Origin of the sequence: Mesorhizobium montanum, assembly GCF_033977145.1 — a bacterium.
GTDB classification, from domain to species: Bacteria; Pseudomonadota; Alphaproteobacteria; order Rhizobiales; family Rhizobiaceae; genus Mesorhizobium; species Mesorhizobium montanum.
Window position 1 is genome coordinate 166,907 of the sequence record NZ_JAVIJF010000007.1, and the last position, 56,388, is coordinate 223,294.

At 64.3% G+C, this 56,388-nt stretch carries 52 protein-coding genes and 1 tRNA gene (2 of these 53 only partly in view); 28 read left to right on the forward strand and 25 right to left on the reverse strand.

The genetic code is table 11. From position 1 onward, the window contains the following. The 3 genes from RFM68_RS11740 to RFM68_RS11750 all read right to left on the reverse strand — a co-directional run. Positions 1-1,982 carry the 5' portion of a 3-hydroxyacyl-CoA dehydrogenase NAD-binding domain-containing protein gene (locus tag RFM68_RS11740; protein ID WP_320233130.1) on the reverse strand. It extends 82 nt beyond the left edge of the window, so the window shows 1,982 of its 2,064 coding nt (coding positions 1-1,982); it begins with the start codon at positions 1,980-1,982; the stop codon falls past the left edge of the window. A gap of 101 nt (positions 1,983-2,083) precedes the next feature. Further along, positions 2,084-2,674, reverse strand: a complete 591-nt coding sequence (locus tag RFM68_RS11745) for a hypothetical protein (RefSeq protein ID WP_320233256.1) — start codon at positions 2,672-2,674, stop codon at positions 2,084-2,086. A gap of 45 nt (positions 2,675-2,719) precedes the next feature. Then, positions 2,720-3,328 carry a TetR/AcrR family transcriptional regulator gene (locus RFM68_RS11750; protein ID WP_320233132.1) on the reverse strand — a complete coding sequence of 203 codons (609 nt, stop codon included), beginning with the start codon at positions 3,326-3,328 and terminating at the stop codon, positions 2,720-2,722. Positions 3,329-3,404: 76 nt separating this feature from the next. Here RFM68_RS11750 and RFM68_RS11755 point away from each other — a divergent pair, with 76 nt between their 5' ends. Together RFM68_RS11755 and RFM68_RS11760 are read left to right on the forward strand one after the other, a co-directional pair. Then, entirely contained in the window at positions 3,405-4,682 is a 1,278-nt protein-coding gene (locus RFM68_RS11755) for an MFS transporter (RefSeq protein WP_320233134.1), read from the forward strand. A 266-nt stretch (positions 4,683-4,948) separates the two neighbouring features. Next, a complete protein-coding gene (locus RFM68_RS11760) occupies positions 4,949-6,523 on the forward strand; it encodes an alkaline phosphatase D family protein (RefSeq protein WP_320233135.1) in 1,575 nt (524 codons plus the stop codon). Between the two features lie 39 nt (positions 6,524-6,562). On the opposite strand, the gene RFM68_RS11765 is transcribed toward RFM68_RS11760, so the two are convergent. Beyond that, complete coding sequence (locus RFM68_RS11765) at positions 6,563-6,829, reverse strand: hypothetical protein (RefSeq protein ID WP_320233137.1); 267 nt, start codon at positions 6,827-6,829, stop codon at positions 6,563-6,565. Positions 6,830-7,040: 211 nt separating this feature from the next. Between RFM68_RS11765 and typA the strand changes: the two genes are divergently transcribed. Further along, positions 7,041-8,870, forward strand: a complete 1,830-nt coding sequence (gene typA / locus RFM68_RS11770; RefSeq protein ID WP_320233139.1) for a translational GTPase TypA — start codon at positions 7,041-7,043, stop codon at positions 8,868-8,870. A 50-nt stretch (positions 8,871-8,920) separates the two neighbouring features. On the opposite strand, the gene RFM68_RS11775 is transcribed toward typA, so the two are convergent. Further along, positions 8,921-9,547 (reverse strand): DUF1062 domain-containing protein, encoded by a 627-nt coding sequence (locus RFM68_RS11775; protein WP_320233141.1) that lies wholly within the window; start codon positions 9,545-9,547, stop codon positions 8,921-8,923. 581 nt (positions 9,548-10,128) lie between these two features. On the opposite strand from RFM68_RS11775, the gene RFM68_RS11780 reads away from it, so the two are divergent. Further along, positions 10,129-10,740: a LysE family translocator gene (locus RFM68_RS11780; RefSeq protein ID WP_320233143.1), complete on the forward strand. Its 612-nt coding sequence runs from the start codon at positions 10,129-10,131 to the stop codon at positions 10,738-10,740. Positions 10,741-10,944: 204 nt separating this feature from the next. Here RFM68_RS11780 and RFM68_RS11785 read toward each other — a convergent pair whose 3' ends face one another. The 4 genes from RFM68_RS11785 to RFM68_RS11800 all read right to left on the reverse strand — a co-directional run bounded on the left by RFM68_RS11785 (position 10,945) and on the right by RFM68_RS11800 (position 14,251). Then, positions 10,945-12,765, reverse strand: coding sequence for an aromatic amino acid ammonia-lyase (locus RFM68_RS11785; RefSeq protein WP_320233145.1), 1,821 nt, complete (start codon positions 12,763-12,765; stop codon positions 10,945-10,947). A gap of 88 nt (positions 12,766-12,853) precedes the next feature. Then, entirely contained in the window at positions 12,854-13,063 is a 210-nt protein-coding gene (locus RFM68_RS11790; RefSeq protein WP_320233147.1) for a hypothetical protein, read from the reverse strand. 86 nt (positions 13,064-13,149) lie between these two features. Further along, positions 13,150-13,473 (reverse strand): YciI family protein, encoded by a 324-nt coding sequence (locus tag RFM68_RS11795; RefSeq protein ID WP_320233148.1) that lies wholly within the window; start codon positions 13,471-13,473, stop codon positions 13,150-13,152. A gap of 214 nt (positions 13,474-13,687) precedes the next feature. Continuing rightward, the gene (locus RFM68_RS11800; protein ID WP_320233149.1) at positions 13,688-14,251 is read right to left on the reverse strand and encodes a peroxidase-related enzyme; all 564 of its coding nucleotides are present in this window, start codon (positions 14,249-14,251) and stop codon (positions 13,688-13,690) included. Positions 14,252-14,379: 128 nt separating this feature from the next. On the opposite strand from RFM68_RS11800, the gene RFM68_RS11805 reads away from it, so the two are divergent. Together RFM68_RS11805 and RFM68_RS11810 are read left to right on the forward strand one after the other, a co-directional pair. Beyond that, the gene (locus RFM68_RS11805) at positions 14,380-19,155 is read left to right on the forward strand and encodes an NAD-glutamate dehydrogenase (RefSeq protein WP_320233150.1); all 4,776 of its coding nucleotides are present in this window, start codon (positions 14,380-14,382) and stop codon (positions 19,153-19,155) included. A gap of 248 nt (positions 19,156-19,403) precedes the next feature. Then, the gene (locus RFM68_RS11810) at positions 19,404-20,783 is read left to right on the forward strand and encodes an MFS transporter (protein WP_320233151.1); all 1,380 of its coding nucleotides are present in this window, start codon (positions 19,404-19,406) and stop codon (positions 20,781-20,783) included. A 171-nt stretch (positions 20,784-20,954) separates the two neighbouring features. Here the strand turns inward: RFM68_RS11810 and purH are convergent, their stop codons facing one another. The 4 genes from purH to htpX form a co-directional block, all read right to left on the reverse strand. Further along, positions 20,955-22,571 carry a bifunctional phosphoribosylaminoimidazolecarboxamide formyltransferase/IMP cyclohydrolase gene (gene purH / locus RFM68_RS11815; RefSeq protein ID WP_320233152.1) on the reverse strand — a complete coding sequence of 539 codons (1,617 nt, stop codon included), beginning with the start codon at positions 22,569-22,571 and terminating at the stop codon, positions 20,955-20,957. A gap of 106 nt (positions 22,572-22,677) precedes the next feature. Beyond that, complete coding sequence (locus RFM68_RS11820; protein ID WP_320233153.1) at positions 22,678-24,402, reverse strand: heparinase II/III family protein; 1,725 nt, start codon at positions 24,400-24,402, stop codon at positions 22,678-22,680. Between the two features lie 248 nt (positions 24,403-24,650). Further along, positions 24,651-26,033: an RsmB/NOP family class I SAM-dependent RNA methyltransferase gene (locus tag RFM68_RS11825; protein ID WP_430694847.1), complete on the reverse strand. Its 1,383-nt coding sequence runs from the start codon at positions 26,031-26,033 to the stop codon at positions 24,651-24,653. Then, positions 26,024-27,061, reverse strand: coding sequence for a zinc metalloprotease HtpX (gene htpX, locus RFM68_RS11830; RefSeq protein ID WP_320233155.1), 1,038 nt, complete (start codon positions 27,059-27,061; stop codon positions 26,024-26,026). The genes RFM68_RS11825 and htpX overlap by 10 nt, the downstream gene beginning before the upstream one ends. Positions 27,062-27,156: 95 nt before the next feature. On the opposite strand from htpX, the gene RFM68_RS11835 reads away from it, so the two are divergent. Beyond that, positions 27,157-27,378 carry a DUF1674 domain-containing protein gene (locus RFM68_RS11835; protein WP_320233156.1) on the forward strand — a complete coding sequence of 74 codons (222 nt, stop codon included), beginning with the start codon at positions 27,157-27,159 and terminating at the stop codon, positions 27,376-27,378. Positions 27,379-27,489: 111 nt separating this feature from the next. Here RFM68_RS11835 and RFM68_RS11840 read toward each other — a convergent pair whose 3' ends face one another. Beyond that, positions 27,490-28,155 (reverse strand): HAD family hydrolase, encoded by a 666-nt coding sequence (locus tag RFM68_RS11840; protein ID WP_320233157.1) that lies wholly within the window; start codon positions 28,153-28,155, stop codon positions 27,490-27,492. Positions 28,156-28,365: 210 nt separating this feature from the next. On the opposite strand from RFM68_RS11840, the gene RFM68_RS11845 reads away from it, so the two are divergent. The 4 genes from RFM68_RS11845 (at position 28,366) to RFM68_RS11860 (ending at position 32,576) form a co-directional block, all read left to right on the forward strand. After that, positions 28,366-29,235, forward strand: a complete 870-nt coding sequence (locus tag RFM68_RS11845; protein ID WP_320233158.1) for a transglutaminase-like domain-containing protein — start codon at positions 28,366-28,368, stop codon at positions 29,233-29,235. A 294-nt stretch (positions 29,236-29,529) separates the two neighbouring features. Beyond that, positions 29,530-29,712: a TadE/TadG family type IV pilus assembly protein gene (locus RFM68_RS11850; protein WP_320233159.1), complete on the forward strand. Its 183-nt coding sequence runs from the start codon at positions 29,530-29,532 to the stop codon at positions 29,710-29,712. Continuing rightward, positions 29,709-30,890, forward strand: a complete 1,182-nt coding sequence (locus RFM68_RS11855) for a vWA domain-containing protein (protein ID WP_320233160.1) — start codon at positions 29,709-29,711, stop codon at positions 30,888-30,890. Before RFM68_RS11850 ends, RFM68_RS11855 begins: the two co-directional genes overlap by 4 nt. 417 nt (positions 30,891-31,307) lie before the next feature. Continuing rightward, complete coding sequence (locus RFM68_RS11860) at positions 31,308-32,576, forward strand: class I SAM-dependent methyltransferase (protein WP_320233161.1); 1,269 nt, start codon at positions 31,308-31,310, stop codon at positions 32,574-32,576. Positions 32,577-32,583: 7 nt separating this feature from the next. On the opposite strand, the gene RFM68_RS11865 is transcribed toward RFM68_RS11860, so the two are convergent. Further along, positions 32,584-33,333, reverse strand: coding sequence for an MOSC domain-containing protein (locus RFM68_RS11865; protein ID WP_320233162.1), 750 nt, complete (start codon positions 33,331-33,333; stop codon positions 32,584-32,586). Next, entirely contained in the window at positions 33,333-35,288 is a 1,956-nt protein-coding gene (gene acs / locus RFM68_RS11870) for an acetate--CoA ligase (protein WP_320233163.1), read from the reverse strand. The genes RFM68_RS11865 and acs overlap by 1 nt, the downstream gene beginning before the upstream one ends. Before the next feature lie 306 nt (positions 35,289-35,594). Here acs and RFM68_RS11875 point away from each other — a divergent pair, with 306 nt between their 5' ends. From RFM68_RS11875 to RFM68_RS11905, 7 genes are all read left to right on the forward strand, one after another. Then, the gene (locus RFM68_RS11875; RefSeq protein ID WP_320233164.1) at positions 35,595-35,867 is read left to right on the forward strand and encodes an usg protein; all 273 of its coding nucleotides are present in this window, start codon (positions 35,595-35,597) and stop codon (positions 35,865-35,867) included. A 223-nt stretch (positions 35,868-36,090) separates the two neighbouring features. After that, positions 36,091-37,116 carry a BMP family protein gene (locus RFM68_RS11880; RefSeq protein WP_320233165.1) on the forward strand — a complete coding sequence of 342 codons (1,026 nt, stop codon included), beginning with the start codon at positions 36,091-36,093 and terminating at the stop codon, positions 37,114-37,116. A 176-nt stretch (positions 37,117-37,292) separates the two neighbouring features. Continuing rightward, positions 37,293-38,804: an ABC transporter ATP-binding protein gene (locus RFM68_RS11885; protein ID WP_320233166.1), complete on the forward strand. Its 1,512-nt coding sequence runs from the start codon at positions 37,293-37,295 to the stop codon at positions 38,802-38,804. A gap of 210 nt (positions 38,805-39,014) precedes the next feature. Continuing rightward, positions 39,015-40,070, forward strand: a complete 1,056-nt coding sequence (locus RFM68_RS11890) for an ABC transporter permease (RefSeq protein ID WP_320233167.1) — start codon at positions 39,015-39,017, stop codon at positions 40,068-40,070. Then, on the forward strand, positions 40,067-41,011 hold the full coding sequence (locus RFM68_RS11895) for an ABC transporter permease (protein ID WP_320233168.1): 945 nt from the start codon (positions 40,067-40,069) through the stop codon (positions 41,009-41,011). The genes RFM68_RS11890 and RFM68_RS11895 overlap by 4 nt, the downstream gene beginning before the upstream one ends. 220 nt (positions 41,012-41,231) lie before the next feature. After that, positions 41,232-41,381 carry a hypothetical protein gene (locus RFM68_RS11900; protein ID WP_140698084.1) on the forward strand — a complete coding sequence of 50 codons (150 nt, stop codon included), beginning with the start codon at positions 41,232-41,234 and terminating at the stop codon, positions 41,379-41,381. A 206-nt stretch (positions 41,382-41,587) separates the two neighbouring features. Beyond that, positions 41,588-42,526: an LLM class flavin-dependent oxidoreductase gene (locus RFM68_RS11905; RefSeq protein ID WP_320233169.1), complete on the forward strand. Its 939-nt coding sequence runs from the start codon at positions 41,588-41,590 to the stop codon at positions 42,524-42,526. A 1-nt stretch (position 42,527) separates the two neighbouring features. Here RFM68_RS11905 and RFM68_RS11910 read toward each other — a convergent pair whose 3' ends face one another. Together RFM68_RS11910 and RFM68_RS11915 are read right to left on the reverse strand one after the other, a co-directional pair. Continuing rightward, on the reverse strand, positions 42,528-43,442 hold the full coding sequence (locus tag RFM68_RS11910; protein WP_320233170.1) for a sigma-70 family RNA polymerase sigma factor: 915 nt from the start codon (positions 43,440-43,442) through the stop codon (positions 42,528-42,530). 93 nt (positions 43,443-43,535) lie between these two features. Then, a complete protein-coding gene (locus tag RFM68_RS11915; protein ID WP_320233171.1) occupies positions 43,536-43,850 on the reverse strand; it encodes an antibiotic biosynthesis monooxygenase family protein in 315 nt (104 codons plus the stop codon). Positions 43,851-44,125: 275 nt separating this feature from the next. Between RFM68_RS11915 and RFM68_RS11920 the strand changes: the two genes are divergently transcribed. Further along, positions 44,126-44,317: a hypothetical protein gene (locus RFM68_RS11920; protein ID WP_320233172.1), complete on the forward strand. Its 192-nt coding sequence runs from the start codon at positions 44,126-44,128 to the stop codon at positions 44,315-44,317. Here the strand turns inward: RFM68_RS11920 and RFM68_RS11925 are convergent. After that, entirely contained in the window at positions 44,280-44,954 is a 675-nt protein-coding gene (locus tag RFM68_RS11925) for a cysteine hydrolase family protein (protein ID WP_320233173.1), read from the reverse strand. The genes RFM68_RS11920 and RFM68_RS11925 overlap by 38 nt on opposite strands. Positions 44,955-45,190: 236 nt before the next feature. Between RFM68_RS11925 and exbB the strand changes: the two genes are divergently transcribed. The 5 genes from exbB (at position 45,191) to RFM68_RS11950 (ending at position 49,725) form a co-directional block, all read left to right on the forward strand. Further along, positions 45,191-46,165 carry a tonB-system energizer ExbB gene (gene exbB / locus RFM68_RS11930; RefSeq protein ID WP_320233174.1) on the forward strand — a complete coding sequence of 325 codons (975 nt, stop codon included), beginning with the start codon at positions 45,191-45,193 and terminating at the stop codon, positions 46,163-46,165. A 5-nt stretch (positions 46,166-46,170) separates the two neighbouring features. Next, positions 46,171-46,677: a TonB system transport protein ExbD gene (exbD, locus tag RFM68_RS11935; protein ID WP_320233175.1), complete on the forward strand. Its 507-nt coding sequence runs from the start codon at positions 46,171-46,173 to the stop codon at positions 46,675-46,677. Beyond that, positions 46,674-47,657: an energy transducer TonB family protein gene (locus RFM68_RS11940; protein ID WP_320233176.1), complete on the forward strand. Its 984-nt coding sequence runs from the start codon at positions 46,674-46,676 to the stop codon at positions 47,655-47,657. Before exbD ends, RFM68_RS11940 begins: the two co-directional genes overlap by 4 nt. Positions 47,658-47,736: 79 nt before the next feature. After that, on the forward strand, positions 47,737-49,131 hold the full coding sequence (locus tag RFM68_RS11945; RefSeq protein ID WP_320233177.1) for a multicopper oxidase family protein: 1,395 nt from the start codon (positions 47,737-47,739) through the stop codon (positions 49,129-49,131). 204 nt (positions 49,132-49,335) lie between these two features. Beyond that, positions 49,336-49,725, forward strand: a complete 390-nt coding sequence (locus RFM68_RS11950) for a hypothetical protein (protein ID WP_320233178.1) — start codon at positions 49,336-49,338, stop codon at positions 49,723-49,725. Between the two features lie 86 nt (positions 49,726-49,811). Here RFM68_RS11950 and RFM68_RS11955 read toward each other — a convergent pair whose 3' ends face one another. After that, the gene (locus RFM68_RS11955; RefSeq protein ID WP_320233179.1) at positions 49,812-50,255 is read right to left on the reverse strand and encodes a lipid-binding SYLF domain-containing protein; all 444 of its coding nucleotides are present in this window, start codon (positions 50,253-50,255) and stop codon (positions 49,812-49,814) included. A 331-nt stretch (positions 50,256-50,586) separates the two neighbouring features. After that, the gene (locus RFM68_RS11960) at positions 50,587-51,333 is read right to left on the reverse strand and encodes an SDR family NAD(P)-dependent oxidoreductase (protein ID WP_320233180.1); all 747 of its coding nucleotides are present in this window, start codon (positions 51,331-51,333) and stop codon (positions 50,587-50,589) included. 99 nt (positions 51,334-51,432) lie between these two features. Between RFM68_RS11960 and RFM68_RS11965 the strand changes: the two genes are divergently transcribed. Next, entirely contained in the window at positions 51,433-51,798 is a 366-nt protein-coding gene (locus RFM68_RS11965) for a winged helix-turn-helix transcriptional regulator (RefSeq protein ID WP_320233181.1), read from the forward strand. 6 nt (positions 51,799-51,804) lie between these two features. Here RFM68_RS11965 and RFM68_RS11970 read toward each other — a convergent pair. After that, positions 51,805-51,880, reverse strand: a tRNA-Ala gene (locus RFM68_RS11970). Between the two features lie 149 nt (positions 51,881-52,029). Between RFM68_RS11970 and RFM68_RS11975 the strand changes: the two genes are divergently transcribed. Together RFM68_RS11975 and RFM68_RS11980 are read left to right on the forward strand one after the other, a co-directional pair. After that, complete coding sequence (locus tag RFM68_RS11975) at positions 52,030-52,332, forward strand: YggT family protein (protein ID WP_320233182.1); 303 nt, start codon at positions 52,030-52,032, stop codon at positions 52,330-52,332. Continuing rightward, positions 52,329-52,664 carry a DUF167 family protein gene (locus RFM68_RS11980; RefSeq protein ID WP_320233183.1) on the forward strand — a complete coding sequence of 112 codons (336 nt, stop codon included), beginning with the start codon at positions 52,329-52,331 and terminating at the stop codon, positions 52,662-52,664. The genes RFM68_RS11975 and RFM68_RS11980 overlap by 4 nt, the downstream gene beginning before the upstream one ends. Before the next feature lie 125 nt (positions 52,665-52,789). On the opposite strand, the gene RFM68_RS11985 is transcribed toward RFM68_RS11980, so the two are convergent. Genes RFM68_RS11985 through RFM68_RS11995 form a run of 3 tightly spaced genes read right to left on the reverse strand, consistent with a single transcriptional unit; the run spans position 52,790 to position 55,531 of the window. Then, positions 52,790-53,665 (reverse strand): MurR/RpiR family transcriptional regulator, encoded by an 876-nt coding sequence (locus tag RFM68_RS11985; protein ID WP_320233184.1) that lies wholly within the window; start codon positions 53,663-53,665, stop codon positions 52,790-52,792. Positions 53,666-53,690: 25 nt separating this feature from the next. Next, positions 53,691-54,758 (reverse strand): ABC transporter ATP-binding protein, encoded by a 1,068-nt coding sequence (locus tag RFM68_RS11990; protein WP_320233185.1) that lies wholly within the window; start codon positions 54,756-54,758, stop codon positions 53,691-53,693. A 2-nt stretch (positions 54,759-54,760) separates the two neighbouring features. Further along, the gene (locus RFM68_RS11995; protein ID WP_320233186.1) at positions 54,761-55,531 is read right to left on the reverse strand and encodes an SDR family NAD(P)-dependent oxidoreductase; all 771 of its coding nucleotides are present in this window, start codon (positions 55,529-55,531) and stop codon (positions 54,761-54,763) included. Positions 55,532-55,705: 174 nt separating this feature from the next. On the opposite strand from RFM68_RS11995, the gene RFM68_RS12000 reads away from it, so the two are divergent. Further along, positions 55,706-56,388, forward strand: partial view of an ABC transporter substrate-binding protein gene (locus RFM68_RS12000; protein ID WP_320233187.1) — the 5' portion only. Its footprint extends 547 nt past the window's final position; 683 of the gene's 1,230 nt are visible here — the first part of the coding sequence; it begins with the start codon at positions 55,706-55,708; the stop codon falls past the right edge of the window.

The window sequence follows — 56,388 nt, forward strand, 5'->3', positions numbered from 1 at the left end:
TGCCAAAACTCCAGCCGTTCAACGATCTTGCCGGCGCCTTCGAGCCCGGCCCAGAACATCGGCCCGCCCTTGCCGATCGGGAAGCCGTAGCCGTTGACCCAGACGACATCGATATCGGACGCCCGCGCGGCGATGCCCTCCGCGACGATTTTCGCGCCTTCGTTGACCAGTGGATAGAGCGTGCGCTCGATGATCTCGTCGGCGCCGATTTCGCGCCGGGCGATCCCAAGTTCCGCCGCCTTGGCGCGGATCAGTTCCTCGACCTCCGGGTCCGCAACCGGCTCGCGCGAGCCGCCCTCATAGCGATACCAGCCGCGCCCGGTCTTCTGGCCGAAGCGGCCCTGCTCGCAGAGCGTATCGGCAATCACCGCCGTCTGTCCGCGCGCTTTGCGGTTGCGCCAGCCGATGTCGAGGCCGGCGAGGTCGCCCATCTGGAAGGGGCCCATCGGCCAGCCGAAATCGGAAAACGCCGTGTCGACCTGGGCGGGTGTCGCGCCCTCGAGCAAGAGCGCTTCGTTTTCCGCACCACGCGCCGACAGCATGCGGTTGCCGACGAAGCCGTGGCAGACGCCGACGACGACCGCCACCTTACCGATGCGCCGGGCGAGATCGGTGATCGTTGCAAGCGCCTCGGGCGCCGTCTTTTCGGCGCGCACGATCTCCAGCAGCTTCATGACGTTTGCCGGCGAAAAGAAATGCATGCCGAGCACATCCCGCGGCCGCGAGGTCGAGGCGGCGATTTCGTCGACGTCGAGATAGGAGGTGTTGGTGGCGAGGATGGCACCGGGCCTGGCGACGGCGTCGAGCTTGCCGAACACTTCTTTCTTGACCGCCATGTCCTCGAACACGGCCTCGATAATCAAATCGCAATCGGCGAGATCGGCATAGTCGGTGCTGCCCTTGAACAGGCCGAGCCGCTGGTGCCTGGCCTCTTCGCTCAGCGAGCCGCGGCTGACCGAGACGGCATAGTTTTTCTCGATCGTCGCCAGCCCGCGCCGCAGCGCCTCCTCGCTTGTCTCCAGCAAGGTCACCGGCAAGCCGCCATTGGCAAAAGCCATGGCGATGCCGCCGCCCATCGTGCCGGCGCCGATGATGCCGACGCGTTCTATCCGGCGCTTCTGCAGATCCTTGCCCGGAATTTTCGCCGCCTCGCGTTCGGCGAAGAACAGATGCCGTTGTGCGCGCGACTGGTCGCCGGAAACGAGTTTCAGGAAGAGTTGCCGCTCGGCCGCAAGCGCCTCGTCGAACGGCAAGGTGATCGCATTGCGCACCGCCTCGGCGCAGGCAAGCGGCGCTTCCAGTCCGCGCGCTTTCCTGGCCAGCTCTGCCGCCTGGGCGTCGAAGGCGGCAAGATCGGTCCCGGCAAGGCGGTCATTGCGCTCTCGCAGCGGCACGAACGGGCCGCCCTGACCAGCCATTTCGCTGGCGAAACGAATAGCCCGCGGCAACAGATCCCCGTCGACAACCGCGTCGGCAAGACCGACCGCCTTCGCCTCGCCGGCCGAAATCGGCGTTCCGGAAACGATCATGCCGAGCGCTTTCGCGGCGCCCACCAGGCGCGGCAGGCGCACCGTGCCGCCGCCGCCCGGCAGCAGGCCGAGCTTCACTTCCGGCAGGCCGAGCTTGGCGCCTTGATAGGCGACACGGAAATGACAACCGAGCGCCAGCTCCAGGCCGCCGCCGAGCGCCGTGCCGTGGATGGCCGCGACGGTCGGTTTGGCAATGGTTTCCAGCAAGGCGATGATGGCGCGCAGCTCCGGCTGCTCGACAGGCTTGCCGAATTCGGTGATGTCGGCGCCGGCGACGAAAGTGCGTCCGGCACAGGCGATGACGATCGCGATCGCGGCGGGATCGTCGCGCAGCGTGGCGAGCGCCTCATGGAGCGGTTTGCGGACGTGAAAACTCAGCGCATTGACCGGCGGGTTGTCGATCGTGACCACCGCGACGCCGTTCTCGTTTGCGACGGCGATAGAACTAGACAAGCGGAACCTCCCGAGACCGGCTGCGATCGGGCTAGGGTTTACTAGGCCTGCCGGCGTATGGGAACCCGATCCGGCGTTGGCCTAATGGTTGGCGACGCCCGTTAATTGTCGACCCGGCCGAAGGGAGGCACGTCGCCGATCACTTCGCGCTTGTCCTTGCCGCAGGTGAAGGCTTTTGCCTTGTCGTCGGCGAGCTTGCGCGCCTGGTCGTTGGCCTGCGCGTTGCCGGTGGCTAAAACCAGGCCGATCGTGCAGCCCTGATGCTCCTCCGGCTGCGCGACCTTGGCGATCACCAGCACCTCGATCGACTTCTTCTCGTCCTGCGGGTTGCTGACCGAGCGGCGGTGAATGGCGGCGAAAGGGACGGCGACGTCGCCGGTGGTCTCGATGCGCCACTCGACCTTGGGGCCGGAGCCGTTGAAGGCGGAAAAGCTCTCCCAGACGGCGGTCATGTCATCGGACGGAAAGCCGTAATAGACGGATTCACGCGCATCATCGTAGCCGATCAGCACCGGATAGCCGCGGTAGCCGGAGCAGACGAGGCTTGCCCAATCGCCGTCGCCTTCGGCAGCCTGCGCATAGGTCACGCAGTCCTTCTTCCAGTCGAGATCGGTGTAGGCGCTGGAGATGTCGCCCGCCTGGGCCGCCTGGCAGAAGCCGGCTAGGGCAAGCGGGATCAGAAGAGCGCGCATCACTGACAACTCCGTTTCGAGCTGCCGAAAGCGTACCGCCAATTGTTATTTCTTCAAGCTGGCTTCGATGAGCAGGTCGGCGTTGCGCGCGACGACCGCCGCCGGTCCACCCAGTCCGAAAAGCTGACCGCTGATATAGGCGCCTTCGATGAGAAGCAGCAGCCCGTCGCCGAGCGTATCGGCATCGCTCGCGCCCATCGCGGCTGCCATGGCGCGCAGGCGCCGGCGCAGTTCCTGCTTGTTGTTCTCGCTCACCACCCGCGCGGGATGGCCGTGCTCGGGATATTCCACCGCCGCGTTGGTCATGCCGCAACCGCGGTAGTCGCGCTTCTGCGTGCGTTTGCCGACACGGGTCAGGAAAGCGATGATCTGCGCGCGCGGATTGCCCGGATGCGCATCGACGGCCTCGTCGAACCGTTCCCAGAATTCCAGGTCATATTTTCGCAGATAAGAGGCAGCCAGCTCGTCCTTGGACGGGAAGCTGCGGTAGAGGCTCGGCTTGGTGACGCCGGCGCGCCTGACGATCTCGTCGACGCCGATCGCCCTTATGCCCTCGCGGTAAAAAAGGTCGCGTGCGACGTCCAGGATCTTGTCCGCTGCCTTTGGGGCCGGGACCTCGCTCAACGACACTTCAATTTTATTGTCCGATGGCATGCAAACAACTCGCTTGACAATGTTACTGACCGGTACGTATGTAGCATCACCTCATTGCAACGTACCGGTCAGTAACATGATAGCCCAGTCTCGTCCGTTTGGCCAGCGCTACGCTTTCGTCGTCGTTGCCGTCATTTTCTTCTGCCTGCTGATCGCGGCCGGGCTTCGCTCGGCACCCTCGGTTATGATGGTTCCGCTGGAAGAGAGTTTTGGCTGGCACCGCGACGTGACCTCCTGGGCCGCCAGTGTCGGCATCCTGCTCTACGGACTGACCGGGCCGTTCGCCGCGGCGCTGATGGAGCGTATCGGCATGCGCCGCACGCTGCTTGGCGCGCTGCTGGTGATGTCGGGATCGACCGCGCTCAGCCTGTTCATGACTGAGCCCTGGCACCTTTTCCTTACCTGGGGCGTGTTTTCCGGCATCGGCTCGGGCGCGGTGGCAAGCGTGCTCGGTGCTACGATCGTCAATCGCTGGTTCAAGACCAATCGCGGGCTGATGATGGGCCTGATGTCGGCCTCCAGCGCTACCGGCATGCTGGTGTTCCTGCCGCTCATCGCCTCGCTGGCGCAGAGCGGCGGCTGGAAGCCGGTTGCGATCGCCGTGGCGGTCGCAACGGCGGCCCTGATACCGTTCGTCTTGCTGCTGGTGCCCGAGCGCCCGGCTTCCATCGGCCAGGTGCGCTACGGCGCCGATGCCGACGACGTGCCGCCGGTATCGCCTGCCTCGCAGGGCAACTTCCTCGCGCATACGCTGAACACGCTGCGCCGCGCGGCGGGTACCAGGGTGTTCTGGTACCTGTTCGCCACTTTCTTCGTCTGCGGCTTCACCACCAACGGTCTCGTCGGCACGCATCTCATCGCCTTCTGCGGCGACATGGGCATCGGCGAGGTGCAGGCCGCCGGACTGCTGTCGATGATGGGCATATTCGACCTGATCGGCACCACGCTGTCCGGCTGGCTCACCGACCGTTTCGATCCGCGCAAGCTGCTCGGCGTCTACTACGCGGTGCGCGGCCTATCGCTGATCTACCTGCCTTATTCCGGCTTCTCGGCGACCAGCCTGGTCATCTTCGCCGTGCTCTACGGTCTCGACTGGATCGCCACCGTGCCGCCGACGCTGCGGCTCGCCAACGAGGCTTTCGGCGACCGCAGCGGGCCGATCGTCTTCGGCTGGATCGTCGCCGGTCATCAGGTCGGCGCCGCGGCGGCCGCCGCTTTCGGCGGCACCATGCGGGAGCTGCAGGGCAATTACGAGCTGGCGTTCCTGATTGCGGGGATGACGGGCATCGCCGCGGCCTGTATTTCGCTGCTCATCAACACCGACAGGCCAGCGTTTGAGCCGCAGGCGGCGTAGGCGACGGCCTTCCCTTCTCCCCTTGTGGGAGAAGGTGGCCGAGCGAAGCTCGGTCGGATGAGGGGTGTTCCAGAAGACACCAGCGTCTCACTCCGCTGGAACACCCCTCATCCGTCTCGGCGCTGCGCGCCGATCCACCTTCTCCCACAAGGGGAGAAGGAAAGAGCAGCCTGTTCACTGTTATCAAAACTTCATGGTTCCGAGATGCGCCTGAAACATTGAGTCGAGAATTTGGCGGTCCCGTTCAAAGCCATCCGGAGACAGCCATGAACAAGCTTGCCCTTACCCGCCGCGCTTTCGTCACCTCGGCCAGCGCCTTTGGCCTCGTCGGCGCCTCCGGCCTCGCGCTGCCTTACTATTCCCGCGCCAATCAGCGCCCCGCGTTCACGCACGGCGTCCAGTCGGGCGACGTCGACGCCATCTCCGGCATGGTCTGGACCCGCACCGATCGCCCGGCGCGCGTCATGTATGAAGTGTCGACGACCGAAAGCTTCGCCAACGCCACCAGGCTTGCGCCGCTCGATACCTCGCCGGCCAGCGATTACACGGCGAAGCGGCTGCTCACCGACCTCGCTTCCGACCAGGACATCTTCTACCGCATGGTCGCGGCCGATCTTTCCGACATCAACGCCGTCTCCGAGCCGATCGTCGGCCGTTTCCGCACCGCGCCGTCGTCCAAGCGCGATGTGCGCTTCGCCTGGTCGGGCGACACCGCCGGCCAGGGCTGGGGCATCGACGAGACCGGCATGAAGACCTATTCCACCATCGCCAGGCACACGCCGGACTTCTTCCTGCATTCCGGCGACACGATCTATGCGGACGGCGCCATGAAGGACGAGGTCGACCTGCCCGGCGGCGGCAAGTGGAAGAACGTCGTCATGCTCGACGGCAAGCGCAAGGTCGCCGAGACGCTGGACGAGTACCGCGATCAGTGGAAGTACAACATGATGGACAAGCATGTGCTTGGCCTCTCGGCCATCTGTCCGACCTTCTATCAGTGGGATGACCACGAGGTGCTGAACAACTGGTCGGATTCAAAGGACCTGACCGCCGACAACCGCTACACGGAAAAGTCGATCCATGTGCTGGCGGCGCGCGCGGCGCGGGCTTTCCATGAAATGACCACCATCCGCTACGAGCCGTCGGAGCCGGGCCGCGTCTACCGCAAGATTTCGCACGGGCCGCTGCTCGACGTGTTCTTCCTCGACATGCGTTCCTATCGCGGCCCGAACGGCCCCGACCTGGAAGAAACCCTGACGCCGAAGTCACGCATGATCGGCGAAGAGCAATCCAAATGGCTGAAGCGCGAACTGGCCAATTCCAAGGCGACGTGGAAGATCATCGCCGCCGACATGCCGCTCAGCCTCGTCGTCTGGGACGACGCGGCGAAGAAGGTTGGCTTCGAGGCCGTCAGCAACAACGACAATGGCGCGCCGAAGGGCCGCGAGCTCGAATTCGCCGATGTGCTGCGTTTCATCAAGAACGCCGGCATCACCAACACGGTGTGGCTGACCGCGGACGTGCACTATACGGCGGCGCATTACTACAACCCCGACAAGGCGCAGTTCCAGGATTTCAACCCGTTCTGGGAATTCGTCTCCGGCCCGATCCACGCCGGGACTTTCGGCCCCAACGACCTCGACATGACCTTTGGACCGGAGCTGAAGTTCATCAAGGCGCCGACCGCCGAGCAAGGCCAGAACCTGCCGCCGTCGGCGGGCCTGCAGTTCTTCGGGCTGGTCGATATTTCCGGCGCCACCGAGCAGCTCACCGTGCGGCTGATGGATCGCGACGACAACGAGCTCTACAAGGTCACGCTCGATCCGGTTCGGTCGGCGTAAGGCTGTTGCTGCAGAATGGCGACCGCGGATGCGCGGTCGTCAATCCGGATAGCAGGCCCGCGGAATGTTCGGCCACACCGCATTGTCGCAGTTGGCGTCCTTCTGCCGCTGCTTGAAGGCGGCGCTGACCGGGCCGGTCACGACGGGATCGACGCCGTCAGGGGCGTCGGCGAACATCTGCTGCGCGGTCTGGGCGGGCGGCGAGATCGGACCAGCTTCCCTCAGCGCAGCCGCCGACTGCGCGGCACCTGCCGCGACGAGAACGCCAAGTCCCGCCCACGCAAAAACCGGACGCAATCTGGACATCTGATCGGTCATGAACATCGAACTGCCCGGCCCCTCAAAGGTTCCGCCTTGGTTAACAGAATCATTTCACACCAAGACGTTTAAGAATCAGTGACCATCATTTGGGGCCGGGCCTCCCCTTTCGCAATTGCGAAAAACCCTGTATGAGCCGCGCAACCGAAAAAGGCGGCGCCTTCGGGCCGGCTGCCTGCAACGTTCCCGAGACCAGACAATGAACATCCGTAATATCGCGATCATCGCGCACGTCGACCATGGAAAGACCACTCTGGTCGACCAGCTCCTGAAACAGTCCGGATCATTCCGCGACAACCAGCGCGTCGCCGAGCGCGCCATGGACTCCAACGACCTGGAGAAGGAACGCGGCATCACCATCCTGGCCAAGGCGACCTCGGTCGACTGGCATGGCACCCGCATCAACATCGTCGACACGCCCGGACACGCCGATTTCGGCGGTGAGGTCGAGCGCATCCTGTCGATGGTGGATTCGGCGATTGTCTTGGTCGACGCCGCCGAAGGCCCGATGCCGCAGACCAAGTTCGTCGTCGGCAAGGCGCTCAAAGTGGGCCTGCGGCCAATCGTCGTCATCAACAAGATCGACCGCCCGGACGCCCGCCATGTCGAAGTGGTCAACGAGGTGTTCGACCTGTTCGCCGCGCTCGACGCCACCGACGAGCAGCTCGATTTCCCGATCCTCTACGGTTCCGGCCGCGACGGCTGGGTGTCGGAAAATCCCGAAGGCCCGAAGGACCAGCAGCTGGCGCCGCTGTTCGACCTCGTGGTCAAGCATGTGCCGGCGCCGACCGTGCATCCCGGTCCGTTCCGCATGATCGGCACCATCCTCGAAGCCAATCCGTTCCTCGGTCGCATCATCACCGGCCGCATCGAATCCGGCACGCTGAAGGCCAACCAGGCGGTCAAGGTGCTGCACAATGACGGCACCCAGATCGAAACCGGCCGCATCTCCAAGATCCTCGCCTTCCGCGGCCTCGAGCGCCAACCGATCGAGGAAGCGCAGGCAGGCGACATCGTCGCCATCGCCGGCCTGTCGAAGGGCACCGTCGCCGACACTTTCTGCGACCCGGCGGTGAGCGAGCCGCTGCACGCGCAGCCGATCGACCCGCCGACCGTGACCATGTCCTTCCTCGTCAACGACAGCCCGCTTGCCGGCACCGAAGGCGACAAGGTGACCAGCCGCGTCATCCGCGACCGGCTGCTGCGCGAGGCCGAAGGCAATGTCGCGCTGAAGATCGAGGAATCGCCTGACAAGGATTCCTTCTTCGTCTCCGGCCGCGGCGAATTGCAGCTTGCGGTGCTGATCGAGACGATGCGCCGCGAAGGCTTCGAGCTTGCCGTGTCGCGTCCGCGCGTCGTCATGCAGAAGGGCGAAGACGGCCAGTTGCTTGAGCCGGTCGAGGAAGTCGTCATCGACGTCGACGAGGAGCATGCCGGCGTCGTCGTGCAGAAGATGTCGGAGCGCAAGGCCGAGATGGTCGAGCTGCGTCCCTCCGGCGGCAACCGCCAGCGTCTCGTCTTCCACGCGCCGACGCGCGGCCTGATCGGCTACCAGTCGGAACTGTTGACCGATACGCGCGGCACCGCTGTGATGAACCGTCTGTTCTTCGCCTATGAGCCCTATAAGGGCGAGCTGCCCGGCCGCACCAATGGCGTGCTGATCTCCAACGAACAGGGCGAGTCGGTCGCCTATGCGATGTGGAACCTCGAAGACCGCGGCCCGATGGTCATCGATCCGGGCGTCAAGGTCTATCAGGGGATGATCATCGGCATCCACAGCAGAGACAACGATCTCGAAGTGAATGTGCTCAAGGGCAAGAAGCTGACCAACATCCGCGCCGCCGGCAAGGATGAGGCGGTCAAGCTGACGCCGCCGATCCGCATGACGCTGGAGCGCGCGCTGGCCTGGATCCAGGACGACGAGCTGGTCGAGGTGACGCCGAAGACGATCCGGCTGCGCAAGCTCTATCTCGACCCGAACGAGCGCAAGCGTTTCGAGAAGTCGGCCAAGGCGGTCGGCGCAGCGTAAGCTTTCCGGAGAAGGTTCGAAAGAGGGAGCTGATGCTCCCTCTTTTCGTTTCACCGGTGCGCGGCCGACAGGACGGCGCCGCAATCCGCCTCCCCGGCCAGATCGATGCGCACCGTCAAGCCATCGCGCACGGGCTTGCGCAAGGCCCTGGCGCCATCCGGTTCGATGGTCAGCCGCCCCTGGTCGTCGAGGGCCTGAAGCCTTGATCGCGAAAAGCCGAGCTCGCCGGCAAGCAGCCGGTCGAGCCGCAATGGCGTCGTGCCCTCGAGCCGAAGTTCCAGCCGGAGCGCTGCGGCGCGTTCCGCCTCACCGTCCAGAAGCTCCTTTCGGACCGTGACATCGGCAAATTCCTCGATCCGGCCGGCTTGGTCGCGGAGTGCCGCGCTATCGAAGGCGTGGCGCCGCACCAGCGCCGGATCGTTGCTTTCGAGCGCCGTGAGCAGCGCCGGCTCGATGTCGCGACGGTTCCGCCGTTCCAGGATGGCGAAATTCCAGGAATTGTCGCAGGCGATGCAGCGGTAGATCAGCCAAACGTCGATGCGCTTGCCGTTGGCGTTGACGCGGAATTTGCCGCCGCATCGATAAGGCTTGAAGCCGCCGCAGCGGTTGCAGTTGATGAGAGGCCGAGGCGCGGTCGTGGGCGCGATCGTCCAGCGGGTACGCAAGGGTGAAGACATGCCGGTAGGCCCTTCCCGTCGGAAGTCCATCAGCCGGGCGATGTCCGAGATGCCCGAAGGGCACGGTGTGGCGAAGACTGCGTGTTTTGAAGTTCAGGCGTCGGCGCGGACTACGCGCGGCGGCTCAGCAATGCCAAACCGGTCTCGAACCGCCGCCTGAAGAACGTGAATAAGATGCAGGGGCGGCTAAAGCTGCGCCTGCGGTGCATTCAGCGGAGTTGGCGAGACCGGCGGTTACTGAGGCAAAGTGAAGCTCGAAAATGGATGAAGGGTCGGGTCTTCTAGCTGCAGGGTGACGAAGGAGCAAGGGTTTAGCAGCCGAGGTCGGCGCTGCCCCTCATTGCCCTGCCGGGCATTTCTCCCCGTGAACGGGGAGAAAGGACCTGGTCGCGGCGTTGGCGCTCTTCCAGCAACGTTGGCGATTGGCGAAACCGGCGGCGACATCGCCCTTCGCCCCGTTTACGGGGAGAAGATGGCGGCAGCCAGATGAGGGGCGGCGCCGGCGGCAGCGGTTGTCCATCTTTGCCAATGTTGCTTCCGCTGGTTAATATGGCAGTCAATCCCAATCCAAGAGGTTCGCTATGCATCTCGCCTCGCTGCTGATCTTCGCCGCCGCCCTGTTCGTCGCCGCCGGTTCGCCCGGGCCGTCGATCGCAGCACTTGTGGCGCGGGTGATCTCGAAAGGGTTCCGCGACGTCTTCCCGTTCCTGCTGGCGATGTGGATCGGCGAAGGCATCTGGCTGTCGCTGGCGGTGTTCGGGCTTGCCGTCGTGGCGCAGACCTTCCACTACGCCTTCGTCATCGTGAAATGGATGGGCGTCGCCTATCTCGCCTGGCTGGCATTCAAGATGTGGACGGCGCCGGTGGAAGCCAGGGAAGGCGAGATGCCGCGCGAGGATTCGCCCCTGAAACTGTTCCTTGCCGGCATGGCGGTGACGCTCGGCAACCCGAAGATCATGATGTTCTATCTGGCGCTGCTGCCGACCATCATCGATCTTGCTTCCGTCAGCGTGGTCGGCTGGGTCGAGCTGACGCTGACCATGGCCCTGGTGCTGGTCGTCATCTACCTCGCCTGGGTGCTGGCCGCCTCGCAGGCGCGCCGGCTCCTGAAGAGCAAGCGCGCCAAGAAGATCGCCAACCGCGTCAGCGCCACGACGATGGCGGGCGCGGCCGCCGCAATCGCCGCGCGGTAGAGCTGTTCATCGTTTCTTGGAAACGACGACCAACTCTATCTCTTCGTGTTGGAGCAATTCCGGACGGAAAACCGCGTCACACTTTTCCTGGATTGCTCTAAAAGCGCGTCGCGATGAAATTCAGGCGACGCGCTTTAAAGTCTTTGTTTTGATGCATGTCGTTATCCCAAAACCGCTGCGCACCTTTGGGCGACATGCATTAGGCTATTTGGGCAGCACGCCAGCCGAAGGCAGTGGCGCCTCCGCCGGCGGTTGCGGTCCGCCGGAATAGAATTTCGAGGCCGGGTTCTCCTGCATGAAGTCGTAGGCGACCATGCCGAGCGGCCGCTTTTGCCGTTCCGACGCCGCCTGATGCCATGGGATTGCCTGGCGCAGCGCCGCGAGAGCCGCGGTCGGCGCTTCGCCGAACTTCCGTTGCGGGTTCTGCGCCTTGCGGATCTCCATCCAGTAGCTTGCCGTCAGCAGGTCCTGCGCCACGAGGTGGAACGACACGTCGACCGCTTCACGGGCGCGCTGCGTCTTGATGCGGGTCTGCGCTTCCAGATCCTCGACGGTGGCGACGATGGCCTGGCCGTTCGGCGTCACCGGCGAGCCTAGCTCGGCAAGTTCCTGCCACAGATCGGTCGGCAGGTAACCGTCGAAGCTCGGGATGTCCTTGCGCTCTTCGGGCTTCAGCACGTCGGCCGGCTTGACCACGGTGAAGAAGGGGTTGCGGAAGCGCTCGATGCGCTGCGCCACCGCGACACCCAGATTGGTCAAGGCGTTGGTGAGCGCCTCCACCTGGTTGGCCATCGGGTAGGGGTCCCAATTGGCGTTGGAGAAGATATAGCCCGACTTGCCGTTACTCAACGGCCCGCCCTTGACGTAATATTTCATGAATTGCGGCGTGCTCAGTTCCGGCGAGCTCTGCGGCGTCAGGCCGGGCAGGATCGCCGGATTGTGATCCGAGGAATTGATGGAAAGCAGCACGGATTGGCGCAGGTCCGCCCAGGCCTGCCAGGCCGAACCCTGGCGCTGGCTCGAGGCACGCATGCTTTCCGGGTCCTGGATGATGCGGGCCGGATCGTCGTCGAAGAGATAGCTGCCCTTGATCATGTCCATGACGCGGGCGGCGTCCCAGGTCAGCCAAGGATAGGGCCGCATCGACTGCACCGGCGCGGAGATAGGCGTCACGCTGGAATTCATGCCGTTCAGCCCCATCGCATAGCTGAGGTCGGTCCATTCCAGCAGTTTTCGCGCATCCTCCAGCAAGAGCACCGCCTGCGCCTGCGCATAGGCGTTGGTGCTGATCAGCGCCGCCTGGTCGGCGGCGAAGGGTTCGAGCGGCTTCAGGCCGGCCTGCTCGAGCGCCTGCGCGGCCGGCATGCGGACGCCTTTGAGATAGGCATCGCCTTCGCCGACCATGGCCGCGCCGATATTGCCGAGCGTCGCCAGATCGCCTTCACCGAGCGTGCCGCGCGATTGCACGACTGGCGTGACGCGTTTGTTCAGCATGTCGACAAGCATATGCGTCAGCTGCGGGCTGGCCGCTTCGTAGGACATGGTGTTGGCGCGGATCGCCATGATGGCGCGCACCAGCGCCTCCTCCTGCAGTTCCGGCCCATAGCCACGGTTGACGCCGCCCTTGAAGCGGGCGAGCTGCTGGTCCTTGAGAAGTTTCGTGTTTTCAGGCGACGTCGGATCGCCTGAAAAGATCACGGTTTCACGCTGGTCACCGGCGCCGCGGTTGAACCAGTAAATCGTGACGCCTTCGGCAGCACCCTCGAGCAGCAGGCCGTAAGCATCCGCCGAACGCCGCTGCGCCTCGGGGCTGAGCTCGACCTTGGCGCCGTTGCGCGCAATGGCGATGACCTGATCGACGGTCAGGTCATGACCGGTCAGCGTGATCGTCTTATCGGCGGCCGCCTCGAAAATGGGTTGGTAGGTGGTCGCCGCTTCGAAGGCATGAGCCGGTTGGGCAGCGAGGCCGGCTATGACGGCGAGAGTGCAGAGGAAAAGCTTGGGCTTGGCAATTCTGTCCAGCATGACGGTTCCCATTCGAGCCAGGGTTCAGGAACGGGTTCACCCATTGGAAATTTTGTTTCCTGAAAGACTAGCCGTAAGCGTCGACCTGTCAACGACTTGCGGTTGCAGGACCGATGGTGGAGCCGGCGTGGCCTTTCGGGCCATGGCCGGTATTCGAGGTTTGGCACATGTCGACCGCGGCGGCCACCCGGTTCGACATGTCGAAGAAGGCGGACGCGAAGACGATATCCCGGATGTCGCGGCCGGAAATCCGGCCTCGTTCAATGCTGCCTGGCTCTGGGCGGTTCAGCGTTTTCACAGAATCGCCGAACCGCTCCAAGTTTTTGTTTTGCGCAATTCCGGACGGAAAACCGCTACGCGCTTTTCCTGGAATTGCTCTGAGCGCTACATCATTTCGATGATCGGCGCGATCTCGACGGTGAAAGCCGGGTCCATCAGGATCGGACAGTCCTTGGCTTTGGCGACAGCATCGTCGATGTTCTTGGCTTCGACGATCGTGTAGCCGGCGGTCGGATTGCTGCCGCCATTGTTCTCGACCTTGCCACCGGGCAAAACCGTCCTCGACATGCCGACAGGATTGCCGCCATCGACGACAGCCTTGCCGAGCTTGCCATACCAGCCGGTCCAGGCATCCGTCGCCGCTTTGCGTTCGGCCTCCTCGGTCGGCATCTTGCCGGAGCCATGATAGACGTAGAGAAATTTCGCCATGTTCTCCTCCCTTGTCGGCGGCGTCGAACCGGGATGCGGCTACGCCGCCTGCGATATGCGGCTTCGCCGCAATCCGATATGCAGCGGTGCCGCAATCGTGGATATGCGGTCTAGCCGCAATCGTGGATATGTGGCTTTGCCACAATCGTTGATCATCGGACGAAAAGGCGGGGCGGGCAACGAAAAATTCGAAGTCACTAATATAATGCGATCGCTACCTTGCCATGGCGTGGTATTCGGGGTTCGGCCGCATGTCGACCGCGGCAGCCACCCGGTTCGACATGTTGAAGAAGGCGGCGGTCGAAGCGATGTCCCAGATATCGCGGTCGGAGAAACCGGCCTGGCGCAAGGCGGCGCGGTCGGCCTCTACGATCTTGGCCGGCTCTTCCGTCAACTTGACCGCGAATTCGAGCATCGCGCGCTGGCGGCCCGATAGCTCGGCGGCGCGAAAATTCATCACCATCATCTCGCCAAGCGCCGGCTCGCCCGACAGTTGGCGCACCGCCGCGCCATGCGCGGTCAGGCAGTAGAAGCAGTGGTTGATCGAGGAGACGACCACGGCGATCATCTCGCGCTCCAGCTTCGACAGGCCGGACTCGCCCAACATCAGATCGTTGTACATGTCGGTGAAGGCGCGCAGCTTCTTCTCGTCGAAGGCGTAGGCGAGGAGCACGTTGGGCACGAGGCCGAGCTTCTCCTGGCACTTGGCGAAATAGGCCTTCGTCGGCTCGCTGAGCTCCGCCTGGACAAGGTCAAGCGCGGTAATCTTGTCGGACATGGGCGTTCTCCTCACAGGGCTATGGCGTCAGTTCGAATTTTTTAAAGCGTCGTCAAACCTTTGTCGCCAAACAGCGCTCATCTGGCTACCATAGCTACAAAAGCATGCCACGGGAGGGAATAAGCGTCATGGCCAGCGTGAAATCCAAGCCGAAGAAGAAAGCTGCGGCTGCAAAGCCGGAGCCAAGACCCTCAAGGCTTGCCGACTATCTGCTGGCCCGGGCGCCTGCCGAGGACGTCGCGGCCTATGACGCGGCCGACCTCGAACGCGCCGGCGAGCTCGCTGCCCAAGCGGTTGCCGCCCATAGGAAGGGCGAAAGCGTCGTCGCCGTCGAAGCCGATTCCGGCGTTGCCTGCGGCGGCAGGCCGGTCACGGTCATCACCGTCGTCAATGACAACATGCCGTTCCTGTTCGATTCCATCCTCGGCGAAATCACCGAGACCAGTGGCGAGCCGACACTGGTCACCCATCCGATCGTCACCGTGCGCCACGGCAAGACCGGCGTCGCCGAGGTTCTCAGCGATGGCGGCAAGGAGGATGACGACCACGATCGGCTGAGCGTCGTCCATGTCCACATTCCAAGGCTGAATGCCGAGCAGGCGAAGAGCCTTACCGAGCGGCTGGGCAAGATGCTTTCCCAGGTCCGCGCAGCCGTCGTCGACTGGAAGCGGATGCTCGCCCGCCTCGATCAGGCGATTTCCGAATTCCGCTATTCGGCGGTGCCGCTCGACAAGAAGAGCGTCGCCGAGGCGATCGCCTTCCTCGAATGGCTGCGCGACGACAATTTCACCTTCCTCGGCATGCGCGAATTCAAATATGTCGGCGGCGAGGAAAGCGGCTCGCTGGAGCGCGCCGAGAAGCCCGGCCTCGGCATCCTGTCCGACCCGGATGTTCTGGTGTTGCGGCGCGGCACGGAGGCGGTGACGACGACGCCCGAAATCCGCGCCTTCCTGCACGGGCCGGAACCATTGATCGTCACCAAGGCCAACGCCAAATCACTGGTGCATCGCCGCATCTATCTCGATTACATCGGCATCAAGACCTACACGTCGAAGGGTGCGCTGGCCGGCGAGCTGCGCATTGTGGGCCTGTTCACCTCGACCGCCTACACACGTTCGGTGATGAAAATCCCCTATCTGCGCTCGAAGGCCGAAACCATCATCGCCAAGTCCGGCTTCAATCCGCAGGACCATTCCGGCAAGGCGCTGATCAATGTGGTGGAGAGCTATCCGCGCGATGAGCTGTTCCAGGTTCCCATTCCCATCCTGCGCAAGCATGCCAACGCCATTCTTGGCCTGATCGAGCGGCCGCGGATCAGGGCGCTGGTGCGCGTCGATCAGTTCGACCGCTTCGTCTCGATCATCGTCTTCGTGCCGCGTGACCGCTATGACAGCGTCGTGCGCGAGAAGATCGGCACCTATCTCAAGACCGCGTTCGAAGGCCGGCTGTCGGCCTATTATCCGGCCTTCCCGGAAGGCGGGCTGGCGCGCGTGCATTTCATCATCGGCCGTTCCGGCGGCAAGACGCCGAAGGTCGAGCAGGCGACGATCGAAGCGGCGATCCGCGACATCGTGCGAACCTGGGAGGACGCGCTCTCCGAAGCCGCGGAAGCGGCCGGCAGCGATCCGGCGCTGAAGGCAATCGCGGCACGGTTCCCCGAAAGCTACCGCGACTCCTTCTCGGCTGCCGTGGCCCTTGCCGATGCCGGGCGCATCGCCAAAATCAGCGCCGAAAATCCGATCGCCATCGACTATTACCACCATGCCGACCAGAAGCCGGAGCAGGCGGCGCTGAAGATCTACCACCATGGCAGCCCGGTGGCGCTGTCGCGGCGCGTGCCGGTGCTGGAGAACATCGGTTTCCGCGTCATCAGCGAGCGCACCTTCGAGGTTGGCGACGACCCTGCCGGCACGGTGTTCATTCACGACATGGAGCTGGAGAACAGCTACGGCACGCCGATCGACCTTGCCGACGGCGGCGCGCTGTTCGAAGACGCCTTCCTGTCGGTCTGGCGCGGCGATGTCGACAATGACGGCTATAACGGCCTGGCGCAGACCGCCGGCCTGTGGTCAGGCGAGATCACCATCCTGCGCGCCTATGGCCGCTACCTGCAGCAGGCCGGCATTCCGCAGAGCCAGGATTTCATCGCCGCGGCGCTCAACCGCTATCCTGAGATCGCGCGCGGCCTGCATGCGCTGTTCGTCGCCCGCCTCGGACCGGCGGCGGAAAGCGACGGCGTGGTCGCGGCCAAGCACCTCAAAGCCAAGATCAAGGATGCGCTGGAGGAGGTGCCCAACATCGATGACGACACCATCATCCGGCGCTATCTCAACCTCATCGAAGCCTCGCTGCGCACCAATCATTTCGTAGCCGATACGAAAGCGAAGGGACAGTCGCTGGCGATCAAGCTCGACTCGCAGGCGGTCGAAGGCCTGCCGGCGCCGCGACCATGGCGCGAGATCTTCGTCTACGGCTCCGAGGTCGAGGGCGTGCATCTGCGCTTCGGCCCGGTGGCGCGCGGCGGCCTGCGCTGGTCGGATCGCGCCCAGGATTACCGCATCGAGGTGCTGGGGCTGGTGAAGGCGCAGCAGGTCAAGAACGCGGTGATCGTGCCGGTCGGCGCCAAGGGCGGCTTCTATCCGAAGAAGCTGCCGATGAGCGCCGGGCGCGACGCCATCTTCGAAGCCGGGACTTCGGCCTACAAGAACTTCGTCTCCAGCCTTTTGTCGATCACCGACAATATCGGCGTCGACGGCGTCATCCCGCCGGCCGGCGTGGTGCGGCGCGACCAGGACGACCCGTATTTCGTCGTCGCCGCCGACAAAGGCACGGCGACCTTCTCCGACACCGCCAACGCCATTTCCGAGAAGCACAATTTCTGGCTGGACGACGCCTTCGCCAGCGGCGGCTCGGCCGGCTACGACCACAAGAAGATGGGCATCACCGCCAAGGGCGCCTGGGAAGCGGTCAAGCGGCATTTCCGCGAGATCAACCGCGACATCCAGACTTCGCCCTTCACCGTCGTCGGCGTCGGCGACATGTCGGGCGACGTGTTCGGCAACGGCATGCTGTTGTCGCCGCAGACCAGGCTGATCGCCGCCTTCGATCATCGCGACATCTTCATCGATCCCGATCCGGACATGGCGGCCTCGATGGCCGAGCGGGTGCGCATGTTCGCGCTGCCGCGCTCGTCGTGGCAGGACTACGACAAGTCCAAGCTGTCGGAAGGCGGCGTCATCGTCTCGCGCAACCAGAAATCGATCACGCTGCCGCAGGCGGCGGCGGCCGCGATCGGCTTGTCCAAAACCACGGCGACGCCGGTCGAGATCATGAACGCCATCCTCAAGGCGCCGGTCGATCTGCTCTGGTTCGGCGGCATCGGCACCTATGTGCGGGCTTCCGGCGAAAGCAACGCCGATGTCGGCGACCGCGCCAACGACGCCGTCCGCGTCACCGCGCTCGACGTGCGCGCCAAGGTGATCGGCGAGGGCGCCAATCTCGGCGTCACGCAGCGGGCGCGCATCGAGTTCGGCATGAATGGCGGCCGCTGCAATTCCGACGCCATCGACAATTCGGGCGGCGTCAACTGCTCCGACGTCGAGGTCAACATCAAGATCGCGCTGGCGTCGGCGATGCGCAAGGGTTCGCTGGCGAGACCGGCGCGCAACAAGCTGCTCGCCGAAATGACCGACGAGGTGGGCGCGCTGGTGCTCGCCAACAACTATCAGCAGACGTTGGCGCTTTCCCTGGCGCGCAAGCGCGGGCTGGCCGATATCGCGCATCAGGCCCGCTTCATAACGGCACTGGAAGCGCGCGGCCTGCTCGACCGCGCGGTCGAGACACTGCCTTCGCCGGCGGCCCTTGCCGAGCGCGAGGCACGCGGTGAGCCGCTGACCAGGGCCGAGCTCGGCGTGCTGCTCGCCTACGCCAAGATCGTGCTGTTCTCCGACATCGTCGCCAGCGACGTGCCGGACGATCAACATTTCGACCGCGATTTGATGGGCTATTTCCCGGAACGCATGGGCAAGAAATTCGCCGGCGAAATCCGCGACCACAGGCTGCGGCGCGAGATCATCACGCGCGTGCTTGTCAACGATCTCGTCAATCGCGGCGGTCCATCTTTCGTCAATCGCCTGCTGGAATCCACCGGCCGCACCGCTGCCGATGTCATGCGCACCTTCGCCATGGTCCGCGACGGCTTTGCGCTGCCCGCGCTCTACAAGGAGATCGACGCGCTCGACAACCAGATCGACGGCCAGATCCAGCTCGATCTCTACCAGTCGGTTAGCCGGCTTATCTTCGTGACCAGCGGCTGGTATCTGAAGAACGAAGCGGGCTCGGCGCCACTCGGCCAGCGCATCGGAGAATTGCTGGAAGCCCGCAAGATGCTGGAGCCGAAGCTTGTCTCGCTGCTGCCAGCCTTCTCGCGCGAGCGCATCGAGGAGCGCCGCCATGGCCTGTTCAAGGGCGGAGCGCCGGAAAAGCTCGCCGAGAAGCTCGCTTTGACCGAGATGGCCGAGCTCATCCCCGATATCGCGCTCACCGCGCGCACGGCCAGTGCCGACATCGTTGCGGCGGCCAAGGCGTTCTTCGCCGTCAGCGATGCCTTCCGCATTCCGCGCGTCGAGGAAGCCGCGCGCTCGATCATGCCGCCGGACTATTACGACCAGCTGGCGCTGTCGCGCGCGACGGACACGATCGGCATGGCAAGGCGCGGCATCGCGGTGGCCGCGCTGACCGCCCACGGCACGGCTGCGGATCCGGTGACGGCGTGGCTGGAGGCCGGCGGCGAACGCGTCGCGCGCATCCGCGAGCGTCTCCAGGCGCTGACCGAGGGCGGCGACATCACCGTGTCGCGACTTTCGGTGGCGTCCGGCCTGATGAGCGATCTGACGGGGATGTGAGCTTACCCACCTCATTGTGGGCAAGGTCGCTGCGAAGCAGCGGGGCGGAGGTGCGGCGCCGACCCCCACCCGGACCTGCGGTCCGACCTCCCCACAAGGGGGAGGTTGGGGTTGGTGCTCTTCTTCCACCGACAGAAAAATCAAGACGAGCACCAATGGCCGGCGGCGCTTGTTCATTTGCATCGCTGTCTGAAAACATGCAGACATGGCGCCCGACACGGGCGGAGCGGGTGCCAGGGGAGTTCAGCATGGTGGCGATAGAGACAGTGCAGCGGGCATCGGGGCGCGGCATCTGGGGCTGGATGTTCTTCGACTGGGCGGCGCAACCTTTCTTCACCGTCGTCACAACCTTCATCTTCGGGCCCTATTTCGTCTCGCGCATGGCGAGCGATCCGACCGCCGGACAGGCCGCCTGGGGTTACGGCATCGCCGCCGCGGGCCTTGTCATCGCGGTGCTCTCGCCGGTGCTCGGCTCGATCGCCGACCAGACCGGGCCGCGCAAGCCATGGATCGCTTTCTTCGCCACGATCAAGATCACAAGCCTTACGCTTTTGTGGTTCGGAGCGCCGGGCTCGAACCTCTTCCTGGTCGTCCTTTTGTTCTCGCTGGCTTCGGTGGCGGCCGAATTCTCCACCGTGTTCAACGATTCCATGATGCCGCGGCTGGTGCCGAAGGCCGAAATCGGCAGGATCTCCAACATGGCCTGGGGGCTTGGCTATCTCGGCGGCATGATCGCGCTGATCTTCGTCGTCCTGTTCCTGGCCGGCAATCTGGAGACCGGCAAGACGCTCATCGGCCTCGACCCGCTGTTCGGCCTCGATCCGAAGCTTGGCGAGGACGCGCGCTTCACCGGGCCGATGTCGGCCGGCTGGTATTTCCTGTTCATCCTGCCGATGTTCTTCTTCACGCCCGACGCCAGCAAGGGAATCCCGATCGGCCCGGCGGTGCGCGAGGGCCTGTCGGAACTGAAGTCGACGCTCGCCGAAGTGCGCCAGCGCAGCGGCATCCTGCGCTTCCTTCTGGCCCGCATGATCTATCAGGACGGCGTCAACGCGCTGCTGGCGCTCGGCGGCACGTTCGCGGCCGGCATGTTCCACTGGTCGATCACCGAGATCGGCCTGTTCGGCATCATCCTCAACATCGTAGCCATCTTCGGCTGCTGGATCGCGGCGCGGCTCGACACGGCGCTGGGCTCGAAGCACGTGGTGATGATTGCGCTGGTCCTGTTGTCCATTGCCACGATCGGCGTCATCTCGACCGGACCGGGCTTCACACTGCTCGGCCTGATCCCGCTTTCGACCGCGGATTCAGGCGGCCTGTTCGGCACCGCGGCCGAGAAGGCCTACATTCTGTACGGCTTGCTTATCGGGCTGGCTTTCGGCCCGGTGCAAGCCTCGTCGCGCTCCTACATGGCGCGCAGCGTGACGGCCGCGGAATCCGGCCGCTATTTCGGCATCTACGCGCTGGCCGGGCGGGCGACGAGCTTCCTGGCGCCGTTCATGGTGGCAAGCATCACCACCATCAGCGGCTCGCCCAGGCTCGGCATGGCGGCGATCATCCTGTTCCTGGCGCTCGGCATGGCGATCCTGGTGGGGACGCCCTATCCGGCGGACAAGCCAAGGGGATAGCGTTCTTGCCTTCTCCCCTTGTGGGAGAAGGTGGATCGGCGCGCAGCGCCGAGACGGATGAGGGGTGTTCCAGCTTGGCGAATGCGCTCGCCTAAAGCCGCAAATCGCCAACGTCTCATTTTCTGGAGCACCCCTTCCGTCGCCTCCCACAAGGGGAGAAGGAAAGGGTGCTCAATGCCTGAAATGCCTTACCCCGCTGAACACCATGGCGATGCCGTGCTTGTCGGCGGCGGCGATCACGTCGTCGTCGCGCATTGAGCCGCCGGGCTGTATGACGGCCGTGGCGCCGGCTTCGATCGCCGACAGCAGGCCGTCGGCGAAGGGGAAGAAAGCATCCGAGGCGACAACGGAGCCCTTGGTCAGCGGTTCGGCGAGGCCAGCCGCCTCGGCCGCGTCAAGCGCCTTGCGGGCGGCGATGCGCGAGGAATCGACGCGGCTCATCTGGCCGGCGCCGATGCCGACAGTGGCGCCGTCCTTGGCGTAGACGATGGCGTTCGACTTGACGTGCTTGGTGATGCGGAAGGCGAATTTGAGGTCGGCCATCTCCGCCGGCGTCGGCGCGCGCTTGGTCACCACCTTCAGCTCCAGGTCGTCGACCACGGCGTTGTCGCGGCTTTGCACAAGCAGCCCGCCGGCGACGGATTTGACCATCGTGCCGGCGGCGCGCGGGTCCGGCAGGCCGCCGGTGACCAGCAGGCGCAGGTTCTTCCTGGCTGCGACGATCGCGGCTGCCTCGTCAGAGGCGTCGGGCGCGATGATCACCTCGGTGAAGGTCTTGACGATTTCTTCCGCCGCCTCGGCGTCGAGGATGCGGTTCATGGCGACGATGCCGCCGAAGGCCGAGACCGGATCGCAGGCCAGCGCCTTGGCATAGGCTGCCTTCAGCGTTGCGCCTTCGGCAACGCCGCAAGGGTTGGCGTGCTTGATGATGGCGACCGCCGCCGAACGGGCAGGATCGAACTCGCCGACCAGCTCGAAGGCGGCGTCGGTGTCGTTGATGTTGTTATAGGACAGCTGCTTGCCCTGCAGTTGCCTGGCGGTTGCGACGCCCGGCCGCCTGTCGCCCGACAGGTAGAAGCCGGCGCCCTGGTGCGGGTTCTCGCCGTAGCGCATCACCTGGTCGAGACGGCCCCCGAAAGCGCGCCAGGTCGGATGCTCGATCTCGAGCGCCTCGGCGAACCAGCCGGAAATCGCCGCGTCATAGGTGGCGGTGCGCGCGAAGGCCTTGGCCGCCAGCTTCTTGCGGAAATCCAGCGACAGCGAGCCGAGATTCATCTCCAGCGCGTTGACGACGGACGCATAGTCGGCCGGATCGGTGACGATGGCGACGTAAGAATGGTTCTTGGCCGAGGCGCGGATCATCGCCGGCCCGCCGATATCGATGTTCTCGACGATCGAGGCATAGCCTGCCCCGGAACAGCGGACCTCCTCGAACGGATAGAGATTGGACACGACCAGGTCGATCGGCTCGATGCGATGGTCGCGCATGGCCTTGGCATGCTCGGCGTCGTCGCGGATGCCGAGCAGCGCGCCATGCACCGACGGATGCAAGGTCTTCACCCGGCCATCCATGATCTCGGGAAAGCCGGTGAGTTCGGAGACGTCGCGCACCGCCAGGCCGGCCTCGGCGATGGCCTTTGCCGTGCCGCCGGTCGAGATCAACTCGACACCGGCCGCGGCGAGCGCCTTGGCGAGATCGATCAGCCCGGTCTTGTCGAAGACGGAAAGCAGCGCGCGGCGCACCGGAACGAGATCGGGCGCCGGAATGTTTTTTGTGGGCACGGCCATGCGGAGGCCTTTCACGGCTGTTGGGGCGTTGGCCGGCCCTAGCATATGAGTCTCGGAAATCAAGTGAGTCTCGGAAATCAAGCTCACAGCCGGATTTGTCCGGAACTCAGTTGTTTTCGGGATAACCGGCGATATTGGTGCGGGTCAGCTGCCAGTGGACCTCGGCAATTTCCGAGGCCTTGAAGGCGAGCACGATCTGCCTGCTGCGGCGCGGGCCGCTCAGTCCGGCGAAATAGATCGATTCCTCGACCTCCGGCACCACCTCGGCGCAGGTGAAAACCCAGGTGTCGCCTTGCGCGGCCGCCAGCGTCAGGCGGTCGTGGTCGTCTTGAAGCAGGCCGATGTCGGGGTGGACGTGGAAGCGCACCGTGACGAAGTCGCGACCATTGTTGCGGATCGCAGCATTGCCCGGGCGCAGGAAACGGTCGCGGCCGGCAAGCACGTTGCCGTTTGTGGTCAGTTTCAGCTCGCGCTCATGCAGGAAGCCGAATTGGGCGGCGTAGCCGTCATGGCGGGCGACGAAGCCATGCACGCCCTTCTGGTCGAGGCGCTTGCAGGGCACGTGCTGCGGGCCGCCGATCAGCGGCGATCCCAAGAGGTCGCTGACGCGCAGCGAGTGGCTGAAGCGCGCCGACGAGGTGTCGTTGACCGTTGCCGTCGAATGCGCGGCGGTGGCGCGCGCCAGCGGCCGGAATTCCGGGGCGCCGTAAGTGTCGATGCCGGCATTGACGATGAAGTGCTGGCGCCCGGAGGAGAGCTCGAAGGCAAGGCAGCCGGCATGCGCGGCGTTGGAGACGTCGACCGGCGGCGGCAGGCCGGTGTCTGCGATCACCGTCACGCCGCCCATCGTCAGGCGCTCATAGCCGGAATGCGGCGCGTGCAGCAGCGGCGCGCCGGCGGTGTCGTCATGGCGCATGATGGTGGCGATGCGGTCATGGATGGTGGCGCCCATGCCGTTGAAGCGGGCAAGGCTGCCGTCCTGATGGCGGAAGAAGCGCAGCGCCGGCAACATGCGGTCGATGGCGCCGATCAAGGCCGGCGGCGGCGCCTCGGCCTGATTGGCATAGGTCTGGCGCAGCGGCAGAAGGTCGGCCAGCAGCTCCAGCACCGCCATCGGTTTGCGCGAGATGTGGCCGCCGTCGGGCAGGATCTGATGCTCTAGCTCTTCGGCCAGATTGCGCGTCGCGGCGCGCAGCGCCGAGGCCGGCGCCGGCAAGGATAGCGCGGCGAAGGCGAGCGCGATGCGGGCGCGCAGCCTGCCCTCGCCATCCGGCATCTCGCGCGCCATCGAGCGCAGGTAGCGGATCTGCACGGCAAGCGATTTGAGGAAGGCGCGATAGAAGGGGAATTCGGCGCCTTGCAGCACCACCGAGGAATGCTGCAGCCAGGCGATCACCCGCTTGGCCGTCGTTCCCGGCTCCCAGGCGATGCCGGAGATCTGGTTGCCGTGCATGGCGATCCAGTCGGTCACCAGGGCTCTCGCATTGGCGGCGGCGAGCTCGGTGCCGGTGGCGCGCATATGGCGCAGCCAGCGGAAGCCGTGCAGCGATTTCTGCCAGCCGCGATTGGGCACGTCGAGCTGGAAGGGCGACCTGCCGCCGGTCTCGACCAGATGGCCGGACAGCGGATAGCGGCCGTAATAGATCTCCAGCGCGATCTGCGGATCGGCGAGCCGCAAATCCGGCGGCGCGATCAGGACGCGTTCGGGCGTGCGGCCGGAATAGCGCCAGCGATAGAGCGGACCGGCGCGCAAGCGCCGGCGCGTCTTGCGCCAGAACTCCCTCGCGACAAGCGCCCAAAGACGCGTCGTGCTGCCGGCAACAAGTGCCAATAGCCCTCCTGATTTCCCCATAACCCAAGCACAAGCTTATGCGATTCAAGAACTTATGCGAAGGCGGATTTCGCCGAAGTGAAGCGCTTCACGCCGGTTTGGCCGTGCCGTCCCTAAAAAAGTCAGCAAGTTTTATGAAATAACGCATCCGAGCGGTTCGGCGTTGGGCAGAATCGCCGAACCGCCCGGATTGTTTTTCCTTGCGCAATTCCGGACGGAAAACCGCTATGCAGTTTTCCTGGAATTGCTTAGCCAACCCTTCTCATCCGGGCGGCGAAGAAGCCGTCTAGGCCCGAAATCCCGGGCGATTCCAGTACCAGATCGGCCGGCGTGGTGCGCAAAATACCTTGCGGCGTCAGGAATGGGTCGACGCCGGCAAATTCACCAGGCTGGATCGGATCGGCGGCTACGCCGGGATTCCCGGCGAGGAAATCGCGATAGAGATCCTCGCCCTCGATCGGATCGAGCGAGCAGTTGGAAAAGACGATGCGGCCGCCAGGCCTGACGAGACCGACGGCATGGGCAAGCAGCCGGCGCTGGAGGTCGGCGAGCTTTTCGACGTCGGCCATGCTCTTGCACCACGGCACGTCGGGATGGCGGCGCACCGTGCCGGTCGAGGAGCAGGGCGCATCGAGCAACACGGCGTCGAACAATTGCGCCTGCCGGTAATCCATGAGGTCGGTCTGGACGAGATCGGCTGTCAAACCGAGGCGGTCGAGATTCTGCGACAGCCGCGCCAACCGGTTCTTCGAGGTGTCGACGGCGGTGACCTCGGCGCCGGCCAGGATCAACTGCGCCGTCTTGCCGCCGGGCGCGGCGCAGAGATCGGCGACGCGCTGGCCCTCGATCTCGCCGAACAGGCGCGCGGGCAGGCTAGCCGCCGCATCCTGCACCCACCAGGCGCCGTCGGCGAAGCCGGGCAGGTCGACAACGTTGGCGGAGAGTTTTTCGACACGAACCGTGCCGGTCGGCAGCACGATGCCGCCTAGGCGCTCGGCCCAGAGCGCGGGATCGGACTTGACGGTGAAGTCGACCGGCGCCTCGTGGCGATGGGCGGCAAGGATTGCGCGCGCCTTATCGGGTCCGTAGGCGGCGATCAGGCGCTCGGAGAACCATTGCGGCGCCTCGCTGGTGGCGGCAAGCGCCGGGGCAAGTTCGGCCTGCTTGGCGCGCGCAAGCGAACGCAGCACGCCGTTGACGAGGCCGGAAAAGCGCGTGGTGCGCGGATCGGACTTGGCCTGCGTGACGGCAAGATCGACGGCGGCGCTGTCGGGAACATCGAGGAACAGGATCTGCGCGGCGGCGACATGCAGGATATGCGAAAGCGCGGTGGCATTGGGCGGCAGCGGCTTTTCCAGCCGCCTCGCCAGCAGCCCGGCGATGGTCATGCGGTGGCGCAGTGCGGTAGCCAGGATGGCGCGCACCAGCGCGCGGTCGCGGCCGTCCAGCGCCTTGTATTGCGGATGGCCGTGCTCGTTGTCGGTCAAGCCATCCTGCGGTGTGCGGGCATCGATGACGGCGGCGAGCAGGCGCGCGGCGGCCTTGCGCGCGGCAAGGCCGGCGACGCTCTCGTCACCGGCATCGTGTTGCGGACTGCCTGAATGTCCGCGCCTCGGCGGCGTCACGACCAGGGACCCTTCGACCCGACATTGCGCGGTCCGGTTGGGTTACGGCCCCAGGGATTGGCTTTCGGCTGTGCTGGCTCAGCCGGCGGCGTGGGCTCCGCCGGCTTGCCCCATGGACCGGCCGGAGGCGGCTCCTCGGGCTGGATGGATGGAGGCGAAGCCTGGCGCCGGGCGGCTTGCGGGGCACTCGGCATCTCGCGCGCCATCTCCTGCAGCGCCGCGATGCGGTTGTCGGTGCTGGGATGGGTCGAGAACAGACTGTCCATGCGCTCGCCGGAGAGCGGATTGATGATGAAGAGATGCGCCATCGCCGGGTTGCGTTCGGCATCCGGGTTGGGGATGCGTTCTGCCCCGCGCGCGATCTTGTCGAGCGCCGAGGCCAGCCACAGCGGATTGCCGCAGATTTCGGCGCCGCGCCGGTCGGCCTCGTATTCGCGGGTGCGGCTTACCGCCATCTGCACGATCATCGCGGCGAAGGGCGCCACCAGCATGGCGACCAGCACGCCGACAAAGCCGAACGGGTTGTTGTTGTCGCGGTTGCCGCCGAAGAAGAAAGCGAAATTGCCGAGCATCGAGATGGCGCCGGCGAGCGTCGCCACGATCGTCATGGTCAGCGTGTCGCGATGCTGTACATGGGCAAGCTCATGCGCCATCACCGCCGCGACCTCTTCATGGGCGAGCCGCTCAAGCAGGCCCGTGGACGCCGCCACGGCGGCGTTTTCGGGGTTGCGGCCGGTGGCGAAGGCGTTGGGCTGCGGGTTGTCGATCAGATAAGTCTTCGGCATCGGCAGGCCGGCCTGCTTGGCCAGCGCCTGGACGATGGCGTGATATTCCGGCGCGTTCTTCTCGTCGACCTCGACGGCGCGGTTCATCGACAGCACCATCTTGTCGGCGTTCCAATAGCTGAACAGGTTGGTGCCGGCGGCGATCAAAAGCGCGATCATCATGCCGCCCGTGCCGCCGATCAGGAAGCCGACGCCCATGAACAGCGCCGTCATCGCGGCAAGAAGCATGGCGGTGCGAAGCGTATTCATCGTTTCATCCGTCTGACGATAGGGGTCGATCCTTCCGGCATCATCGCTATATGATGGGAGACGCCGGTCTCCGTTTCAATCGGCGGGAGTATCACATGACCGAAGAGCCAGGCAAAACCACCCCGGTTGCAGCGACCGACGAGCCGCAAAAGACGCTGACGCCAGCGGCGCAGCGGGCGTTGGCCGAAGCCGAAGCTCGGCGCCAGAACTACCGAGCGGCGGAAGCGCAACTGCCGAAGGAGATCGGCGGTCGCGGCGGCAAGGAGCCTGGGCGCTATGGCGACTGGGAGGTCAAAGGCCTCACCAGCGACTTCTAATGCATGTCGCCCAAAAGTGCGCAGCGGTTTTGGGATAACGACATGCATCAAAACAAAGACTTAAAGCGCGTCGTCTGAATCCGTTTCATCGCGACGCGCTTTAAAGCGCCCCTAAGCCGCGTCGCGCTGTGGTTCCAGGCTAATCAAGCCATTGTCGTCGACAGCGATGCCGAGCGCGTCGTAGCTGGCAATGCTGTCGTGCGGCGTCTGCAGCGGATGGACATGCGTGGCGCTGATCACCATCACCGAGGCGCCGGAAGCCTCGCCCGCCGCGATGCCCGCCGGCGCATCCTCGAAGACGAGGCAGTCGCGCGCCTCGACGCCGAGACGCTTTGCCGCCAAAAGGAAGCAGTCCGGCGCCGGCTTGCCACGGGTCACATCTTCCGCCGTCACCATCATGGCGGGAACCGGGATGCCGGCCGCCTTGATGCGCAGCAGAGCCAGTTCGCGCGGCGCCGAGGTGACGATGGCCCAGCGCTCCGGCGGCAGCGATTTCAGGAACGCGACGGCGCCGGGGATCGGGACGATGCCTTCGAGATCGTTGGCTTCGGCCTTGAGCAGCAAGTCCGCCTCCGCAACCACGTCGACGCCAGGAAGCATCAATCCGGCGATCGTCTCGATCGCGCGCTTGCCATGGATCGTCGGCAGGAAGCTCGCCACATCGATGCCGTGAAGCTCCGCCCACTTTGTCCACACCCGCTCCGCCGCGGCGATCGAGTTGAGCACCGTGCCGTCCATGTCGAACAGGAAGGCGGCGAACTTTGAGCCTGCAAACATCGGATATCCTGGAGAATCGTTTTTTCGGCGAGGGGCGAAACGCAAATCCCAGTTTAGACCGCCCGGCACCGCCTGAGAAGGCGAGATGCCCGCCATTTCGACTCGGCGCGGGAACAAGCTCCGGTTCGCGGCGTTGAACAGGCAGTCTTTCCAAAATCGCCAGGGGCCAAAATCACCAAGAGGGCCAAAATCTCGAAGGGGGGAAATGCGATGCTGATCCGGCTCGGCTATGAAATCGCCATCGAATGCGCGGCGGCGACGCCGATTGTCTCGCTTCTCGACATCCATCCCGATCGTCATGCCGACATCAAGCGGCAGACGCGGGTTCTGACCTCGCCTTCGGTGCCGACCCGAACCTATCGCGACCGCCACGGCAATATCTGCCGCCGGTTCACAGCGCCCGCCGGAAGCTTCCGCATCCTCTACGACGCGGCAATCGAGGACAGCGGCAAGACCGATGCGGTCAATGCGCTGGCGCGGGAAACGCCGGTCCCGGAACTGCCCGACGATGTGCTGGTCCATCTGCTCGGCAGCCGCTACTGCGAGACCGATCACCTCAGCGACATCGCCTGGCGGCTTTTCGGCCAGCTGCCGCCCGGCTGGGCGCGCGTCCAGGCGATCGTCGGCTACGTCAACAGCCGGCTTTCCTTCGGCTACGGCTATGCGCGCGCCACCCGCACGGCCGCCCAGGCGCATGAAGAGCGGGTCGGCGTCTGCCGCGATTTCGCGCATCTGGCGATCACGCTTTGCCGATGCATGAACATTCCGGCGCGCTACGTGAACGGCTATCTCGGCGATATCGGCGTTCCGGTCGATCCGGCGCCGATGGACTTCTCCGCCTGGATGGAGGTTTTCCTCGACGGCAAGTGGTACACGTTCGATCCGCGCCACAACCAGCCACGCATCGGCCGGGTCGTCATCGCACGCGGCCGCGACGCCACCGACGTGCCGCTGCTGCACAGTTTCGGTCCGCATCGGCTCACCCTGTTCAAGGTGTGGACCTACGAGCAGGAAGACAACCGCTTCAATCCTCCGCACCACGGCGTCAACCGGACGGCCAGCGCGCAGATGCTGGCGTAGGCCTGTTTCATCACGGCTCATGACAGCCGCTGACCCTCTTCGGCACAGCCGGATTGTGCCGAAGAGGGAACGGGCGCGACAGCCGTGAAGATCATCGTAAGCACTTCATGAAGGTCGCCTTGCCGACGCGTTCTTGTTTACTTCCCGTTCACCCTCGGATTTGCCAAAACCTAGCAAAAACAATGAATTAACCGTCTGTTAAGCGTCTTTCCGCGGTTGCCGGCGGCGTCTGGCCGAAATCCTGCAATGCCTTTGCCGAGCGGCACGAAGCCGCGGACAGTGGAGGCGGAAGGGATGCGGCAGTTCAGAGGTGTCGTTCGTGGAGTGGACGGTTTTGCCCGCAATCGCGAAGGCAATTTCGCGGTTCTGTTCGGAGCTGCCGCATCGGTCCTCGCGCTGGGGGTGGGATTCGCGGTCAATATCTCGCAGCTCTACAATGCGAGGTCGAGCTTGCAGGCGTCGTCGACGCCGCCGTGACCTCGACGGCCCGCGATCTCACCCTCGGTGTCATCCAGGAGGCCGACGCCAGCAAAATGGTGCAGGCGTTTCTCGACGCCAACAGCACGGCCGGCATCCTGCAGGCCGATCAGATCGTTCTGGACAAACTCATCGTCGACAAGGCGGCCAACACGGTGCGGGCCGATGCGCATGTCGATATCAGCCTCTACTTCCCGCTGTTCAGCATCGGCGACATGCAACGCGTGACGTCTTCGACCACGGCGCTCTATTCGGACAAGACGGTCGAGGTGGCGATGATGCTCGACGTCACCGGTTCGATGGCGGGCCAGAAGATCAAGGACTTGAGGACGGCGGCCGGCAACGCGGTCGATTCGTTCCTCACCGGCCAGAACGCGTCCAATCCGCGGGTGCGGGTGGCGATCGTGCCATATGCCAATTCGGTCAATGTCGGCTCGCTTGCAGCAAGCACCGTCTTCGTCGAGACCAAGGCCAGCGATCGCAAGCAGGCGCCGGGCAATGACGATCCGAAATACGTCTCGGCCTCTACCCGGCCGGACAACTGCGCCACCGAGCGCAAGGGCGCCTACCAGTACTCCGATGCCGGGCCGGATGTCAGCATGGTCAACCGCGACCTCTACCTGTCGCCGTTCGCCAGGCAGACCGGCACCGCCGCATGTCCGACCGCGACGCTGCAGCCGCTTACCGCGAATGCCTCGGCGCTGAACAATGTCATCAAGGACCTTGTCGCTTCCGGCGGCACCGCGGGCCACATCGGCGTGCAGTGGGCCTGGTACATGTTGTCGGAAAACTGGGGCAGCGTGATGAAGGCCTCGGAACGACCGGCCAAGATGGATCCGAAGAAGGTAGCCAAATATGTGATCCTGATGACCGATGGCGAATTCAACCTGTCCTATTTCGACGCCGACAGCGTGGATCAGGTTTATAACGACGCCGGCAAGGTGCAGACACGCACGGCGGCGACGACATTGTGCTCAGCGATGCGCGACCAGGGTATCGAGATCTTCACTATCGGCTTTGCCCTTACCGAGAAGAATGCCAAGTCGACGCTGCAGAGCTGCGCCAGTCCGGATAGCGGCAACACCAAGCATTTCTATCAGGCGGCCAACGGTATTGAGCTCGACCACGCGTTTCAGGATATCGTGCGCAATATCGACAAGCTGACGGTGACCAGATAGCGGCCGCGAGAAATCGCCGAACGAGCGTGTTCAAACGGAAAAGGCCGCCGCTTCTTGCGAAGCCGGCGGCCTTCCGTGTTTCCGTCCATGACGCGGCTCCTGGCGGTAGCCCCTCCGGGCTACCTGCCGCGCGTCTCGCGCCTTAACGGGAAGACTGCTTCCCGGAAGTGCAATCCGCTGAGCTCACGTTGTGGAAAACGAAATCACTCGACATCGGATCACCTCCTTTCGGTTTGTTGAACACACCCAGATGATGGGGTGCGTCGCTGCAAAAGACAAGATGACGTTGCGGAATGGCCAAGCCTCGGGCGAGGAATCCTCCTCCCGCGGTGCTTTTGCGCAACAGATCGGGATTGCGGTCAACAGGCCGGTGGACGACAGTGGCTCCGGACGGGTTCTACGTATCGGGAGGTGGGAATGGACGCCGCTGTCAGAGCTGCGCGGATTGTACGCAGGGTCGTCGAAACGCTGAAGCCGGGTTTCGCAGTCAGGCTGTGGACCGGCGAGCGGATCGGGCCTGCCGATGGTCCGGTGCTCGCCATCAACGACCAGGACATCGTCTGGCAGCTGGTACGGAGGCCGGCATTCTCGACGCTGGTCGAGATGTGGATTTCAAAGACCGTGGATATCGAAGACGGCACGCTGTTCGATTTCTACGCCCTGCCTTCGCAAGGCAAGCTCAGGACGAAGCTCAAATCCCTGCCCAAGCTGGCGATCCTGCGCGACTTGCCCGCAGTGCTGTTTTCGCGAAAGCAAATGACGGCGCGCACCGATCTCTCCGGGCGTAATCCTTATGTCAGCGGATCGAGCAAGGAGGCCATCCAACACCATTACGACATTTCGAATGCCTTCTACCGCCTCTTCCTCGACGAGCGCATGGTCTACAGCTGCGGCTATTTCCAGGATTTCGCCAACGGCATCGATCAGGGGCAAATCGACAAGCTCGACCATATCTGCCGCAAGCTCAGGCTGAAGCCAGGCGAAAGGCTGCTCGACATCGGCTGCGGCTGGGGCGCGATGCTCATCCATGCCGTGAAGAATTACGGCGTCATCGGCCATGGTGTTTCACTGTCCGAAGAGCAGACGAAGCTGGCGCGCGAGCGCATTCGCGCCGAGGGTCTCGAGGACCGGATTACCATCGAGATAAAATCCTACGCCGAGCTCTCCGGCGCCTTCGACAAGATCTCGTCCATCGGCATGTTCGAGCATCTCGGGCTCGCCAATCATGCCACTTATTTCTCGGCGGTTCACCGCCTGCTCAAACCGGGCGGTATCTACCTGCACCACGCCATCACGCGACGCAGCAAGGGCGACCTGAAGAATACCCTGCGCAAGGGGCCGGAATACAAGGCGCTGATCAAGTACATCTTTCCGGGCGGCGAGCTCGACACGATCGGCATGACGCTCGGCAATCTCGAGGCGCACGGCTTCCTGGTTTACGATGTCGAGAACCTGCGCGAGCACTATGCGCGCACCTGCCGCCTGTGGGCGGAGCGGCTATATGCGCGTTTCGACGAGGCTATCGCTGAGGTGGGCGAGGCGAAGGCGCGGCTCTGGCTGCTCTACCTCACCGGCTGCTCGATCACTTTCGAACGCGCCTCGGCGCAAATCTTCCAGACCGTCGCAACGAGGCGCGCGCGTGGCCCAAGCGGGCTACCGCCGACGCGGGCGGACCTTTACCGGTGAGGCGGGGTCAGACGAAGCGCATCGGTACGCCGATCTCGATCCGCGCCGGCCGGTCGACTGTGCAGTAGACGCCGAGATTATGAGCGTTGTGGCGCACCAGGTTGCGCAGGATGCCGGGATCGGTGTCGAAACCATCCTGGGCGATGATGGTGAAGCCGCAGCGCCGGCAAGGTTCGGAGACGGTGAGCAGCAGATCGCCGACCGCGAGTTTCCTGCCGATCCATTCCGTCTCGGGAAAGGCGCCTTCGACCGGGTCCATCTCGACGACGATATTGGGGCGGAAGCGGCGCGGATCGGGCGTGCCCTCGGGATGCAGCGCCTTCAGCCTGGCCAGCGAGGCGGTGGTGAGCATATGGATCGGCGCCTTGGCATAGCGGGCCTCGGTCCGCGGACCGGCATAATCAGGGGCGGCATTCTCCACGCCGAACGGCCGGATCGAGGCCTCGAAACCGAGAAAGGCGGAGACCGCGCGGTCGCTTCGAGGATCGGGCGCCGACAGCCAGCCGCCGCCGGGCACGGCCACTTCGAGCTGCCGGTCCTCGCTCAGCCGGGTTCGGATCAGCGGCACCTTGTGCCATCTGGCCTCGCGGTCGGGCCTGGCGATCTCGCCGTCGGACGCATCGACCAGTCCGAACAGCCGGTCACCGTCAACGGTTTTCAGACCGACGGAGATGGCATCAAGCCGCTCGCCGGCGAGTGAGCTCGCCGGATAGCGCCAGAGCTCGCTGACGGTGCCCAGTGCGGCCTGGTCGATCATCAGCCCTTCTTATTCTGCCGGTTGGCGACAAGGTCGTCGACGACGGCCGGGTCGGCCAGCGTCGAGGTGTCGCCGAGCGCGCCGTAATCGTCCTCGGCGATCTTGCGCAGGATGCGCCGCATGATCTTGCCAGAGCGGGTCTTGGGCAGGCCCGGCGCGAACTGGATCTTGTCGGGCGTGGCGATGGCGCCGATCTCCTTGCGGACATGCGCGGCGAGCTCCTTGCGCAATTCCTCGCTCGAAGCGGTGCCGCCCATCAGCGTTACATAGCAGTAGATTCCTTGCCCCTTGATGTCGTGCGGATAGCCGACGACGGCGGCCTCCGAGACCTTGTCGTGGCTGACCAGCGCCGATTCCACCTCGGCCGTGCCCATGCGATGGCCGGAAACGTTGATGACGTCGTCGACGCGGCCGGTGATCCAGTAATAGCCGTCGGCGTCGCGGCGGCAGCCGTCGCCGGTGAAGTACTTGCCTTTGTAGGTCGAGAAATAGGTCTGCACGAAACGGTCGTGGTCGCCATAGACGGTGCGCATCATGCCGGGCCAGGAATCGGCGATGCAGAGATTGCCGTCGGTGGCGCCTTCCAGCACCTTGCCCTCGCCGTCGACCAACTGCGGCTTGACGCCGAAGAAGGGACGCGTGGCGGAGCCGGCCTTGAGATCGGTGGCGCCCGGCAGCGGCGTGATCATGATGCCGCCGGTCTCGGTCTGCCACCAGGTGTCGACGATCGGCACCTTGGCGTTGCCCACGACGTTGTAATACCACTCCCAGGCTTCGGGATTGATCGGCTCGCCGACCGAGCCCAGCACGCGCAGCGACTTGCGCGAGGTCTTCTTCACATGGCTGTCGCCGGCGCCCATCAACGCGCGCAACGCCGTCGGCGCGGTGTAGAAGATGTTGACCTTGTGCTTGTCGATGACCTCCCAGAAGCGCGACTGCGAGGGATAGTTCGGCACGCCTTCGAACATCAGCGTCGTGGCGCCGTTGGCCAACGGTCCGTAGACGATGTAGCTGTGGCCGGTCACCCAGCCGACATCGGCGGTGCACCAGTAGATCTCGCCGTCATGGTAGTCGAAGACATACTGGTGCGTCATCGAGACGTAGACGAGATAGCCGGCGGTGGTGTGCAGCACGCCCTTCGGCTTGCCGGTCGAGCCGGAGGTATAGAGGATGAACAGCGGGTCTTCCGCCTTCATCTTCTCCGGCTTGCACTCGGCCTTAACGGTCGCCGCCTCGTCGTGATACCAGACGTCGCGTCCCGGCACCCAGCCGGTCTTGCCGCCGGTACGGCGCACGACCACGACCTTCTCGACCTTGGTGCCGGCCTTGGCGGCGATGTCGATCGCCTTGTCGGTGTTGTCCTTGAGCGGTATCGGCTTGCCGCCGCGCAAGCCCTCGTCGGCGGTGATGACGATGGTCGACTTGCAGTCGTCGATGCGGCCGGCCAGCGCGTCGGGCGAGAAGCCGCCGAACACCACCGAATGGATGGCGCCGACCCGCGTGCAAGCCAGCATCGCATAGGCGGCTTCCGGGATCATCGGCATGTAGAGGGTGACACGGTCGCCCTTCTTGACGCCGTGCTTCTTCAGCACGTTGGCGAAGCGGCAGACATGCGCATGGAGCTCGTTATAGGTGACCTTGCGGTCGTCATAGGGATTGTCGCCTTCCCAGATGATGGCGGTCTGGTCGCCGCGCTTCTTCAGGTGGCGGTCGATGCAGTTGTAGGAGACATTGGTCTCACCGTCCTCGAACCACTTGATCGAAACCTTGCCGTCGAAGGAGGTGTTCTTGACCTTGCTGAAGGGCTTGAACCAGTCGATGCGCTTGCCATGCTTGCCCCAGAACCTGTCTGGATTTTTCACGCTGTCGGCATACCATTTGAGGTAGGTATCGTTGTCGATCAACGCATTCTTCTTCCACGCCGGCTGGACGCGGTGGACATGCACATCAGACATTTCTTGCTTTTCCTCCCGAAACGTTCCGCCGGCTTGACGACCGGCGGCATCGCGGCGAAGCGGCCACGAATTCGCGGGCATTATTAACAGTTCCGCGGCGACGGCAACATTAGACGTTGGATTCGCGTGGCGGGATGCCGCAGGGGTATGGAAAAACGCTGTCAGCACTCGCCGCGCGTCGCTGCTAACCAACTGTTTTGGCGAAGGAAAAGCCGGATACGATCAGAAAAATTCAATAGACAGTTAAGCAGTTGGGCGCAGAATCGGAGATTGGGAGGAAAGGAGATCGACCCTAAGGGGGCTGCGATGCACGACCATTGCGAAATGGACCTGATGCTCAGGGGCTATGGGCTAACCACGGCCAAGATTCTCTACCACTTCCCAGACCATCCGCATCTGCTGCAGAGCTACATCTGGCAGGACTACGACATTGCGCCGAAGTTTCCGGTGCTGATCCGCTTCATCGAGTTCTGGAAGACGAAGCTCGACGGACCGCTGCATTCGGTGACCTACACGCATCACAAGCTGATCGCGCCGAACGAGTGGCGCAAGGTGGATGGGGAGTTTCTGGTGCATTGAGTGGCGGCAAGGCGACGCAAGAAGGCACCTGACGGGCGAAGCTGGGGGAGATGCCCGGCAGGCCAGAGGGGGTGCTGTCCCGCCGACCTTCTCGGCTTGCTCGCAACAACCACACGTCAAATTTGACCATGTGGACAAAACTCAGGCGCCGTTCCATAGTCCGGCCGTCTGACATTTTTTTGAACGGCCGGCTCGACACGGCCGTCGAGCAGAGGGGACTTCAATGGAAAACGAACGTAGCAAAACGCAACGTGCCGGCCTGTCGCGGCGCAACGTGCTGGAACTCGGAGCACTCGGGATCGCGGCCGCCGCGCTGCCCGGCGAGGCCTTCGCCAAGGACAAGAAGCTGAAGGTGGCGGCGATCTTCGCCACGCCGATCGAGGAGCCGTGGGACAACCAGATCCATGTCGCCCTGCAGAAGGCCGAGAAGGAACTGGGCATCGAATACAAATGGTCGGAAAAGGTGCAGACCGCCGACTTCAGCCGCGTGATGCGCGAATATGCGCAGGGCGGCTACCAGCTGGTGCTGGGCGACGCCTTCGCCGCCGAGCGTGAATCGCGCCGTACGGCAAAACAGTTCCCGAAGACGGCCTGGCTGTTCGGCTCCGGCGCCGGCCCGGCCGAGCCCAATTTCGGCGTCTTCGACAACTGGATCCACGAGCCTGCCTTTCTCTCCGGCATGATCGCCGGAAAGATGTCGAAATCAGGCACCGTCGGCGCGGTCGCGGCAATGGGCATCCCGGAAGTGAACCGGCTGGTCAACGCATTCTTCGCCGGCGCCAAGGAAGTCAACCCGAACGTCAAGAAGAAGGTCGCCTTCATCGGCTCCTTCTTCGATCCGCCGAAGGCCAAGGAAGCGGCGGTGGCGCAGATCGATGCCGGCGTCGACGTCATCTATGCAGAGCGCTTCGGCGTCATCGAGGCGGCGGCGGAGAAGAAAATCTACGCCATCTCCAACATGTCCGACCAGTCGAGCCTAGGGCCGGACACGGTCATCACCGGACCGGTCTGGGACATGTATCCGACGGTCGAGCAGGCGATCAAACTGGTCAAGGCCGGCGTCTTCACCGCGCAGGACTATGGCGACTTCTCGCGCATGGCCAAGGGCGGCTCGTATCTGGCGCCCTTCCACAAGTTCGACAAGACGCTACCGGCGGAGGTCAAGGACCTGGTCGAGAAGAAGAAGGCCGAGATCCTAGAAGGCAATTTCCGCGTCGACGTCGACGAGAACACGCCGGTTTCGGATTGATCTTTACCCTCCCCCTTGTGGGGAGGGTCGATCCGCGAAGCGGAGCGGGGCGGGGGTCAGCGCGTACCCCCCACCCCGGCTCGCCAACGACGCTTCGCGTCCTTTGCTCACCGACCCTCCCCACAAGGGGGAGGGTGCCCAGCTCCAACGCCGTGCCCACTGGGAGCATCCTCATCTTGTCTGCCCCACTCGTCGAAATGCGCGGCATCACCAAGAGCTTCGGCGCGGTCAAGGCGAACGAGGCCGTCGACCTCAGCGTCGCGCCCGGTGAGATTCTCGGCCTGCTCGGCGAGAACGGCGCCGGCAAGACGACGCTGATGAATGTGCTGTTCGGCGCCTACGCGCCGGACGCCGGCGAGATCCTGGTCGGGAGCAGGCCGGTCGCCATCCACAGTTCGGCCGATGCGCTCGCGGCCGGCATCGGCATGGTGCACCAGCATTTTCACCTCGCGCCACGACTGACGGTGCTGGAAAACCTTCTGATCGGCATCCCCGGCAAGTCCGGCCGCATCGACCGCGCCGGCGGGCTTGCCCGGCTGAAGGAGATCGGCCGCCAACATGGGCTCAACCTCGATCCGAACCTGCCGGTCTCGGCACTGTCGGTCGGTGAGCAGCAGCGGCTGGAAATCATCAAGGCGCTGTTTCGGGGCGCCAGGCTTCTGATCCTCGACGAGCCGACGGCGGTGCTGGCGCCAAGCGAGGTCGACGGCCTGTTCGCTGCCTTGCGATCGATGGCGGGCCAGGGGCTCGGCATCATCTTCATCTCGCATAAGCTCAATGAGGTCAGGGCGCTGACCCATCGCTGCGTCGTGCTGCGGCACGGCAAGGTCGCCGGCCAGGTCGACCATCCGGCACAAACGACCTCGGCCGAAATGGCCAGGCTGATGTGCGGCCATGAAATCGTGCCGCCGACCAAAGAGGCTTCGAGCCCCGGCGCCGCCGTGCTGACGCTCGACGGCATTTCCACCTCCGGCCATGCCGGCACGCCGCTGCGCCACGTCTCGCTTTTCGTCCGCTCCGGCGAGATTCTCGGCATCGCCGGGGTTTCCGGCAACGGCCAGCGGGCGCTGGCCGACGTGATTTCCGGCATGCTGGCGCCCAAGGTCGGAGCGATGACGATAGCCGGCAAAGCGGTTGCGCAATTTTCGCCGCGTGAGCTGCAGGCGCTCGGCCTCGGCCGCATCCCGGAAGACCGGATGACGACCGGCCTTGTCACCAACCTGCCTTTAGCCGACTCCATGGTGCTGCCGCGCATCGGCACGGAAGCCTTCAGCCGCAAGGGGCTGCTCAATCCGGCTGCGATCCGCGCCTTCACCGAGGCGCAGATCAAGGCCTATGACATCCGCTGCCCCGGCCCGATGGTGCGCGCCGGCGCGTTGTCCGGCGGCAATCTGCAGAAGGCGCTGCTTGCACGCGAGCTCGCCTTCGACCCGAAGGTGCTGATCGTCTCGCAGCCGACGCGCGGCCTCGACATCGGCGCCGCTCGCTTCATCCACGAAAAATTCCTGGCTATGCGCGCCAAGGGCTGCGGCATCATCGTCATCGGCGAGGACCTCGAGGAATTGCTGATGCTCTGCGACCGTATCGCGGTGATGTATGAGGGCTGCGTCGCCGGCACGCTTTCGGGTGCCGAGGCGACGGTCGCGCGGCTCGGCCTGATGATGACCGGCGCGGAGGAGAGGGCGTAGCATGAGTTTCTTTGCGAAGCGGACCCCCACCCCTAACCCCTCCCCACAAGGGGGAGGGGAAGCTGCCGCACGCCTTTCTTTTACGATAGGGGCTGCGATTTGCTGTGGTCAGCGCCGACGGGAATTCCCCTCCCCCTTGTGGGGAGGGGTTAGGGGTGGGGGTCCTTCTTCGTCAGAATCCTTATGCGACGGGGCGAAGGGCCAGAATTGATGTTCCGCCTCGAAGCTCGCACCAGTACCCCCGCCTGGTTCAACCTCGCGCTGCCGCTGGTCGCCATCGCCGCCACACTCATCCTGTGCAGCGGGCTGATCGCGGTCGCAGGCGCCGGCGTGGTCGACGCCTATGGCGTGATGCTGGCCGCCTCGCTCGGCGACAGCTACGCCATCACCGAGACCTTGGTGCGCGCCGCCCCGATGATCTTCACCGGTCTGGCGGTCGCCGTCGCCTTCCGGGCAAAATTCTGGAACATCGGCGCCGAGGGTCAATTGCTGGCCGGGGCGGTGGCGAGCTGCGCCGTCGGCGCGATCCCGATGCCGGGTTACCTTGCGATGTTTTTGATGGCGGTCGTCGGTGCCGCCGCCGGCGCCCTCGTTGCGCTCGTTCCGGCGACGCTGCGCGTGAAATTCAAGGTCGACGACGTGGTGAGCTCGCTGCTGCTCAACTCGGTCATCTATTACGCGCTGATGGCGCTGATCGAGGGACCGTGGAAGGACACGTTCAGCGGCTATCCGATCTCGCCGCCGATCGAGGATTCGGCCAATTTCCCGGTGCTGATCGAGGGCACGCGGCTGCATCTCGGCGTCATCGTGGCGCTGATCGCCGCGCCGCTGTGCTGGTTCCTGATCGCGCGCACCACGCTCGGCTTTCGCATCCGCGTCACCGGCGAGAATCCGGAAGCGGCGCGCTATGGCGGCATCAATGTGCAGCGCGTGCTCATCTCCACCGCGCTGCTTTCTGGCGCGCTTGCCGGGCTCGCCGGCGTCGGCGAGGTCGGCGGCGTACACTTCCAGGTGATGAGCGACATCTCGCCGGGCTATGGCTATTCCGGCATCGTCGTCGCGATGCTGGCCCGGCTCAACCCGCTCGGCGTGGTGCCGGCCGCGATCTTCCTAGCAGCCGTCATGACCGGCGCCGAGGCGATGTCGCGTGCGACCGGCGTGCCGGCCTTCCTCAGCGATGTTATTCAGGGAACTGCATTGCTTGCCATGCTGGTGGCGCTGCTCTTCACCGCCTATCGCATCCGCCGCGTGGGAGCGTCCGCATGAGCTCGGTGTTCGAACAGATTTTCCAGGTCGGCTTCCTCGCCGCCATCATTCGCATCGCCACGCCGCTGGCCTTCGCCACGCTCGGCGAAATGTTTTCCGAGCGCGCCGGCGTGCTCAATCTCGGCATCGAAGGCATCATGCTGCTTTGCGCCATGGCCGGCTTCACCGCCGCCAGCCTGAGCGGCAGCCTGTGGCTGGGCGTGCTGGTTGCCGTGCTTGTCGGCGCGCTGATGGGTGCGCTGCATGCGCTGTTCACCGTAGCGCTGGGCCTCAGCCAGCATGTCTGCGGCATCGGCGTGACGCTGTTCTCGTCCGGCCTTGCCTATTTCCTCTACCGGCTGATCTTCGGCCAGCAATCGGTGCCGCCCAGCATCGACGGCTTCAAGCCGGTGCCGATCCCGCTGCTGTCGGACATCCCGGTGTTCGGCCCGGCGGTTTTCAACCAGTTCACGCTGGTTTATCTCGCAATCATCGCCGTCCCGCTCGCCGCCTTCGTGCTCTACCGCACGCCATGGGGACTGTCGGTGCGCATGGCCGGCGAGAACCCTCGCGCGGCGGACTCTGCCGGCGTCAACGTCGTCGCGACGCGCTTCCAGGCGGTGATCCTCGGCGGCGCGCTGATGGGCCTTGCCGGCGCCTTCCTCACCATGGCGCAGTTCAACGCCTTCACCTTCGGCGTCGTCTCCGGGCGCGGCTGGGTGGCGATCGCGCTGGTCGTGTTCGGCCGCTGGGATCCTTGGCGCTCGGCCGGTGCGGCGCTGCTCTTCGCCTTCGTCGATGCGCTGCAATTGCGCATGCAGGCGAGCGGCCTGGGCCACATCCCCTATGAAGCGTTTCTGATGCTGCCCTTCATCTTCACCATCGTCGCCATGGCCTTCATGTCGCGCAACGCGGTGGCGCCTTCAGCCCTGCTGAAACCGTTCCGGAGGGAGGAGCGATAGCGACGGTTTCCCCGCCTCCGCGAAGGTTGGGAGACCGGCGCGGCACATCCCCTCTCCCACCGCTTCGAGCGCTGGGAAAGTCAGCTCTGCCATGCGCGCGCGAGCATGAAAAACCACAATATGCGTCATCTTGAAAATGTCGTTCCAGAAACCATCCGAAAATAGCAATCGACAAAGTCTACTAATTTTATAGATTAATGGTCGCGACGGAGGATCGACCATGTCCTACATTCAGAACGCCCAACGCAAAGGCCAAAGGCTTGCCGCCGACCGGAGCTGGAGGCCCGCCTATGGCGGCACGTTCGCCTACCTCGTCTTTGCGCTGGCATTTGTGTTCACCGGCGCCGTCGTCTTCGGGATCATCCCCTGACCGAGCCGGGGCCAGAGTAATTCCAGGAAAAGTGTGAGCGGTTTTCCGTCCGGAATTGCGTAAAAAGCAAGACCCCGCCGTCCAAAAATCTGAGTTGAGTAATCGGAGCTGAAGACTGGCCGCGGGCCGGCGCGCTGTCGCGCGCCGACGAGATGGATTTCATTCGGGTTCGGAGCGGGGCGACCGACGTGATGGAGGAGATGGCAATGCCGATCGAGTTCACGCATGTTCCCGGGAAGCCTGCCAATGGCAGCTTCTTCTATGATTTCGCCGAAACCGCGACCAAATTGTCGCTGATCGAGGACGCTGGCTTTCGCAAGCTGGTGGTGGACGATCCGGCCGGCCTGCTCACCAATATGGACATCGCCGCGCAGACGCTCGACCGCACCGGCTCGCTGGAGGTGGTGCTGACGCATTGGGCCGGCGTGATCGAGCCGACGGTAGCGGCAAGGCAGCTCGCCGCGCTCGACCGCAGAGGTGGCGGCCGCCTGTCGCTTCGTGTGCTGAGCGAGCCGCTGGAAGACAGCGATGCGGAGGCGCGCCCCGTCGGCCACGGCGTGGTCTGGCAGCGCATCGACGAATATCTGGTGCTGTTGAAGCGGCTGTGGTCGAACGACAGGCCCTTCGACCACGAAGGCGCCTTCTATAGCGTCCGCGGCGGCTTCGTGCCGCGCAAGGGTCCGCATGGCGCTGATCTTGCCATGCGCCTCGGCGGACAGTCCGGCACGGCGCTGAAGGTCGCCGGGCGGCATGCCGATGTCTTCGAGCTCGCCGCCGGCTCGCCCGACGAGGTGCGGCGACTGATCGAGCGTGCGCGCGGCGCCGCCGCCGAGCACGGCCGAGGCGCAAGGCTGCGCTTCGCGCTTCCGGTACGCATCCGCCCGGATGGCTGGGCGGGCACCCCGGATCACAAGGCAGTCGAGATTGCCGGGCCACCAGCGCGGCTCGCCTTGGCGCTTTTGCCCTATGCGGCGCTGGGCATCGAGGAGTTCATGATCGGCGGCATCGACCGTTTGGGCGAGATCGCCCGCATCGGGCGTGAGACGATCACGCTGGTCGCGAATTCGCTGGCGCGCCGCGAGGCGGAGATCCCGCAACCGGGTGCATTTACCTCGCACTCCATTGCCGAACACCGCGCAGGCTAAGTCATTCCGCCCCGGAATAGTCCAGGCCATCCATCACATAATCCGCGAACAGGAAGTCGCGGATGCCGGCGATCCGGTCGTTCTCCCAATTGATCAGGATGAAGTAGCGCGGCGGCCCGTCCGGGCGGTCGGGACTGGTCACCAGGATGGCGGGCCGGCCTTCGACAAGCCCGGTCGTGAAATGCCAATGCGTTTCGTCGGCATAGCGGCCGAAGTAATTGCCGACATATTCCTTGCCGTCGGCGCGCAGGCGATTGACCAGCTCGAGCTTAACGTCCTGGGCCAGAATGCCGCGCAGGGCATCGAAATCCCTGGCGTTGAAGGCGGCGACATAGTCGCCGAGGCGTCGCATTTCCTCTCGGTTGAGCGCCGGGCGCGGCGACGCCATCTGCGGTGCGGCCGCCAACTTGCGCAGGCTCTCGCGGCCCCGCTGCAGCGCGCCCTTGATCGCCGTGTCGGAGGTTTCGAGGATTTCTCCGATCTCCTCCAAGCTGTGGCCCAGCACATCCTTCAACACGACCGTGCACCGTTGCGCCGGCGGCAGCTGCATCAGTTCGGCCAGACTCGCCTCGGCGGCCATGTGCGCATCCAGCGCCGAGTTCTCGTCGGCAATGACGTCGAGATCGACCTCGCTTTCGCGTCCGCGCGAGCGGGCGCGCTTGCGCAGGAAATCAAGCGCCGCGTTATGGGCAATGCGAAACAGCCAGGATTCGGTCTTGTCGGGCATGTCGCCATTCCTGATCGCCACGAAGCCTTTGGCCAGAGCCTCCTGGACGATGTCTTCGCCATCGATGACCGATCCCACCATCCGCGAGGAGTAGCGGTGCAACTTGGCCCTCAGCAAAGCGGCGTCGCGCTCGAAGGCGCGAAGCCTTGCTTCGGTCGCCGCAACGGTATGGTCATGCGAACCGGTCACGCAGCCTCAACCTCTTTGTTTGACGCAATTCCGGACGGAAGGTCACGGCGAAGGCGCCGAACCTAACCGTTTCACACTTTTCCTGGAATTGCCTCAGCTCTCAACACCGCCAATATGGGAATAGGTGGTGTGGCCCATCATGCTCTCGCCTGCGGCCAGCTCGACGATGCTCTTCATGTAGCTCGCGAAGCGGGGGGCGCTGCGGAAGGCGGCGATGTCTTCGGCCGAGCGCCATTGCGAGATGTTGGCGACCTTGCTGCCGTCGCCGCCGACGACCACGGACGACGACAGCGAGCCCGGCTGCTTGCTGAAGAAGCTTTTCGTGCCCTCGGCGAGGGTCTTGGCCAGCTCCTGCTGCTTGCCCGGCTTGGCGGTGAAGACGTTGATCAAGGTCACTGTGGTCGACATGACTTGGCTCCGTTTGTCCTGATGGCGGAGGCCGTCGCGGCTCTCGCACCCGTTACGACCCTCAAGACGAACCCGAAACCTAAAACGGAACGGTGCGGGCGAAAAATTTTGGCGATCGATCAAATTCGCGATCCGGACGTTGCCATGGGCCTGTTGAGCGGCCGCCGCGCCTGTTGTTCAGAAAAATCTTCTCCTAGCCGTTCCGACAGGCATCCCTGTTTCGTCTTGGTGAGTGCCGGGCTTGCGACGCCGGCATCAACCAACGGAGAAGCAAAATGTCGATCCTGTCATCCATCGGTCGCATTGCGACCGAATATGCCGCGACCCGTGCCCGCTATCGGGCAGAGCGGACACTTTATCTGCTGCCGCTTGACATCCGCAAGGATATCGGCTGGCCGGAACTGGGCGGGCGCGGCGGTCCCGAAGTCGTCAGTTCGTCCCGTCTGCGAGTCGTGATAGCGCGGTGACGACGGCCGCGGAGTCCGACAGCGCGCCGAAGACGCCGTCCTCGACCGTCACCATGTGCAGGGCGGCCTCGTGGGCCCTTTGGTCGCCGCTGGCGCAGGCGTCCGCGATCGTCAGGCACTGAAAATTACGGTCGCAGGCCTCGCGCAAGGTGGTGTGCACGCAGACGTCCGTCGTGCATCCGGTGAGCATCAGATGCGAGATGCCCCGTGCGCGCAGCACCAATTCCAGATCCGTATAGGTGAAGGCGCCGTTGCAGGTCTTGTCGATGACGATGTCTTCAGGCCTGACCTCGATATCGGAAACGATCTGGAAGCCCGGGCTGGAGCGCAGCAGGATATCGGTCCCGTCGAGCCCTGCCCGCTTGCGCCGCCATTTCTCGTAAGGCGTCATGTCGGCCATGTCGGCGCGGTAGCCTTGCCTTGTGTGGATGATGGTGAGGCCGGCGGCGCGTGCGGCGTCGATCAGCCGGTTCACCGCCGGCAGGATGGCTCTCAGCGGCGACGGATCGTAGCCTTTCCTGGCAAAATAGCCGGTCGGCGACAGGAAATCCTCCTGCAGGTCGATGATGAGCAGTGCGGTATGTTGCGGCAGCAGCCTGCCGTCATAGGGAAAGTCGAACGGTATCGCCTTGATCATCGGTCGCCTGCTTCGGTTGTTGTGCGCATCGTGCCCAGCTACCGCCTTGCCGTCCAGACCTCACAACACGTCAGGCCGGGATCAGGGATGCCGTTGCGAATTGTTGATCAACATAGTCACCTTTATAGTTGACTTACAAAGTCATGTTTCATAATCAACCGGCATTGGCCGCCTGGCACCTACCCGAATGGCGGCCAGCCGATCAGTTACATGCCATGATGAAGCGAGGGCGAGCCTTGTCCCGGAACGGTCTTTTCGCGGCGCTGGCCGCATGCCTCTTCCTCTCGGCTGGCATCGCCACGGCACAGGAACAACCGGCAACGCCTGCGTCGGCCATGCAGGCGCCAGCGCAGCAACCGGCAGCCCTCGGTTTGCAGATGCCGGTAGCGCAGGTTCCGGTGGCGCAGACGCCAGCGACGCAAACGCCCGCCGTACCGGTAGGGCCGGCCGCCCAGCCCGCTTCGAACGGCGTCGCGGCTGAAGAACAATCCGTCATTTCGCTGACACTGCCGCATGATCTGTCGCCCTGGGGCATGTTCATGAATGCCGACATCGTCGTGAAGGCGGTCATGGTCGGCCTGGCCTTCGCTTCTCTCGTCACCTGGACGATCTGGCTCGCCAAATCGCTGGAGGTCTTCGGCGGCAAGCTGAGAGCGCGTCGCGCCGCCAATGCGATCGGCAACGCCGCGACGCTGATGCAGGCCGGCCGGGAACTTGGCCATGCCGGCGGTCCGGCCGCGCTTCTGGTGCGGGCGGCGGAGGAAGAACGGGCGCTTTCGACCGGCGCGCTCGACCATGCTTCCGGCGACGGCCTCAAGGAACGCGTCGCCTCCAGGCTTTCGCGCATCGAGGCGGCAGCGTCGCGGCGCATGTCGCGCGGCACCGGCCTGCTCGCCACCATCGGCTCGACGGCGCCCTTCGTCGGCCTGTTCGGCACCGTCTGGGGCATCATGAACGCCTTTATCGGCATCTCGCGGGCGCAGACCACCAACCTTGCCGTCGTCGCACCCGGCATCGCCGAGGCGTTGCTCGCCACCGCGATGGGCCTGGTGGCGGCCATTCCGGCGGTGGTCATCTACAACGTCTTCGCGCGATCGATAGCCGGCTACAGGCAGATCCTCGCCGACGCTTCGGCCGGCGTCGAGCGGCTGGTCAGCCGCGATCTCGACTTCCGCACGGTGCCGCCCGCGACCGCGATAGCGGCGGAGTAACGGCGATGGCGGCGCGGATTCGCGAGACGGCTGGCGACGATCTCGAGGAAAGCCACGACATCAACGTGACGCCGTTCATCGACGTCATCCTGGTGCTGTTGATCATCTTCATGGTCGCGGCACCGCTCGCCACCGTCGACATCGATGTCGACCTACCGGGTTCTGCGGCGACGCCGGCGCCGCGCCCCGAGACGCCGCTCTTCCTGACGCTGAAAAGCGATCTCACGCTGGCGATCGGCAATGACAGCTTGCCGCGTCCTGCCTTTGCCGGGATGCTCGACAGCCGCACCAGGGGCGACAGGCAGACGCGCATTTTCCTGCGCGCCGACAGGACGGTCGACTATGGCGACCTGATGGAGGTGATGAACCTTTTGCGCGCCGCCGGGTATCTGAAGGTCGCGCTGGTGGGGCTCGAAACAGCATCGGGCGGTGCTGGCGAGCCGCCTGTGCCTGGGACCCCGGCGACCGGCGCGAGCTTCCTGCCGACACCGGGTGGAGGCTCGGCGCCATGACCGTCGCCGCCCTTTCCGGGATTTCCGAGCCGCGCTTCGGCGCGCGTCAAGCCGGCTTGTGGACGAGCGCCGCCGCGATCATTCTGGCCGCGCATGTGGCGGTTGCCTATGCGGTGCAGAATTTGAGTTTCGTCGAAATGCCGGATGGCGGCCCGCCGCCGGCGCTGGCGGTCGAAATGGCGCCGTTGGTCACCGCGCCTGCCGTGCCGGAAGACACCGCCATGCTGGACACGATGGCACCGGAGCCGCCCGATGCGGCCGAGGAGGCCGAAAAGCCCATCGAGGCAAAACCCGTGGCCGATCCGGCGCCGGTGATGGAACAGACCGAGCCGGTCTCCGAACAGCCGCTCGATGCCGACAAGGCGCAAGAGGCCGAGCCGGTCGAACAGACCATGGCGGCGCTGAGCGAGCAGCCGCCGTTGGACGAGGTCGTGCCGGATCCTGTCGAGACTATCGCGCCCGACGTCGTCATTCCGCTGCCGAGGCCGAAACCGGTCGAAGCGGACGTCAAGGCGCAGAAGCCCGTCGAGGCGAAGAAAAAAGCTGAGAAGAAGCCGATCGAAAAGCCGAAAGAGCCGCCGAAGACGGAAAAGGCCGCACCTCCCAGGACGACGACTACGGCCAGCATCGACACCAGGGCAGCGGCAAAGGCGGCGGCGCCGCAATCCTCCAATGACGCGCCACGATCGAGCATCAGCCCGTCGCGCTGGAATTCGAGCCTAGCCGCGTGGATCAGGCGCCACACCCGCTACCCAAGCGCGGCGCGCTCCAGGCGAGCCGAAGGCACGCCGAGCGTGACCTTCACGGTCGACAGCTCCGGCAGGGTAGTCTCGGCCCGGCTGGCACGATCGTCGGGCGACGGCGATCTCGACCGCGCGGCTCTCGGCGCATTGCAGGGCGCCTCGGTGCCGGCGCCGCCGGCGGAACTCGGCGCACGCGTCACCCGAACCGCGCCCTTCGTCTTCAGCCTGCGGGACTAGGCTGGAGAGATGGATAATGATAGGCGCCTTTGGGGTTCAGCCCTCAACCGCCCTAGGATCCTGTCCTTCGGAAAGCCATATGACCGTGTTCACGCGACGCAGACTTCTAAAAGCTACCGCTGCCGCCGGTCTCGCCGGCATTGGCGCCTCCACCATCGGCAAGTTTGCCGGCTGGGCGGCGCTGAAGCCCGAGCCGCTGGTGCTGAAGACCACAAGTATCGAGGCGCGGCTGATGGACGGTGCGCCGACCAAACATGTCCTGACCTATGGCGAGGCCGGCATGCCGCCGGTGGTCAGGATGAGGAAGGGCGAGCCGTTCGCCGCGCGGCTGATCAACGGCATCGACGATCCGACGACCATCCACTGGCACGGCATCCGCGTTCCCAACAAGATGGACGGCGTGCCGTTCCTGGTGCAGCCCTATGTCTATCAGGGCGACCATTTCGACTATGCCTTCACGCCACCCGATGCCGGCACGTTCTGGTACCACTCGCATTGCAACACGCTTGAACAGATGGGCCATGGCCTGACCGGCGTGATCGTGGTCGAGAACCCGAACGATCCGGTTTTCGATATCGAGATGGTCGTCAACCTGCGCGACTGGCGGCTCGGTGACGACGGCCAGTTCATCGAGCAGTTCCGGCCGCGCGACGCGGCGAAATCCGGCACTTTCGGCACGGTGCGCACCGCCAACTGGCTCGACCAGCCGCAATTCGACGCGCCGGCCGGCGGACTGGTGCGGCTGCGGGCCGCCATCACCGACGTCACCCGCATCTATGCCTTCCGTGTCGATGGCGCCGAGGCGGCGGTCATCGCCCTCGACGGCAATCCGGTGCCGCAGCGCTTTACGCCGGATGCCTTGCAGCTTGGACCCGGCCAGCGGCTCGAGCTTGCCATCCGCATGCCCGACGACGAAGGCGCGATCGTCGGCCTGCGCGATGTCAGGGGCACCAAGCCGAAAATCCTGGCGACGCTGCGTTCGGTCGGCAGATCGCTCAAGCACGATCTTCGCGATCTCGGCTCTTTGGAGGCCAACCCGGTGGCGGAGGTGGATCTTGCAAGCGCCAAGCGCATTCCGCTGGCGCTCAGCGCCACCGCCGAAAACGTTCCGGCCAACAGCATTTGCGGCTCGCTCGGCTACAGTTTCTGGGCGATCAACAAGGTGCCGTGGCCGGGCGACACGCCGGACCCGACCGCGCCGCTGGCGGAACTCAAGCTCGGCCAAAGCTACATTATCGACATGGAGAACCTCACCCCGCATTCGCACCCGATCCACCTGCACGGCATGAGTTTCAAGGCGCTGTCGTCCTCGACGCGCGCGGTCCAGCCGCTCGTCTCCGACACCTACCTGATCCAGCCCAATGAGAAGGTGCAGCTGGGCTTCGTCGCCGACAATCCCGGCGACTGGCTGCTGCATTGCCACATCATCGAGCACCAGAAGACCGGCATGACGAGCTATCTTCGGGTGGTGTGAAGCCGTCTCGTTTGCGTGAGGCGGGTTGACCCCGCGGCTTGATTGCCTAGGTAGCCAACTGGGCGGGCGGGGCGACACGCAACTTCGACCGACGGCATGACATCATCTTCGCGCATTCGAAAACTTGCCCTTGTCGCGGCAGGTATTCCCCTCCTGTCTTCTTGCGTCATCCCCGACGATACATCACGGGTCGCGAAAGAGGACGTGACCACTGCCGCCGCCCGCAAGGAAATGGTCGGCCTCAGCGAGGCCGACATTCGTATGTGCGCAGGCTTTCCGAGCGCGACGGCCGATGTGGGATCGTCCGGCCAGATCTGGACCTATCAGCGCACCGTGCAGCGCGGCAATCTCAACATCGTGGTGCCGACTTTGGCCGTGGGCGCGATTCCCGCTGTCGGCGGTTCCGTCAATGTCGCCCCCGGCGGCTATTGCAACACGCAGATTCGCATGCTCAACGGCCACGTTGCCGAGGTTGCCTATGCCGGCGACAACAACCTGCCGAACAGTCGCGACGCGCTCTGCGTCAGCACGGTGGACGCCTGCGTGGCTTACGCGCGCCAGCACCGTTACAAGGCGCCGGCGGTTTCCAGGTGAGTGGAACCACGTGAAAGCATCAGGGAACTGACGGCCGGATCCCTGGATCCGGCGAATCCGCCCTGTCCAGGGCGAAATTACCGCTCCTACCTCTTCAGCGCGATGCTCATGCCGCTGAGATCGGCGTTGACCTGCAGGCCGACCTGCCTGCCGGTGAGCTGGAGCTGGGCGCCCTTGTCATTGGTCATGACGATCACCTGTGCGCCTCTGCCGAGCGCGCCGCCGCCGCCGGCCGCGCCGTAGACGCCCGTCACATCGCTGGCGCGGCGGATATGGCGCACCCTGCCCTGGAAATAGGTCTTGGACGCGCCGAAGGCGAGGCCGCCCGAGATACCGCCGACCGAGATCGGATAGTGTTTGCCATGGAAGGTCAGCGTGCCGTCGCCGCCGGAGCCGCCGATGAAGAAGGCCGCCTTGTAGACGGAAAAGCGGATCGTGCCGCTGTCGGCATGCGCGGCGCTGGCAATGCTCACGCCCGCGGCGGCGATTGCCGCGACCGCGACTGAACGGAACCTGGACGAAATCTGCATGATGGTGACCTCCTCGAGCATCGCCGCTTACCCACCGGCCGGGGCATGATCAGCTTCAAAACTATAGCTGGAACTGTCATGCCCGGCCATTGGTTCCAAGCACACGGACCGAAATCCGGCGGTCACAAAATGCTGAGCGAGGAAGGCAAAAGCGATGAGAAGCACAGGCTTGTGTCGGCTAACCTCTAAAAGCGGAATTGTCTATGACACGTTCGAGTGCCAGCTGATTGTTATGACGTAACGTTCGAATCCTACCCAGTCCGCCATAAGCTGTAGCAGAGCGAGCCCCGGATTACTGGAGCGTCGCTCGGTGCGGGGATTCGATCTACCGTCAGACTTGTGCGGCTCCGCCGTCAACGAAGACCTCGCTACCTGTCATGAAGCTGCTTTCATCCGAGGCAAGGAAGAGCGCCACAGCCGCCGTCTCCTCGGGCTGTGCAACACGCCCGAGCGGCGTCTGAGCGGCGAAGCCCGCCAGCAGCGCATCTTCCTCTCCCGGCGTCGCCAAGCCCTTGACGCCGGGCGTCTCGGTGGAGCCGGGAGAGAGCACGTTGATACGGATGCCGGTCCCCTTCAGGTCCAGTGCCCAGCTTCGGGCAAAATTGCGGATTGCGGCCTTGGTCGCGCTGTAGACGCTGAACGCAGGCGTTCCCATCGAGCCCGTGGTCGACCCTGCGAGGATGATGGATCCGCTGGCCCGCATAAGCGGCAGCGCCTTTTGCACCGTGAACAGCGTTCCCTTGACGTTGACGTCGAACGTCAAATCGAACGACGCCTCGTCGATAGCGCCCAGCGGGGCAAACTGACCGAGTCCAGCATTGGCGAACAGAACGTCTATCCGTCCACTCTTCGCGCGCACCTTCGCAAACAGACGATCGAGGTCGTCCATACGCGAAATGTCGCCCTGCACCGCCGTCACTCCGGAGCCGATCGCTTTTACCGCCCTGTCCAACTCCTCCTGGCGACGGCCGGTGATGAAAACCTCGGCGCCTTCCGCCACAAACCGTTTGGCGGTCGCCAGACCGATGCCGCTGTTGCCTCCGGTTATGACGGCGATTTTGCCTTCAAGTCTGCCCATTTCGATCTCCTAGAGAATGATCACTCTTTCGAAATAGACACCGGCCTTCTTTTCTTCTAGTATGTACCTTTTGGTAAGTACCAGATTGGAGCATGCGAAATGGCCACACCTGACTTTGTCTGTGGGCTGGACGCTGCGTTGGCTGTCATCGGCGGCAAGTGGAAGCCTTTGATCCTGTTTCATCTTTCCCACGAAGCCCGACGCTATGGTGACCTGAGGCGCGCCATCGGAAACGTCAGTGACAAAATGCTTATCCAGCAACTCAAGGAACTGGAGGCTGATGGGATCGTCGATCGGCTCGACTTCAAGGAAATTCCGCCGAAAGTCGAGTATTCCCTCACTGCGTTCGGTCAGACCCTCGCCGGAGCTTTGAAGCCGCTATGCGCCTGGGGTATGGAACATCTGATCGAAGTCGAAAAACTCGTGTCACGCCGCGGCGCGTCCAAGGTGGCGAAAGTCGCCTAAGTCGGCTGGTGGAGCTGAGGGGGATCGAACCCCTGACCTCGTCATTGCGAACGACGCGCTCTCCCAGCTGAGCTACAGCCCCGTTCCAGCGGAAGGGCTTGTATCGGTCGCGGCCGTTTCATGTCAAGGCGAAACGGCTGCCCGCGGCGCGCTATCCGCGCAGTTTGGATGCAGCCCTTGCCGGCTTTGAACGCAATGGCTACATGTCGGTGCGTTCGCAAGGAGCACCCGATGATCGCAGTCTTTTATACGCTGCACGCCGCTATCGACATCTACTGGTGGATCGTGATCGGCGCAGCCATCTTCTCGTGGCTCTACGCCTTCAACGTTGTCAATTCGCGCAACGAGCTGGTCAATTCCGTCAGTACCATGCTCTATCGGTTGACGGAGCCGGCGCTGCGGCCGATCCGCCGCTTTCTTCCCGATCTGGGGGGCGTCGATATCTCGCCAATTATCCTGCTGCTGGCGCTGACATTTATCAGTGTGTTCTTGAATTACACCATTCAGCCGATGTTCGGCATCGGCGCCATGTGAATTCTGCCGCCAGCCCTTTCTTCCGGCTGCGCGAGAACGGCATCGATCTTTTCGTGCGGCTGACCCCGAAAGCGGCGCTCGATCGGATCGACGGCGTCGAGACCGCCGCCGATGGCCGTAGTCATCTCAAGGCGCGCGTGCGTGCCGTGCCGGAGAACGGCGCCGCCAACGCGGCGCTGGAGCGGATGATAGCCAAGACGCTGGGTATTCCGGCGTCGGCCGTTTCGGTGGTCGCCGGCGGCACAGCGCGGCTGAAGACGCTGCGGGTCGTGGGCGATGCGACGGCGCTGGCGAAGAAGGTTGAGGCCTTTTCCAAGCAATCGAGAACTTGAGACGCAGGCGGGACAGCGCCCCCTCTGTCCTGCCCGTCCTCCGCAGCAGCTGCGCTGCAGCTACGGAGGGTGGACCGGACATCTCCCCCTTAAAGGCGGGAGATCGGCAGCTTCAGCGCCGGCTCTCAATCGCCCAGCGGCAGCCTTGGATCATCCACCTTCAGCGTGTTCACGCTCTGCTTGATGCGGCGCAGGTTCTCCAGCACTTTCGGCCCGCGCGATTCTGCCACCGTGGTGGCGATCATGTCGAGAATGGCCAAAAGCGCGTAGCGTGACGAGGTCGGCTTGTAGATGTTGCCGTCCTCGACGGGCTGCAGAAGGATGACCATGTCGGCGACCTTGGCCAAGCCCGAGTCCGGCGCGGTGATGGCGACGGTCGCCGCGCCATATTGCTGCGCGACCTCGACCGCCTCGATCACCGAACGCGCATAGCCCGACACCGAGAAGGCGACCAGCGTCGTGTCGGGTGTGGCGACGGCGGCATACATGCGCTGGCCGTCGATCTGGGCGAGCGCCGACAGGCCGAGCCGGAACAGTCGGTTCTGCATTTCGGTCGCCATCATCGAGGAAATGCCGCCCGAGCCGATGCACAGTATGTTGCCGGAGCTTGCGATGCGGGCGGCCACATCCATCAGCGTCGTCATGTCGAGATTCTCGCTGGCGCGCTGGATGGCGGCGATCGCCGCCTCGGTGATTGCCGACGCGATTCGCTGCTCGCGCGCGTCGCGGCTGAGCGGCTCCGGCGACAGATACTGGCCGCCGATGGCGATCGCCTGCGCCAGGTAGAACTTGAAGTCGCGCAGACCCTCGCAGCCAAGATTGCGGCAGAAGCGCGTGACGGTCGGCTCGCTGACGCCGACGCGGGCGGCGATCTCCGAGATGGCGGCCTTGGAGGCGAAATCGAGATCGGAAAGCACCAGCCCGGCCAGCCGGCGATCCGACTTGGTGCCGTCCTGCGAGATCAATTGCAGGCGGGTGATGATGTCGGCCGGGGTCTTCATTTCTCGGTTCTTCACGTCTGCGTTTTCACAGGGGCAGGCCCGTCGCCTTGTCGAACAGATGGATGTTGCGCGGGTCGACGGTGACCGGCAGCCGGTCGCCCGGCTTCACCTGCAGCCGGTCGCGGAACACGGCGCGCACCGTGTCGCCGCCGACCGAGCCGTAGACATGGGTTTCCGAGCCGGTCGGCTCCACGACATCGACGTCGATGGCGATTGCATTATCGGCGGCGCCTGCCACGAAATGCTCGGGGCGGATGCCGGCCTCGACCGTATCGCCGCCGGGCGCAGCCTTGCCAGAGAGAGCCAGCCGGCCGCCGCCGGTGGTCTCGAACCAGGATTTGCTGTCGGCGGTCTTCAGCGCGCCCGACACAAAACTCATCGACGGCGACCCGATGAAGCCGGCGACGAACTTATTGGCCGGCCGGTCATAGAGCTCCAGCGGCTGCCCGACCTGCTGGATACGGCCGCGATCCATCACCACGATGCGGTCGGCCATGGTCATGGCCTCGATCTGGTCGTGGGTGACATAAACGATCGTCGATTTCAGCCGCTGATGCAGCGCCTTGATCTCGGTGCGCATCTGCACGCGCAATTGCGCGTCGAGATTGGAGAGCGGCTCGTCGAAGAGAAAGACCGAAGGCTCGCGCACGATGGCGCGGCCCATGGCGACGCGCTGGCGCTGGCCGCCGGACAACTGCCTCGGGTAGCGGTCGAGATAGGAGAAGAGGTTCAGCACCCCGGAGGCCTTCTTCACCTTGTCGTCGATCGCGGCGCGGTTCTCGCCGCGGATTTTGGGGCCGAAGCCGATATTTTCGGAAGCCTTCAGATGCGGGAATAGCGCGTAGGACTGGAACACCATGGCGATGTTGCGCTTCTGCGGCGGCAGGTCGTTGGCGCGCGTGCCGCCGATGATGAGATCACCCGATGTGATCGCCTCGAGCCCCGCCAGCATGCGCAGCAGTGTGGACTTGCCGCAGCCGGACGGCCCGACCAGCACGACGAACTCGCCGCTTTTGATGTCGAGGTTGATGTCCTCGAGGATCTTGTGCTGGCCGAAGGATTTCGACAGGTTGCGGAACTGGACGTCGGTCATGATCACGCTCCCAGTATGTCGTCGATGAAAGGCAGATAGCCGGCTGTCAGTCCGGCGTCCACCGGCACCACAGCGCCAGTTATGCCGGAAGCACGCTCGGAGGCAAGGAAGGCCACAGCCTCGGCCACCTCAGAGGCATCGACGATGCGGCCGAGCGGATAGAGCCGCTGCAGCCGGCCGAGGATTTCGGGATCCTTGGCCAGGCGATGGTCCCAGGCGGCGGTGCGGATCGAGCCCGGACAGACGACATTGGCGCGCAACCCGCTGCGGCCAAGCTCGACGGCGATCGACTTGGCATAGGCGTTGATGCCGGCCTTGGCGGCGGCATAGGCCGGATTGCCGAAATGCGCGATGGCGTTGACCGAGGAGATGAAGACGACGCTGCCGCTGCCGCGTGTCGCCATCGCCTTGATCAGCGGGTCGGCGAAAGTCATCACGCCGGTCAGGTTGAGGTCGAGCTCCTGCTCTATTCTGTCGGTCGTCAGCGCATCAATCGTCTCGGCGCGCGTCCAGCCGGCATTGTTGATCAGGATATCGGGGACGCCGTCTCTGTCGAGCAGCGCGGGGATCGCCGCTTCGATCGAGGCGCGGTCGAGCAGGTTGAAGACATGGCGCGAGGCGATATGCGGGTTGGTCAGCGCTTCCGTCGACTGGTCGCAGCCGACGACGCGCGCGCCACGCTCGGCCATAAGCGCCACGATCGCCGAGCCGAGGCCGCCACCGGCGCCGGTGACGACAATTGTCTTGCCCTCGAAATCGGCCTTCGAACCCACGCTGCGCGCTCCTCCACCCGCTCATTTTGAGCCAATAAGCTAGCCAAGCAAATGTAATTAAGCAACATCATAAACTGCTTGCATGGCGCAAACCGATAGATAATGTAGGAAAGTAACATAATTCCTGCGCCCGTAAGGGCCAGACGCGACATGCGCATCAATGGGAGAAATCAGATGAGCCTTGCGAAATGGACTGTCGGCCTATTGGCCGGAATGAGCATGCTGGCGCTGGCAGCACCGGCCGATGCGGGTGAGGTGCGCGTCACCGTTGCCGAATACAGCGCCAAGACCGGCCCCTATTTCGAAGCGGTGAAGAAGGAGTTCGAGGCTGCGAACCCAGGCATCACGATCAAGTACGAGATCGTGCCATGGGACGTACTCTTGCAGAAACTCACCACCGACATCACCGCTGGCACCAATGCCGACCTGTCGATCATCGGCACGCGCTGGCTGATCGACTTCGTCCAGCAGGATGTCGCCGAGCCGCTCGACGGCTACATCAAGCCCGAGTTCAAGGACCGCTTCATCGACACCTTCCTGCAGCCCTCGATCATGGACGGCCACACCTATGGCCTGCCGATCGCCGCCTCGGCGCGCGCCATGTATTACAACAAGGAATTGTTCGAGAAAGCCGGCATCGCCAAGCCGCCGGCAACCTGGACCGAATTGCAGGAAGACGCCCGCAAGATCAAGGCTCAGGGCGCCTTCGGCTTCGGCCTGCAGGGCAAGGAGATCGAGACCGACGTCTATTACTACTATGCGATGTGGTCGCAGGGCACCGAGATCCTCAACAAGGACGGCACCTCCGGTTTGAGCACGCCCGGCGCGCTCGAAGCCGCCAAGCTCTACAAGTCGAT

Bases quoted from the DNA above. Each gene is read 5' to 3' on its own strand.
- RFM68_RS11925 (WP_320233173.1), bottom strand. From the start codon at position 44,954: ATGATCAAGGCGATACCGTTCGACTTTCCCTATGACGGCAGGCTGCTG.
- RFM68_RS11805 (WP_320233150.1), top strand. From the start codon at position 14,380: ATGGCCAGCGTGAAATCCAAGCCGAAGAAGAAAGCTGCGGCTGCAAAG.
- RFM68_RS11940 (WP_320233176.1), top strand. From the start codon at position 46,674: ATGACCGTCGCCGCCCTTTCCGGGATTTCCGAGCCGCGCTTCGGCGCG.
- RFM68_RS11865 (WP_320233162.1), bottom strand. From the start codon at position 33,333: ATGATCGACCAGGCCGCACTGGGCACCGTCAGCGAGCTCTGGCGCTAT.
- acs (WP_320233163.1), bottom strand. From the start codon at position 35,288: ATGTCTGATGTGCATGTCCACCGCGTCCAGCCGGCGTGGAAGAAGAAT.
- htpX (WP_320233155.1), bottom strand. From the start codon at position 27,061: ATGAATACGCTTCGCACCGCCATGCTTCTTGCCGCGATGACGGCGCTG.
- RFM68_RS11795 (WP_320233148.1), bottom strand. From the start codon at position 13,473: ATGGCGAAATTTCTCTACGTCTATCATGGCTCCGGCAAGATGCCGACC.
- RFM68_RS11890 (WP_320233167.1), top strand. From the start codon at position 39,015: ATGTTCCGCCTCGAAGCTCGCACCAGTACCCCCGCCTGGTTCAACCTC.
- RFM68_RS11810 (WP_320233151.1), top strand. From the start codon at position 19,404: ATGGTGGCGATAGAGACAGTGCAGCGGGCATCGGGGCGCGGCATCTGG.
- RFM68_RS11915 (WP_320233171.1), bottom strand. From the start codon at position 43,850: ATGTCGACCACAGTGACCTTGATCAACGTCTTCACCGCCAAGCCGGGC.
- RFM68_RS11760 (WP_320233135.1), top strand. From the start codon at position 4,949: ATGAACAAGCTTGCCCTTACCCGCCGCGCTTTCGTCACCTCGGCCAGC.
- RFM68_RS11765 (WP_320233137.1), bottom strand. From the start codon at position 6,829: ATGTCCAGATTGCGTCCGGTTTTTGCGTGGGCGGGACTTGGCGTTCTC.
- RFM68_RS11785 (WP_320233145.1), bottom strand. From the start codon at position 12,765: ATGCTGGACAGAATTGCCAAGCCCAAGCTTTTCCTCTGCACTCTCGCC.
- RFM68_RS11745 (WP_320233256.1), bottom strand. From the start codon at position 2,674: ATGCGCGCTCTTCTGATCCCGCTTGCCCTAGCCGGCTTCTGCCAGGCG.
- exbD (WP_320233175.1), top strand. From the start codon at position 46,171: ATGGCGGCGCGGATTCGCGAGACGGCTGGCGACGATCTCGAGGAAAGC.
- RFM68_RS11985 (WP_320233184.1), bottom strand. From the start codon at position 53,665: ATGAAGACCCCGGCCGACATCATCACCCGCCTGCAATTGATCTCGCAG.
- RFM68_RS11900 (WP_140698084.1), top strand. From the start codon at position 41,232: ATGTCCTACATTCAGAACGCCCAACGCAAAGGCCAAAGGCTTGCCGCC.
- RFM68_RS11975 (WP_320233182.1), top strand. From the start codon at position 52,030: ATGATCGCAGTCTTTTATACGCTGCACGCCGCTATCGACATCTACTGG.
- RFM68_RS11800 (WP_320233149.1), bottom strand. From the start codon at position 14,251: ATGTCCGACAAGATTACCGCGCTTGACCTTGTCCAGGCGGAGCTCAGC.
- RFM68_RS11850 (WP_320233159.1), top strand. From the start codon at position 29,530: ATGCGGCAGTTCAGAGGTGTCGTTCGTGGAGTGGACGGTTTTGCCCGC.
- RFM68_RS11875 (WP_320233164.1), top strand. From the start codon at position 35,595: ATGCACGACCATTGCGAAATGGACCTGATGCTCAGGGGCTATGGGCTA.
- RFM68_RS11845 (WP_320233158.1), top strand. From the start codon at position 28,366: ATGCTGATCCGGCTCGGCTATGAAATCGCCATCGAATGCGCGGCGGCG.
- purH (WP_320233152.1), bottom strand. From the start codon at position 22,571: ATGGCCGTGCCCACAAAAAACATTCCGGCGCCCGATCTCGTTCCGGTG.
- RFM68_RS11955 (WP_320233179.1), bottom strand. From the start codon at position 50,255: ATGCAGATTTCGTCCAGGTTCCGTTCAGTCGCGGTCGCGGCAATCGCC.
- RFM68_RS11780 (WP_320233143.1), top strand. From the start codon at position 10,129: ATGCATCTCGCCTCGCTGCTGATCTTCGCCGCCGCCCTGTTCGTCGCC.
- RFM68_RS11755 (WP_320233134.1), top strand. From the start codon at position 3,405: ATGATAGCCCAGTCTCGTCCGTTTGGCCAGCGCTACGCTTTCGTCGTC.
- RFM68_RS11945 (WP_320233177.1), top strand. From the start codon at position 47,737: ATGACCGTGTTCACGCGACGCAGACTTCTAAAAGCTACCGCTGCCGCC.
- RFM68_RS11965 (WP_320233181.1), top strand. From the start codon at position 51,433: ATGGCCACACCTGACTTTGTCTGTGGGCTGGACGCTGCGTTGGCTGTC.
- RFM68_RS11905 (WP_320233169.1), top strand. From the start codon at position 41,588: ATGCCGATCGAGTTCACGCATGTTCCCGGGAAGCCTGCCAATGGCAGC.
- RFM68_RS11960 (WP_320233180.1), bottom strand. From the start codon at position 51,333: ATGGGCAGACTTGAAGGCAAAATCGCCGTCATAACCGGAGGCAACAGC.
- RFM68_RS11860 (WP_320233161.1), top strand. From the start codon at position 31,308: ATGGACGCCGCTGTCAGAGCTGCGCGGATTGTACGCAGGGTCGTCGAA.
- RFM68_RS11775 (WP_320233141.1), bottom strand. From the start codon at position 9,547: ATGTCTTCACCCTTGCGTACCCGCTGGACGATCGCGCCCACGACCGCG.
- RFM68_RS11880 (WP_320233165.1), top strand. From the start codon at position 36,091: ATGGAAAACGAACGTAGCAAAACGCAACGTGCCGGCCTGTCGCGGCGC.
- RFM68_RS11840 (WP_320233157.1), bottom strand. From the start codon at position 28,155: ATGTTTGCAGGCTCAAAGTTCGCCGCCTTCCTGTTCGACATGGACGGC.
- RFM68_RS11835 (WP_320233156.1), top strand. From the start codon at position 27,157: ATGACCGAAGAGCCAGGCAAAACCACCCCGGTTGCAGCGACCGACGAG.
- typA (WP_320233139.1), top strand. From the start codon at position 7,041: ATGAACATCCGTAATATCGCGATCATCGCGCACGTCGACCATGGAAAG.
- RFM68_RS11895 (WP_320233168.1), top strand. From the start codon at position 40,067: ATGAGCTCGGTGTTCGAACAGATTTTCCAGGTCGGCTTCCTCGCCGCC.
- RFM68_RS11920 (WP_320233172.1), top strand. From the start codon at position 44,126: ATGTCGATCCTGTCATCCATCGGTCGCATTGCGACCGAATATGCCGCG.
- RFM68_RS11750 (WP_320233132.1), bottom strand. From the start codon at position 3,328: ATGCCATCGGACAATAAAATTGAAGTGTCGTTGAGCGAGGTCCCGGCC.
- RFM68_RS11990 (WP_320233185.1), bottom strand. From the start codon at position 54,758: ATGACCGACGTCCAGTTCCGCAACCTGTCGAAATCCTTCGGCCAGCAC.